The organism is Clostridium sp. FP2 (assembly GCF_011065955.2).
Classification (GTDB): domain Bacteria; phylum Bacillota; class Clostridia; order Clostridiales; family Clostridiaceae; genus Clostridium_AD; species Clostridium_AD tagluense.
Map to the genome: position 1 here is coordinate 3,287,278 of NZ_JAAMNI020000001.1, position 57,671 is coordinate 3,344,948.

At 30.9% G+C, this 57,671-nt stretch carries 59 protein-coding genes (1 of these 59 running past the window's edge); 6 read left to right on the plus strand and 53 right to left on the minus strand.

Annotated features, from left to right (window positions below; all coding sequences use genetic code 11):
- Nucleotides 1-122: 122 nt before the first annotated feature.
- The 4 genes from codY to G9F71_RS15805 form a co-directional block, all read right to left on the minus strand.
- Nucleotides 123-899 (minus strand): GTP-sensing pleiotropic transcriptional regulator CodY, encoded by a 777-nt coding sequence (codY, locus tag G9F71_RS15790; protein ID WP_164944376.1) that lies wholly within the window; start codon nt 897-899, stop codon nt 123-125.
- Between the two features lie 234 nt (nt 900-1,133).
- Complete coding sequence (gene topA, locus G9F71_RS15795) at nt 1,134-3,245, minus strand: type I DNA topoisomerase (RefSeq protein WP_164950176.1); 2,112 nt, start codon at nt 3,243-3,245, stop codon at nt 1,134-1,136.
- Between the two features lie 34 nt (nt 3,246-3,279).
- Nucleotides 3,280-4,362 (minus strand): DNA-processing protein DprA, encoded by a 1,083-nt coding sequence (dprA, locus tag G9F71_RS15800; RefSeq protein ID WP_164950175.1) that lies wholly within the window; start codon nt 4,360-4,362, stop codon nt 3,280-3,282.
- Between the two features lie 35 nt (nt 4,363-4,397).
- Nucleotides 4,398-5,921 (minus strand): YifB family Mg chelatase-like AAA ATPase, encoded by a 1,524-nt coding sequence (locus G9F71_RS15805; RefSeq protein ID WP_164950174.1) that lies wholly within the window; start codon nt 5,919-5,921, stop codon nt 4,398-4,400.
- A 156-nt stretch (nt 5,922-6,077) separates the two neighbouring features.
- On the opposite strand from G9F71_RS15805, the gene G9F71_RS15810 reads away from it, so the two are divergent.
- Nucleotides 6,078-6,452, plus strand: a complete 375-nt coding sequence (locus G9F71_RS15810) for a YraN family protein (RefSeq protein WP_164950173.1) — start codon at nt 6,078-6,080, stop codon at nt 6,450-6,452.
- A gap of 53 nt (nt 6,453-6,505) precedes the next feature.
- Here the strand turns inward: G9F71_RS15810 and G9F71_RS15815 are convergent, their stop codons facing one another.
- The 20 genes from G9F71_RS15815 to pta form a co-directional block, all read right to left on the minus strand.
- Complete coding sequence (locus G9F71_RS15815; RefSeq protein WP_372481070.1) at nt 6,506-7,288, minus strand: ribonuclease HII; 783 nt, start codon at nt 7,286-7,288, stop codon at nt 6,506-6,508.
- Nucleotides 7,289-7,528: 240 nt separating this feature from the next.
- A complete protein-coding gene (ylqF, locus tag G9F71_RS15820; RefSeq protein ID WP_164950280.1) occupies nt 7,529-8,374 on the minus strand; it encodes a ribosome biogenesis GTPase YlqF in 846 nt (281 codons plus the stop codon).
- Between the two features lie 109 nt (nt 8,375-8,483).
- A complete protein-coding gene (rplS, locus tag G9F71_RS15825) occupies nt 8,484-8,831 on the minus strand; it encodes a 50S ribosomal protein L19 (protein WP_164944377.1) in 348 nt (115 codons plus the stop codon).
- A 184-nt stretch (nt 8,832-9,015) separates the two neighbouring features.
- Nucleotides 9,016-9,738 (minus strand): tRNA (guanosine(37)-N1)-methyltransferase TrmD, encoded by a 723-nt coding sequence (trmD, locus tag G9F71_RS15830; protein ID WP_124999337.1) that lies wholly within the window; start codon nt 9,736-9,738, stop codon nt 9,016-9,018.
- Complete coding sequence (gene rimM, locus G9F71_RS15835) at nt 9,735-10,226, minus strand: ribosome maturation factor RimM (protein WP_164950171.1); 492 nt, start codon at nt 10,224-10,226, stop codon at nt 9,735-9,737. Before rimM ends, trmD begins: the two co-directional genes overlap by 4 nt.
- A gap of 130 nt (nt 10,227-10,356) precedes the next feature.
- Nucleotides 10,357-10,584 carry a KH domain-containing protein gene (locus G9F71_RS15840; RefSeq protein ID WP_124999039.1) on the minus strand — a complete coding sequence of 76 codons (228 nt, stop codon included), beginning with the start codon at nt 10,582-10,584 and terminating at the stop codon, nt 10,357-10,359.
- Nucleotides 10,585-10,618: 34 nt separating this feature from the next.
- A complete protein-coding gene (rpsP, locus tag G9F71_RS15845) occupies nt 10,619-10,861 on the minus strand; it encodes a 30S ribosomal protein S16 (protein ID WP_124999037.1) in 243 nt (80 codons plus the stop codon).
- A 43-nt stretch (nt 10,862-10,904) separates the two neighbouring features.
- Nucleotides 10,905-12,254, minus strand: a complete 1,350-nt coding sequence (ffh, locus tag G9F71_RS15850; protein ID WP_124999035.1) for a signal recognition particle protein — start codon at nt 12,252-12,254, stop codon at nt 10,905-10,907.
- Nucleotides 12,255-12,264: 10 nt separating this feature from the next.
- Nucleotides 12,265-12,612 carry a putative DNA-binding protein gene (locus G9F71_RS15855; protein WP_164944209.1) on the minus strand — a complete coding sequence of 116 codons (348 nt, stop codon included), beginning with the start codon at nt 12,610-12,612 and terminating at the stop codon, nt 12,265-12,267.
- 108 nt (nt 12,613-12,720) lie between these two features.
- Nucleotides 12,721-13,632 carry a signal recognition particle-docking protein FtsY gene (ftsY, locus tag G9F71_RS15860; protein WP_164944210.1) on the minus strand — a complete coding sequence of 304 codons (912 nt, stop codon included), beginning with the start codon at nt 13,630-13,632 and terminating at the stop codon, nt 12,721-12,723.
- 47 nt (nt 13,633-13,679) lie between these two features.
- Nucleotides 13,680-17,234 carry a chromosome segregation protein SMC gene (gene smc, locus G9F71_RS15865; protein WP_164950170.1) on the minus strand — a complete coding sequence of 1,185 codons (3,555 nt, stop codon included), beginning with the start codon at nt 17,232-17,234 and terminating at the stop codon, nt 13,680-13,682.
- A 340-nt stretch (nt 17,235-17,574) separates the two neighbouring features.
- Complete coding sequence (locus G9F71_RS15870) at nt 17,575-17,835, minus strand: stage V sporulation protein S (protein ID WP_124999335.1); 261 nt, start codon at nt 17,833-17,835, stop codon at nt 17,575-17,577.
- 65 nt (nt 17,836-17,900) lie between these two features.
- A complete protein-coding gene (locus G9F71_RS15875) occupies nt 17,901-18,992 on the minus strand; it encodes an elongator complex protein 3 (protein WP_164950169.1) in 1,092 nt (363 codons plus the stop codon).
- On the minus strand, nt 18,985-19,686 hold the full coding sequence (rnc, locus tag G9F71_RS15880; protein ID WP_164950168.1) for a ribonuclease III: 702 nt from the start codon (nt 19,684-19,686) through the stop codon (nt 18,985-18,987). The genes G9F71_RS15875 and rnc overlap by 8 nt, the downstream gene beginning before the upstream one ends.
- Before the next feature lie 316 nt (nt 19,687-20,002).
- On the minus strand, nt 20,003-20,236 hold the full coding sequence (gene acpP, locus G9F71_RS15885; protein ID WP_124999023.1) for an acyl carrier protein: 234 nt from the start codon (nt 20,234-20,236) through the stop codon (nt 20,003-20,005).
- A gap of 33 nt (nt 20,237-20,269) precedes the next feature.
- On the minus strand, nt 20,270-21,295 hold the full coding sequence (gene plsX / locus G9F71_RS15890) for a phosphate acyltransferase PlsX (protein WP_164950166.1): 1,026 nt from the start codon (nt 21,293-21,295) through the stop codon (nt 20,270-20,272).
- 184 nt (nt 21,296-21,479) lie between these two features.
- The gene (gene rpmF, locus G9F71_RS15895) at nt 21,480-21,665 is read right to left on the minus strand and encodes a 50S ribosomal protein L32 (protein ID WP_124999019.1); all 186 of its coding nucleotides are present in this window, start codon (nt 21,663-21,665) and stop codon (nt 21,480-21,482) included.
- Between the two features lie 12 nt (nt 21,666-21,677).
- Nucleotides 21,678-22,178, minus strand: a complete 501-nt coding sequence (locus G9F71_RS15900) for a YceD family protein (RefSeq protein WP_124999017.1) — start codon at nt 22,176-22,178, stop codon at nt 21,678-21,680.
- A gap of 218 nt (nt 22,179-22,396) precedes the next feature.
- Nucleotides 22,397-23,590: an acetate/propionate family kinase gene (locus G9F71_RS15905; protein ID WP_164950165.1), complete on the minus strand. Its 1,194-nt coding sequence runs from the start codon at nt 23,588-23,590 to the stop codon at nt 22,397-22,399.
- Nucleotides 23,591-23,635: 45 nt separating this feature from the next.
- Nucleotides 23,636-24,637: a phosphate acetyltransferase gene (pta, locus tag G9F71_RS15910; protein WP_164950164.1), complete on the minus strand. Its 1,002-nt coding sequence runs from the start codon at nt 24,635-24,637 to the stop codon at nt 23,636-23,638.
- A 344-nt stretch (nt 24,638-24,981) separates the two neighbouring features.
- On the opposite strand from pta, the gene G9F71_RS15915 reads away from it, so the two are divergent.
- Together G9F71_RS15915 and ylbJ are read left to right on the plus strand one after the other, a co-directional pair.
- Nucleotides 24,982-26,205 (plus strand): nucleotidyltransferase, encoded by a 1,224-nt coding sequence (locus tag G9F71_RS15915; protein ID WP_164950163.1) that lies wholly within the window; start codon nt 24,982-24,984, stop codon nt 26,203-26,205.
- Between the two features lie 123 nt (nt 26,206-26,328).
- Entirely contained in the window at nt 26,329-27,507 is a 1,179-nt protein-coding gene (gene ylbJ, locus G9F71_RS15920) for a sporulation integral membrane protein YlbJ (protein ID WP_411956133.1), read from the plus strand.
- On the opposite strand, the gene G9F71_RS15925 is transcribed toward ylbJ, so the two are convergent.
- From G9F71_RS15925 to G9F71_RS15950, 6 genes are all read right to left on the minus strand, one after another.
- Nucleotides 27,490-28,014 carry an ATPase gene (locus G9F71_RS15925; protein WP_124999008.1) on the minus strand — a complete coding sequence of 175 codons (525 nt, stop codon included), beginning with the start codon at nt 28,012-28,014 and terminating at the stop codon, nt 27,490-27,492. The genes ylbJ and G9F71_RS15925 overlap by 18 nt on opposite strands.
- A gap of 10 nt (nt 28,015-28,024) precedes the next feature.
- A complete protein-coding gene (gene coaD / locus G9F71_RS15930; protein ID WP_164950162.1) occupies nt 28,025-28,507 on the minus strand; it encodes a pantetheine-phosphate adenylyltransferase in 483 nt (160 codons plus the stop codon).
- A gap of 39 nt (nt 28,508-28,546) precedes the next feature.
- Nucleotides 28,547-29,110, minus strand: coding sequence for a 16S rRNA (guanine(966)-N(2))-methyltransferase RsmD (rsmD, locus tag G9F71_RS15935; protein ID WP_124999003.1), 564 nt, complete (start codon nt 29,108-29,110; stop codon nt 28,547-28,549).
- 76 nt (nt 29,111-29,186) lie between these two features.
- Complete coding sequence (gene recG, locus G9F71_RS15940) at nt 29,187-31,223, minus strand: ATP-dependent DNA helicase RecG (RefSeq protein WP_164950161.1); 2,037 nt, start codon at nt 31,221-31,223, stop codon at nt 29,187-29,189.
- Between the two features lie 61 nt (nt 31,224-31,284).
- Nucleotides 31,285-32,928, minus strand: coding sequence for a DAK2 domain-containing protein (locus G9F71_RS15945; RefSeq protein WP_164950160.1), 1,644 nt, complete (start codon nt 32,926-32,928; stop codon nt 31,285-31,287).
- 13 nt (nt 32,929-32,941) lie between these two features.
- The gene (locus tag G9F71_RS15950; RefSeq protein ID WP_124998997.1) at nt 32,942-33,292 is read right to left on the minus strand and encodes an Asp23/Gls24 family envelope stress response protein; all 351 of its coding nucleotides are present in this window, start codon (nt 33,290-33,292) and stop codon (nt 32,942-32,944) included.
- 197 nt (nt 33,293-33,489) lie between these two features.
- Between G9F71_RS15950 and rpmB the strand changes: the two genes are divergently transcribed.
- Entirely contained in the window at nt 33,490-33,681 is a 192-nt protein-coding gene (gene rpmB, locus G9F71_RS15955; RefSeq protein ID WP_124998995.1) for a 50S ribosomal protein L28, read from the plus strand.
- A gap of 208 nt (nt 33,682-33,889) precedes the next feature.
- Here the strand turns inward: rpmB and G9F71_RS15960 are convergent, their stop codons facing one another.
- The 22 genes from G9F71_RS15960 to G9F71_RS16065 all read right to left on the minus strand — a co-directional run bounded on the left by G9F71_RS15960 (nt 33,890) and on the right by G9F71_RS16065 (nt 54,058).
- A complete protein-coding gene (locus G9F71_RS15960; RefSeq protein WP_164944224.1) occupies nt 33,890-34,060 on the minus strand; it encodes a hypothetical protein in 171 nt (56 codons plus the stop codon).
- Nucleotides 34,061-34,195: 135 nt separating this feature from the next.
- Nucleotides 34,196-34,831: a thiamine diphosphokinase gene (locus tag G9F71_RS15965; RefSeq protein WP_164950159.1), complete on the minus strand. Its 636-nt coding sequence runs from the start codon at nt 34,829-34,831 to the stop codon at nt 34,196-34,198.
- Between the two features lies 1 nt (nt 34,832).
- Nucleotides 34,833-35,483: a ribulose-phosphate 3-epimerase gene (gene rpe, locus G9F71_RS15970; protein ID WP_164950158.1), complete on the minus strand. Its 651-nt coding sequence runs from the start codon at nt 35,481-35,483 to the stop codon at nt 34,833-34,835.
- The gene (rsgA, locus tag G9F71_RS15975; RefSeq protein ID WP_164950157.1) at nt 35,480-36,349 is read right to left on the minus strand and encodes a ribosome small subunit-dependent GTPase A; all 870 of its coding nucleotides are present in this window, start codon (nt 36,347-36,349) and stop codon (nt 35,480-35,482) included. The genes rpe and rsgA overlap by 4 nt, the downstream gene beginning before the upstream one ends.
- Nucleotides 36,350-36,416: 67 nt before the next feature.
- Nucleotides 36,417-38,309, minus strand: coding sequence for a Stk1 family PASTA domain-containing Ser/Thr kinase (gene pknB, locus G9F71_RS15980; protein ID WP_164950156.1), 1,893 nt, complete (start codon nt 38,307-38,309; stop codon nt 36,417-36,419).
- Nucleotides 38,284-39,030 (minus strand): Stp1/IreP family PP2C-type Ser/Thr phosphatase, encoded by a 747-nt coding sequence (locus G9F71_RS15985; RefSeq protein ID WP_164950155.1) that lies wholly within the window; start codon nt 39,028-39,030, stop codon nt 38,284-38,286. The genes pknB and G9F71_RS15985 overlap by 26 nt, the downstream gene beginning before the upstream one ends.
- 2 nt (nt 39,031-39,032) lie before the next feature.
- Nucleotides 39,033-40,079 (minus strand): 23S rRNA (adenine(2503)-C(2))-methyltransferase RlmN, encoded by a 1,047-nt coding sequence (rlmN, locus tag G9F71_RS15990; protein WP_164950154.1) that lies wholly within the window; start codon nt 40,077-40,079, stop codon nt 39,033-39,035.
- Between the two features lie 20 nt (nt 40,080-40,099).
- Nucleotides 40,100-41,428, minus strand: a complete 1,329-nt coding sequence (gene rsmB, locus G9F71_RS15995; protein ID WP_164950153.1) for a 16S rRNA (cytosine(967)-C(5))-methyltransferase RsmB — start codon at nt 41,426-41,428, stop codon at nt 40,100-40,102.
- A 29-nt stretch (nt 41,429-41,457) separates the two neighbouring features.
- On the minus strand, nt 41,458-42,135 hold the full coding sequence (locus G9F71_RS16000) for a zinc metallopeptidase (protein WP_164950152.1): 678 nt from the start codon (nt 42,133-42,135) through the stop codon (nt 41,458-41,460).
- A 16-nt stretch (nt 42,136-42,151) separates the two neighbouring features.
- A complete protein-coding gene (fmt, locus tag G9F71_RS16005; protein ID WP_164950151.1) occupies nt 42,152-43,081 on the minus strand; it encodes a methionyl-tRNA formyltransferase in 930 nt (309 codons plus the stop codon).
- A gap of 1 nt (nt 43,082) precedes the next feature.
- Complete coding sequence (def, locus tag G9F71_RS16010) at nt 43,083-43,535, minus strand: peptide deformylase (protein WP_164950150.1); 453 nt, start codon at nt 43,533-43,535, stop codon at nt 43,083-43,085.
- 19 nt (nt 43,536-43,554) lie between these two features.
- Entirely contained in the window at nt 43,555-45,756 is a 2,202-nt protein-coding gene (gene priA / locus G9F71_RS16015) for a primosomal protein N' (RefSeq protein ID WP_164950149.1), read from the minus strand.
- Nucleotides 45,757-45,803: 47 nt separating this feature from the next.
- On the minus strand, nt 45,804-46,994 hold the full coding sequence (coaBC, locus tag G9F71_RS16020; RefSeq protein WP_164950148.1) for a bifunctional phosphopantothenoylcysteine decarboxylase/phosphopantothenate--cysteine ligase CoaBC: 1,191 nt from the start codon (nt 46,992-46,994) through the stop codon (nt 45,804-45,806).
- Nucleotide 46,995: 1 nt separating this feature from the next.
- Complete coding sequence (gene rpoZ / locus G9F71_RS16025) at nt 46,996-47,214, minus strand: DNA-directed RNA polymerase subunit omega (protein WP_124998968.1); 219 nt, start codon at nt 47,212-47,214, stop codon at nt 46,996-46,998.
- Nucleotides 47,207-47,818, minus strand: coding sequence for a guanylate kinase (gene gmk / locus G9F71_RS16030; RefSeq protein WP_164950147.1), 612 nt, complete (start codon nt 47,816-47,818; stop codon nt 47,207-47,209). Before gmk ends, rpoZ begins: the two co-directional genes overlap by 8 nt.
- Nucleotides 47,818-48,090: an extracellular matrix/biofilm regulator RemA gene (gene remA / locus G9F71_RS16035; RefSeq protein ID WP_124998964.1), complete on the minus strand. Its 273-nt coding sequence runs from the start codon at nt 48,088-48,090 to the stop codon at nt 47,818-47,820. Before remA ends, gmk begins: the two co-directional genes overlap by 1 nt.
- Nucleotides 48,091-48,104: 14 nt before the next feature.
- A complete protein-coding gene (locus G9F71_RS16040) occupies nt 48,105-48,983 on the minus strand; it encodes a YicC/YloC family endoribonuclease (RefSeq protein WP_164950146.1) in 879 nt (292 codons plus the stop codon).
- Between the two features lie 208 nt (nt 48,984-49,191).
- Nucleotides 49,192-50,346, minus strand: a complete 1,155-nt coding sequence (locus G9F71_RS16045; RefSeq protein ID WP_187353483.1) for an aminotransferase class I/II-fold pyridoxal phosphate-dependent enzyme — start codon at nt 50,344-50,346, stop codon at nt 49,192-49,194.
- A 150-nt stretch (nt 50,347-50,496) separates the two neighbouring features.
- Nucleotides 50,497-51,918, minus strand: coding sequence for an NCS2 family permease (locus G9F71_RS16050; RefSeq protein WP_164950145.1), 1,422 nt, complete (start codon nt 51,916-51,918; stop codon nt 50,497-50,499).
- 264 nt (nt 51,919-52,182) lie between these two features.
- A complete protein-coding gene (locus G9F71_RS16055) occupies nt 52,183-53,178 on the minus strand; it encodes an asparaginase (protein WP_164950144.1) in 996 nt (331 codons plus the stop codon).
- Between the two features lie 280 nt (nt 53,179-53,458).
- Complete coding sequence (locus G9F71_RS16060) at nt 53,459-53,659, minus strand: hypothetical protein (RefSeq protein WP_124998954.1); 201 nt, start codon at nt 53,657-53,659, stop codon at nt 53,459-53,461.
- Between the two features lie 255 nt (nt 53,660-53,914).
- A complete protein-coding gene (locus G9F71_RS16065) occupies nt 53,915-54,058 on the minus strand; it encodes a hypothetical protein (protein WP_164944240.1) in 144 nt (47 codons plus the stop codon).
- Nucleotides 54,059-54,507: 449 nt separating this feature from the next.
- Here G9F71_RS16065 and G9F71_RS16070 point away from each other — a divergent pair, with 449 nt between their 5' ends.
- The gene (locus G9F71_RS16070; RefSeq protein WP_124998952.1) at nt 54,508-54,693 is read left to right on the plus strand and encodes a hypothetical protein; all 186 of its coding nucleotides are present in this window, start codon (nt 54,508-54,510) and stop codon (nt 54,691-54,693) included.
- 101 nt (nt 54,694-54,794) lie between these two features.
- Here the strand turns inward: G9F71_RS16070 and G9F71_RS16075 are convergent, their stop codons facing one another.
- Nucleotides 54,795-55,286: a ferritin family protein gene (locus G9F71_RS16075; protein ID WP_164950143.1), complete on the minus strand. Its 492-nt coding sequence runs from the start codon at nt 55,284-55,286 to the stop codon at nt 54,795-54,797.
- 282 nt (nt 55,287-55,568) lie between these two features.
- Between G9F71_RS16075 and G9F71_RS16080 the strand changes: the two genes are divergently transcribed.
- A protein-coding gene (locus G9F71_RS16080; RefSeq protein ID WP_164950142.1) for a hypothetical protein crosses the window boundary here: on the plus strand, nt 55,569-57,671 show its 5' portion. It continues 846 nt past the right edge of the window; the window shows 2,103 of its 2,949 coding nt (coding positions 1-2,103); the start codon lies at nt 55,569-55,571; the stop codon falls past the right edge of the window.

Here is a 57,671-nt window from a genome sequence, read left to right on the forward strand (position 1 = left end):
AGACTAAAGGATTTTTAATAGAATTAAAAAATAATACATTTATTAAAATGCTCATTTAATACATATTTATACTTTAAAAAACAAAAAAAAATTGGGTCAGGGCCTCATTGCCCTGACTCAATTTATTTTATTTTTTTAAGTTCGTCCATTAGTTTATCATTTAAAATTTTAATATGAGTACCCTTCATTCCAAGTGATCTTGATTCTATTACTCCTGCACTTTCAAATTTTCTAAGTGCATTGACTATAACAGATCTCGTTATTCCAACTTTATCTGCTATTCTGGATGCTACTAGCAATCCTTCAGTACCATCTAATTCGTTAAAAATATGTTGTACAGCCTCAAGTTCTGAATAGGATAAAGTTCCAATAGCAAGTTGTACTACAGCTTTCTTCCTTGCTTCTTCCTCTATCAAATCATTTTTCGATCTCAAAATTTCAAGACCAACTATAGTAGCACTATATTCAACTAAAACTAAATCTTCATCTGTAAAATCTTTATCAAATCTTGCAAGTAAAAGAGTACCTAGCCTTTCTCTATTTCCGTTTATTGGTACAATTGTTGTTATTTTGTTTTCTATTGCACATTCCTTACTATCTTCGAATACACAGTTTTTTTTGTTAGTAAGATTTTCTCTTGTTTCATTGATATTAAGTAAACTATTATTATAATTTTCTGGGAACCTCATATTTTTTATAATTTCATCTTTCATAATATCACATTCATATCCGCTTGATAAATTATAACCAAGTATTTTCCCTCTTCTGCTAATAATATACACACTACACTGCAGTACATCGCTTAGCAAATTACAAATATCATCAAAAACTACAGGCTCTGTTCCTGATTTTTGCAATATTTTATTTAACATTCTTGTTTTAGCTAATAGTGACACAATATTCCTCCTCGTTTATGTTATAAAACACAATCTATATTATTTAACCCAACTCATAAAGCAACTTTTTCAAAAACTACTTCTGAATAGATAGAAATCAAAATATTTTAAATTTTTAGAATCGTTCCTTCTCTATTTAATAATATCATAGTATTCATTCTATATCAACAGTGTTTTCATAAATTTCGACATAATATTTATAAATTTATTAAAAAATCTGGTGATTTTACCTCGATTTTACTTTTCTTCGGCATTTTCTTCGGTATTCTCCTCTACTTTGTATTCCTTGTGCTTACATTCTTTATTTGAGCATTCCAAATATTCCCCTTTAGTTTTGCTATACCTTTTTAACATATACACCCCACACACAGAACATTTTATTTCAGTGGGTTCAAACCAACTTACAAAATCACACTCTGGATAATTACTACATCCGTAGAATTTAGTGCCCTTCTTACTTCTTCGTTCTAAAATTTTCCCTCCACATTTAGGGCAAGGAACTTCTAACTCTTTAGTAATTGCTTTTGTGTTTTTGCACTCTGGATACCCAGGACATGCCAAAAAATCTCCAAATCTCCCATGTTTTATTACCATGAACTTACCACATTTATCACATTCTACCTCTGTAACTTCATCCTCAATGGTAATTTTAGCTATCTCTTTTTCAGCAATTTCAATATCTTTTTTCAGTGGTGTAAAAAATTCATCAACTATATTTTGCCACTTTTCTTGTCCTTCTTCTATAAAATCTAAATTATTCTCCATTTGTGCTGTAAATTCAATATCCACTATTTGTTTGAAATATTCACTTACAATGTTATTTACTATATGCCCCAGTTCTGTTACTTCCAATGTTTTTTTATCTTTTTCTACATATCTCCTGTTTAGGAGAGTTGTAATAATTGGTGCATAAGTACTCGGTCTGCCTATACCATTTTCTTCTAATGATTTCACTAGAGATGCCTCTGAATATTTTGCAGGTGGTTGCGTAAAATGCTGTTTCCCTTCAGTTTTTTCACTTTGTAGAATATCATCTTCATTCAATTCTGAAATTTTCAAATTATTTTCTTCTTCTTCAAGCTCTTCATTATAAATTTTTCTAAATCCATCAAAGGCTACTTTAGAACCTGATGCCTTAAGCATATATTCTCCGTTAATAATGTCTATAGAAATAGTGTCAAGTAAACATGATGCCATTTGGCTTGATACATATCTATTCCAAATCATTGTATACAGCTTATATTGTGGAGCTTTTAGAGTTTTTTTCGCTATTTCTGGAGTTATTTCAACATAAGAAGGTCTAATAGCTTCATGAGCATCTTGTATATTTTTTTTACTTTTAAATATTCTAGGAGTGCCGGGATAGTATTGCTCCCCATACTTACTACAAATAAAGTCTTTTGCATTTATTTGGGCTTCTTCAGATATTCTAGTGGAATCAGTTCTCATATATGTAATTAGTCCTACTGTCCCATGTCCTTCTATCTCCATGCCTTCATACAATTCTTGCGCAATAGACATAGTTCTTTTAGTTGCAAAATTAAGTTTTCTGTATGCATCTTGTTGAAGGGTACTTGTTGTAAATGGTGGTAGTGGATTTTTACTTTTAGATAATCTTTTTATCTTGCTTACAATAAACTCTTTTTCATTAAGTGAATTAATAATAATCTCGCTTTCTTCTTTAGAATTTATTTCAATTTTTTCTCCACCCTTAGAAGTTAATTTAACATTTAGCTTCTGTTTATCTCCGTCCTTAAAGAGCTGACATTCTATGCTCCAATACTCTTTAGTGATGAATTTTTCTATTTCCTTTTGTCTGTCACAGATTATTTTAAGCGTAACTGATTGAACACGCCCAGCGCTAAGTCCCCATTTAACTTTTCTCCAAAGTATAGGACTAATTTCATATCCAACTAATCTATCCAGTATACGCCTTGCTTGTTGCGCATCTACTAGAGTTGCATTTATTACTCTTGGAGTTTTTATGGCATTTTTAACAGCTGTTTTTGTTATCTCATTAAATTCTATTCTGCATTTTTCTTTGTCATCTATCTTCAAGGCTTTTGCTAGATGCCAAGCTATAGCTTCACCTTCTCTATCAGGGTCAGTAGCCAAGTAAATTTTGTCACATTTTTTTGCTTCTTTTCTTAATTTATCAAGTAGTTCACCTTTACCACGAATAGTTATATATTTAGGTTGATAATTATTTTCTGTATCAACCCCTAATTGACTCTTTGGCAAATCTCTAACATGTCCCATGGACGCCTCAACTATATAATTACTACCTAAATATTTTTTTATAGTTTTAGCTTTTGCTGGTGACTCAACTATAACAAGTTTTTGTCCCATCTTATCCCCTCCATCAATGTATTATATCTTTAACTTATATTTTGTTGTTTACTCTTACATAATAGTTTCCTGATAAACATAATATTTCATTTTTAATCTGCATTTCAAATAATACCTCATATAATTGTTTTATGTCAATGTTAGTTATTCTAATAATATCGTTAATATGTAACGGAGTATCATTTATAATGCTATATACTCCACTATGAATTTCACTATTAAAAGACCTTACAGTGGTCTCATTTTGATTTTTCATTTCTATTCCAATTAAATTAAATATATCATTTGCGGATGTCAATGGGAATGCTCCATCTTTAATTAATTTGTTTGTTCCTTTACTTTCCGCTGAAAATATAGACCCCGGAACAGCCATAACATCCTTACCTTGCTCAAGAGCTAAATTTGCTGTAATTAGGGACCCACTTTTCTCACCAGCCTCTATTACTATAATAATATCACTTAGAGCGCTTATTATTCTATTCCTTAGTGGAAAATTGTAGGCATATGGCGGTGTTCCCGGTAAAAATTCTGAAATAACGCAGCCTTTTTGGACTATTTTATTGAAAATTTTAAAGTTTTCTTTAGGGTACACTATATCAAGGCCCGAGCCCAAAACTGCACAAGTATAACCTTCATTATCCAAACAGCTCTCATGAGCAAAAGTATCAATTCCCCTAGCCATTCCACTAATAATATTAATATTATTGGCACATAAATCTTTGCATATAATTTTAGTAACATCCTTTCCGTAATTTGAATACTTCCTTGCTCCCACTATAGAAATATTATATCCTTCATTTATGGGCGTTATGTTCCCTTTATAAAATAATGCAAATGGTGCATCCTCATAATTTTTTAATTTCTTAGGATATTTATCTTCGTGATAGGATATTGATTTTATTTCATTTATTTCTAAGCTCGTTTTTATATTAGCAATTTCAATTTCATTCCAGGCATTATTTAGTATATCCATTAAATTATTTTTAAAATATTCTGTTTTTTTGCTACGTACACTATAATACCATATTTTTTCTGTGTCATGGAAATCATTTATTAATTTCAGCTTAACTTTAGGGGCTAATTTAGCTAGTGAAAACCATATATCATAATCATTCATATCATTATACCTCCAGTATATTAATTTTTTATTAATTAAATTATTCTCTCATCTATAAATTTTCTGTATTGCATAGCTTCAATGATATGTATATCTAAAATATTTTTACTGCTATCCAAATCTGCAATAGTCCTAGCTACCTTAAGAATTCTAGAATAAGCCCTTGAACTTAGATTGAATTTATCATACATAAGTTCCATGATTTTACTAACACTATTATCTAAATGACAGTATTTTTTAATTAGTTTTTGACCCATTTCTGCATTACAATGAATTACATCCTGGCCAAATCTTTTTTCTTGGATTTTTCTTGCTGCTTCAACTCTTTTTTTTATAATCACAGATTTTTCGCTATTCGCTGAACTCGCTATTTTATTATAGGGCAGAAGATTCACTGCTGTAAAAATATCAATGCGGTCCAGTAAGGGTCCACTCAGTTTACTCAAATACCTTCGTCTTTCATAATCACTACAACTACACTGCTTTTCATAAGAGCCGTAATATCCGCAAGGGCATGGATTTAAAGCACTTACAAACATAAAATTTGATGGGTATTCAACAGTTCCGTTATGCCTTGAAATAGTGATTTTTCTCTCCTCTAGCGGTTGCCTTAATATTTCTATTACACTCTTCTTAAACTCTAATATTTCATCTAAAAACAATACCCCTTTATGTGCTAAAGATATTTCTCCAGGTATTATTTTATTTCCACCACCAACTAAAGCAATCCGTGATATAGTATGATGGGGATTTCTAAAAGGTCTTTGCAGAATGATGCCACAATTACCATCAAGCTTTCCAGAAACACTATAAATTTTAGTAACCTCCAGTGACTCCTCCTGACTTAGGGATGGTAATATAGTGGGAATCCTCTTTGCCATCATTGATTTTCCAGAACCTGGCGGCCCATACATAAGCAAATTATGACCTCCAGCCGCAGCTACTTCAATGGCACGTTTTGAACTCTCTTGCCCCATAACATCCTCATAATCTAACTCTTCATTAATTAATATCTCTAGATCCCTGCACTGCTTATAAGGCATTAAATCCTTATAATTCAAAAAATCCACTACTTGCTTTAAATTATCTAAAGGAAATATCTTTGCAGTTTTAACAAGACTACATTCTTTTGCATTGTTCGTCGGAACTATAAACTTTTCAATTTTATTTTCTATGCCCTCCATGACTACCGGTAATGATCCTCTTACTTTTTTAAGTCCACCTGATAGTGATAATTCCCCTATAAAAAGATAATCATTAATATCATTAACTATTATTTGTTTAGTTGCTAGTAGGATACCTATAGCTATTGGTAAATCAAATAGAGAACCTTCTTTTTTTAGGTCCGCTGGTGCTAAATTTATAGTTATTCTATTTACTGGAAAATCAAAGCCTGAATTTAGTATTGCAGAGCGTACTCTTTCTTTTGATTCTTTAACCGAAACATCTGCGAGACCAACAATGTTTAGCGCAGGGAGTCCGCGAGTAATATCAATCTCAACGGTAACTAAAACCCCTTTAATTCCTGTAAATGCAGCAGACATAATTTGTATTGCCATATTATCACCTTCACCCTTATTATTTGTTATTACATAATTATTGACAAAATAAAATTCAGTAAACTTAATATTAAATTAAATTTACATTAATTTTTAATTTTATGTACATAATTATTAGTATACAAATTAATAAGCTTATGGAAGGGTGTTTTATTCATGAAGGCTTTCAATAAAGATATCGGATCACTTGGTGAAGGTATATCAGAAAATTACTTAAAAAATTTAGGATATAGAATTTTAGAAAAAAATTTCAGATGTAAATGTGGTGAAATAGACCTAATAGCCACAAATAAAGGTTACATTTGTTTTATAGAAGTCAAAACTAGATATGCAACGAATTTTGGTGTACCCGCTGAATCAGTCACTTTTTCAAAGCAGCATAAAATTCATAAAACAGCCGAGGTATATATTTTAAGAAAAAATATTATTGACTATAATTTTAGATTTGATGTTATAGAAGTCTTACTGAATCATGATAATAATAATTTTTTAGTTAATCATATCCAGGATGCTTTTCAATTGGGATTTTAGGCAAAAAAACAAAGGCACTTTTGTAATTTAAAAGTACCTTTGTAAATTTTTCGTTAATTATTATTTTCTAGTATGTTTCTCAAAAAACTTTTTCTATGTATTGGAGTAGTTCCATATTTTTTTATTGCAAGCACATGTTCCTGTGTACCGTATCCAACATTTCTGTCAAAACCATAATTGGGGTACTCCTCATGATACTTTAGCATCAGTTCATCTCTGTATACTTTTGCAATTATAGAAGCACAAGCGATACTTATACTTTTAGTATCTCCTTTTATCACAAACTCATTTAAACTAGAAAAGTTTTTTATTTTGTATCCATCAGATAAAACTAAATCAGGCACAATAGAAATCTCCTCACAGCAGTCTAAAAACACTTGATTATTACAAAATCCAACACCCTTTTCATCAATAATTTTATTATCAATAGCAATAATTTTATAGGCTAAGGCTTTTTCTTTAATAATATATGATAGTTCTTTTCTGCAAGCTATTGATAATTTTTTAGAATCGTTTGCTCTTAGGATTAAATCACTGGACTCATTTGCCTTTAAATCTAATATTACAGCCGCTGCTACTATAGGTCCAGCTAGAGGACCTCGTCCCACTTCATCAACCCCAGCAATGTATTTATAGTTTCCAAAATTTTTATCGAATTCGTACATTTTTTTTACTCGCTGAATTTCCTTTTCTTTTAACTCAATGCTTTTATACATTTTGTCACCTAGTTTTTGAACGGTTTTCCTACCGTCTTGTAATAACATTTTTATTATACTTTCTCTATTGATATCGTTTTCAATTTTTAATACATAATTATGTATTTCACTATAGCTCATGTTTGAAAAATCAATATTAAACTCCATTACATTTTCTCCTTAAATCATGACATGCGCAGCTGTCTATCTTCTTCCAAGCTGAAATATTAACTTATCGTAATTAATCCTAAAAAAAAGACAACCTTCCGTTATTTTTACAAGTAGATAGCAATTAATGCTCGTAATCTACTTTTAAACAGAAAGTTGTATATTTAATAAATTTAAAATTAAATGTGATTATCCTTATAAAATATTTTAAACTTATTTTACTCTTTCTAGAGATATAGCACCTAATTTTCCGCCTCTAAATTCATCTAAAAGCATAACCGCTATCCTATTATAGTCAATGTTACCCCCAGAAATTACAGCTCCTCTTTTTTTCCCTATGTTATCCATATTATCTAGTGGATTCTCCATGATTTCTGAAAGTTTATATCTTTCCATTAATCTTTGTGAATTATTGGTCTGAAGTCTTTCAATTAATCTAAGGGCTAATTCCTCAATATCCATAATTTCATCTTTTATAGCCCCTGTAAATGCTAAATTAAGCCCAACTTCTTCATCTTCAAATCTAGGCCATAATACTCCTGGAGTATCCATTAGTTCTATGCCTAAGCTAGTTTTTATCCATTGCTTACTTTTAGTAACCCCTGGTCTATCGCCAGTTTTAGCAATATTGTTTTTGGCCAACTTATTTATAAAAGAAGATTTACCAACATTAGGTATGCCAACTACCATAACTCTAGTAACTATATTAACTAATCCTTTTTTTCTCTGTCTATCTTGTTTTTCTTTTAATAATTCATCAAGAATAGGCTTTATACTTTTTAATCCTTCACCTGTAATACTATTTACAGCCAATGGTTTTACAGTATCAGTTGTAAGATTTTTAATCCATTCTTTAGTTACTTTATCTTCAGCTAAATCACTTTTGTTTAATAAAATGACTCTGGGCTTATCTTTACAAATCTCATCAATTTGTGGATTGGCACTTGATTTAACTATTCTTGCATCTCTAATTTCTATTACAGCATCAACAAGTTTTAAACTCTCTTGAATTTGTCTTCTTGTTTTCGCCATATGACCTGGAAACCAATTTATGGTCATACTCATGCTTATCAAATCCTTTCCATACTATTTAATGGATAAAGCCTTATAAAGGCTCTTCCTTCTTAAAGTAGCTTAAAAATAAAAAGGGACTCTGCAGCCCCCAATTTTATCTCATTCTTTCTTTAACTTTTGCAGCCTTACCAACTCTATCTCTTAAGTAGAATAGTTTAGCTCTTCTAACTTTACCTAATCTTACGATTTCAATTTTCTCAATAACTGGAGCGTTTACTGGGAATGTTTTTTCAACACCAACACCAGATGCTACTCTTCTTACTGTGAAAGTTTCTCTTAAACCGCCATTTTGTCTTTTAAGAACAGTTCCTTCAAATACTTGAATTCTTTCTTTGTTACCTTCACTGATTTTGATGTGAACTTTAACAGTATCACCTGCACCAAATTTCGGTAAGTCTGTTCTAATTTGTTCTGCTTCTATTTCTCTTATAATTTCTAACATGTGCATTCCCTCCTAAAATTTTATTGTGACGTTCATACTCATTATAATATGGGCAGAGGACCGTCCGTACTAGCACAAGCTACATTTTATCATATATATATATATATATCAACATAAAAATATTTTTTATACCCATATATATGATATTATTTATTTTATTTCAAATAAATCTTTGTTGCTTATACTACTTTTTTTCTAATTCTACACTTAATAGTTTTTTATCTTCCTTGGTAAGTTTAAGCTTTTCAAACATATCAGGCCTTTTTTCTTTAGTTATTAAAAGTGACTGCACTCTTCTCCACTTTCGTACGTTTTCATGATGTCCTGAGGTCAATACCTGTGGTACCAGAATGCCCTCAAAAGATTCCGGTCTTGTATATTGAGGATATTCTAATACTCCATCATAAAAAGATTCTTCTGTATAGCTCTCACTACTAGATAATACCCCTGGAATTAACCTACAAATGCTATCCACTATAGGAATACATGCCATTTCTCCACCTGTCAAAACATAATCGCCCAGAGATAGCTCCATATCTATATAATCATAGGTTCGCTCATCAATACCTTCGTAATGACCACATATGAATATCAATTCACTTTCCTCGCATAGCTGCTTTGCAATTTCTTGAGTAAATGTAACCCCTCTTGGCCCCAAAAATATTACCTTTCCAGCATTATGCAATTTAACATCCTTAATACTATCAACTAGTGGTTGAGCTTGCATTACCATTCCTGCTCCACCACCATAAGGGTAATCATCTACTTTTTTGTGCTTATTTAAGGCATAATCCCTAATATTATGAGGTGTAATATCCAGTATATTTTTCTCTATGGCTCTTCCAATGATACTTTGGTTGAAAATTTCAAACATTTCAGGAAATAGAGTTAAAATATCTATTTTCATTCTTGCCATTCATTCACTGGCTTAATTATTATCTCGCGTTTATCAATATCTATACTAATTACGATATCCTTAAGTACTGGAATAAGCACTTCTTTATTTCCCTTAACCCAATATACATCATTACCTGGAGTATGAAGAACATCAAATACTTTTCCTAGTTCTTCTCCCTCTGAGTCATAAACACTGCAATCTATAAGGTCAGCTACATAATAGCTACCCTCCGGAAGTTTAATAGCATCTTCACGACTAATCATCAAATACTTGTTTCTATATAATTCTGCCTGTTCTATGCTGTCTATACCTTCAATTTTTAGTATTGCTTTATCTGCTTGAAGTTTACAACCTTCAACTTTTCTAATTTCCCCATCAATATACACACTTTTTAATTTTTTAAATCTTTCAAGCGAATCTGTTAGTGAAAAAACTTTAACTTCACCTTTTAATCCATGTGTTTTACCAATCTGACCTACACTCATAAAATCTTTCATTTAAAACCCTCCTTTCAATATTGCTTATATGAATAACTATAATTTTAACAATAAAAATTATTTATTTAAATTTTCCTTGTAGATAAACCCCAATATTTAATTAAAATAAGAGTTAGGCAGAACCCAACTCTTACTTTATTTCAACAACTACTTTTTTATTTTCTTTAACAGCAGCTGCCTTTACAACAGTTCTAATAGCTTTAGCTATTCTACCTTGTTTTCCTATAACTTTCCCCATATCCTCATGAGCAACAGATAATTCAAGAACTACTGTATGCTCATGTGCTACTTCGTTTACTACTACCATTTCTGGTTTATCAACTAAAGACTTTGCCAATACTTCAAGTAACTGTTTCATGGAAAACTCCTCCATTCATTACTTACAAACTTTTCTAGTTGACTGCTATTTTTTTAAGTAATCTTTTAACTGTATCAGAAGGTTGTGCACCATTCTTAATCCAACTAGCTGCTTTTTCAACATCAATTTTAATAGTTGTTGGCTCTGTTGTTGGGTTATAGTATCCTATTTCTTCGATAAATCTTCCATCTCTAGGTGCTCTTGAATCTGCAACTACTACTCTATAAAATGGAGCATGTTTAGCACCCATTCTTTTTAATCTTATTTTAACTGCCATGTATATCACCTCCTTAAATTTATTCACTACCAAAGTTTTTTTATTAAAAAGGCATTTTACCAAATAAACCTTTTTTACCAGGCTTTTGGAATCCTTTTGCTTGCTTCATCATTTTCTTCGCCATTTCAAAATCCTTCAACAACTTATTTACCTGTTGTACCAAAGTTCCTGACCCATTTGCAATTCTCTTTTTTCTAGAAGAAGAGCTACTAATCATACTAGGATGTTTTCTTTCTGATGAAGTCATTGATTTTATAATAGCTTCAACTTTTCCCATGTCCTTTTCGCTTTTGGACAAATCTAAACCCTGCAATTCTTTTTTATTAGCACCTGGCATCATTTCAAGTATCTTGTTTAATGGTCCAAGCTTTTTCATCTGCTGTATCATTGCTAAATAGTCATCTAAATTAAATTCTTGAGAAAGCATTCTATTTCCAAGTTCTTTTGCTTCATCTTCATTTATAGCTTGCTGTGCCTTTTCTATTAATGAAAGTACATCACCCATACCAAGTATCCTTGATGCCATTCTATCTGGGTAAAAAACTTCTAAATCATTCATTTTTTCACCAACACCAACAAATTTTATAGATTTGCCAGTCATTGCTTTAATAGATAACGCCGCTCCACCTCTTGTATCTCCATCTAATTTAGTCAAAATCACTCCAGTTATATCTAGCTGCGAGTTAAAACTTTCTGCTACATTAACTGCATCTTGTCCTGTCATAGAATCTACAACAAGCATTATTTCACTTGGCTGCACACTGGATTTTATATTTTGAAGTTCTTCCATTAAATTTTCATCTATATGAAGTCTTCCTGCTGTATCTATTATAACTACATTATTACCATTATCCTTGGCAAATGCTAAGGACGCTTTTGCTATATCTACAGGACTAACCTTATCTCCCATAGTAAATACCGGAATATCAATTTGCTTTCCTACTACCTGCAATTGTTTAATTGCAGCTGGTCTATATACATCGCAGGCAACTAATAGTGGTTTTTTGTTTTTCTTCTTCAATGAAAGAGCAAGTTTTCCACCCATTGTAGTTTTACCAGCACCTTGAAGACCTACCAGCATTATTACTGTTAATCCATTTACAGAAAACTCTAATTTACTTTCTGCATTACCCATTAAATTAGTTAACTCATCATTAACAATTTTGATAACCTGTTGCCCAGGTGTTAAGCTTTCTAACACTCCATTACCTAAACACTTTTCACTAACATTTTTCACAAAATCCTTAACTACTTTATAATTAACATCTGCCTCAAGCAATGCTAATTTTACTTCTCTCATAGCTTCTTTAATATCTTTTTCGGAAAGCTTACCCTTACCTTTTAATTTTTTTATGGTATCTTGTAACTTAGAAGATAATCCTTCAAAAGCCATAATAAACCTCCTAAATGTTTTCACTAATCTGAGCTTTTATATCATATATAAGCTGATTCATTTTTTCATCTTTTATATCAATTTGTAAATTATCTAATTCTAATATAATGTTTTTTAAAGTTTCTTTTAGTTTATGGTCTTTATTTAATAATTTTAATTTCTCTTCATATACTAAAAGCACTTTTTCACATGTTTTAATTGTATCATGAGTAGCCTGCCTACTAGTATTGTTTATCTCGGCTATTTCTGATAGAGACAAATCATTATTAAAATATAAATCCATTATATCTCTTTGCTTTTCAGTAAGCAACTCACCATAAAAATCAAATAATAGGGAAATTTCAAATCTTTTTTCCATTTAATCACCCTGCTCACAAGTCATATAATATCAGAATTCAAAGACCCTGTCAAGTAGTTTTACTTAACAGTTTAATATTTTTATAAATTAACCTAAAAAGTATTCATTTTAAAACAGTGCCTCTACAAAATCTCTTGAATTAAACTCTTGCAAATCATCTATACCTTCACCAACGCCTATATATTTTACAGGTATATTAAGTTGTTTTTTTATTGATATTACAACACCGCCTTTAGCGGTACCATCCAATTTAGTTAGTATTATCCCATCTATAGGACATATCGCCATAAATTGTTTAGCTTGTTCTACACCATTTTGACCAGTTGTAGCATCAAGAACTAATAAAGTTTCCATATTAGCCTCACTATACTCCCTCTGAATTACCCTATTTATTTTTGCCAGTTCATCCATAAGATTTTTTTTATTATGAAGTCTACCTGCAGTATCACAAATAAGCACATCAACTTTTCTTGCTTTTGCTGCTTGAACAGCATCAAAAACTACAGCAGCCGGATCCGAGCCCTCTTGATGTTTTATAAGTTCCACAGAAGCTCTACTACTCCAAACCTCTAACTGGTCAATTGCTGCTGCTCTGAATGTATCTGCTGCTGCAATGAGAACTTTATATTTTTCAGCTTTTAGTGCTGCGGCGATTTTTCCAATAGAAGTAGTTTTTCCAACACCATTAACACCAATTATGAGCATTACCTTTGGTAAATTTTTAGGGTTTATTGAATTCTCATCTTCCCCTAATAATTCAATTAAAACTTCTTTTAAACAAGGTCTAATCTCTGTTGGATCTTTTATTTTATTTTCCTTTACCTTTTTTTTAAGTTTCTCAATAACATAAATAGAAGTCTCTGCACCTATATCTGCTGTTATTAATATTTCTTCTAGTTCCTCATATAATTCATCATCAATTCTAATGGCTAAGTTTAACACTTCACTAACTTTTTCAGTTATGCTATTTCTAGTTTTAGTTAGACCATCTTTTAGTTTGTCAAAAAATCCTCCGAACATTTTTAGTCCTCCTTTTAGTCTTACATTTATTATAACTTTGCTACTTTTTACTTGTTAAAATCCACAGACACTATTTTTGATACTCCCTTTTCCTCCATGGTAACCCCATACATTACATCACTAGCTTCCATGGTTCCTTTTCTGTGAGTTATTATAATGAACTGAACATTATCAGAGAATTTCGTTAAAAACTCTGCATATCTAACTACGTTTGCATCGTCAAGAGCTGCCTCAATTTCATCTAAAATGCAAAAGGGCGTTGGTTTCATCTTTAAAATAGCAAATAATAATGCAATGGCGGATAGCACTTTCTCCCCACCAGACATTAAACTTATGTTTTGGAGTTTTTTTCCTGGTGGTTGTACGTTAATATCAATTTTAGCTGTAAGTTCATCACCTTCTGTAAGTATTAAATCCGCACTTCCGCCTTTAAACAATTCTACAAAGGTTTCGTGAAAATTTTGCCTTAATATATCAAAGTTTTCTGCAAATATCTCTTTCATTTTTTTGGTCATTTCACATATTACCGTTAATAATTCATCTTTAGATAACACTAAGTCTTGTTTTTGCACATCCATAAAAGTAAATTTCTCTTTTACTTCTTTATACTCCTCAATAGCGCCTACATTAACTTTTCCCAGCATGGATATATTCCCTTTTAGTATTAAAATTTCTTTTTTAAGCTTATCAATATCATCAATTTCATTTTTAAATTCTAACGCTTCTGCATAGGTTAATTCAAAGTCTTCATTCAATTTTTGATAGTAATTATCCTTTTCCGTACCTATTTTCTCAAGAATCAACTCACTTTTATAGGAATCTTTCTCGCTTTTTTCTAGGATTTGCGAAACATTCTCTAACTGTTCCAGACTTATTTTTATTTTTTCTTTAATTTTAATTCTTTGAATTTCACTCTCTTCAAAGTTTTTTTCCATATTTTCTAATGTTGCCTTTATTTCACTTGCTTTTTCTTCACCACTTTTTATTTCATCTTCACTTATATTCTTATTTTCCATTGCTTCTTGTATTTCTTTAGAACATATTATTATTTTTTTATTGTATACTAACATTTCCTCATTTAACCTTTGAATTTCAGAAACCTTATTACGTATTGTTTCGTCGACTCCAGCTTTTTTTATCTTAGCATCAATAATAGATGCTTTTATATTTTCAATTTCTTGTAATCTATCTTTTAATTTTAAAAAAGCCGCACTTCGTTTTTGCTGTATTTCATCTTTTGAACGTGTCAATTTACAAACAGACATATTCTTTTCTTCCACTTCACTATTGTCATTTTTTAGTTTACTCTCTTCTGACAATTTTTCAGTGTTTAAATTCCTCATATTATTTTTAAGCCTATTTGTTTCATCTTCTATTGTATTTATTCTAGCTTCCATTTTTGTTTTTTCAATATTTTCTAAATGAATATTATCCTTTAAGTTTGTATTTTCTTGTTCTAACCTTAAAATTTCAGATTTATTTTGTTTAATTTTTTCTAAATAGATAAGTGATTCACCTTTTAAGATATTTAAATCTTTAGCCAGTTCTTGTAGTTCCCTTTTTCGTCCAATTATACTTGAGGTTTTTGAATATACACTTCCACCAGTTAATGATCCACCAAGGTTTATAACCTCTCCTGATAATGTCACTATTTTATATCTATAATTATTTTTTTTAGAAATGTTTAGAGCTGAGTCCATATCTTTACATATAATTGTTCTACCAAGTATAAAAGAAATTACTTCACTAAACTTTTCATCATAGCCTATTAGTTCGCTAGCAATTCCAACAAAACCAGGATTATTTTTAGTTTCAATATCAATTGTGAGCTTTTTACCTTTAATAATGTTTAAAGGCAAAAATGTTGCACGTCCAAGATTATTTACCTTCAAATATGTAATTAATAGTTTTGCCACAATTTCATCTTTAGTTATCATGTGTGATATTGTTCCACCTAAAGCAATTTCTATAGCTACTTCTAAGTTTTTTTCAACTTTTATAACTTCTCCAAGTACAAAGCATTCATTAATATTGCCTACTTTACCTTCACTAATATGCTGCATTAAATTTTTTACTGATTTATTATACCCTTCATGCTTCTTTTCTAAAGCATTTAGCACATTAAAATTAGCTTCATTTTTATTTATTTTAAAATTACAATTTTTCATAGTTATTTCATGGTTATTTAAATCTTTTTGAAGTTTACTAATCTTTTGCTTGTTTTCCAGGAGTATACCCTCATAATTGAGTATTTTCTCTTTAAATTCTTCCATTTGGCTCTGAAACATTATTTTTGTAGTTGCATTAACTTGTATTAAATTACTAAAATCTTCAATATTACTTTTCAAAAAAGCTATCCTTTTTTTAGCACTATCTATATTATTATTTAAAATTAATAATCTATTAGTAAATAAAATGGTTTTCTCAATGCTTTTTTGTTCTTCTTCCTTAAGAGATTTAGCCTCAGTATTTTCAACTTCTATATTTTTTTCGATAATCTTAATTTTTATTTCCTCAGATTGAATTTTTTCTTCTATTTCTATTTGAGTGTTTTTTATATTACTTAAAGAATTCTCTATTCCATGTAGATTAAGTTTAAAATCTGACAGTTTTTCATTAATGCCATCGCTGTCCTTTGATGTCTTATTGATTAGTTTTACCAAATTTTCTATTCTCTCATTTAAAATATTTATTTCTGAAATACTATTTTGGTAAATTAACTTATTGTTATAATATAGTTGCTTTTCTTCCCGATTCTTATTGTCAAACTTTTCAAATTCACTATTCCAGTATTCAACATCCTGCTTTAACTGGTTTTTTTCACCTGTAATTTTTATAACTTCTAGCTTTAATCTAGAACATTCTTCTTGCGTTATTTTAATTTTTTTTTCAACTTTATTTATAGAATCAATTATTATGCTAACTTCTTTACTTTTTAATTGTTCGAAAAATTTTAAAAATTTCTTTGCCTTTTCACTTTCATTCATTAATGGTTCTAATCTTTCTTCATAAGTACTTAATATATCTTCTATTCTAATAAGATTCTGCTTGGTGATGTCTAATCTCTTTTCCGCTTCTTCTTTTCTGCTCTTAAACTTCACAATTCCTGCAGCCTCTTCAAATAATTTTCTTCTTTCTTCAGTTTTTCCACTTAATATAGCATCAATTTTACCTTGACCAATAATAGAGTATCCTTCTTTTCCTATGCCTGTATCCATAAAAAGTTGTTGAACATCTTTTAATCTACAAGATGTATTGTTTATTAAATATTCACTTTCTCCAGAGCGATATAATCTTCTAGAGATGGTGACATTGGAATAATCAATATCCAATTCGCAATCACTATTATCTAGTGTCAAGGCAACCTGTGCAAGGCTAACAGGTTTCCTAAACTGTGTGCCTGCGAATATAACGTCCTCCATCTTATCTCCTCTTAGATTTCTTACACTTTGTTCTCCAAGAACCCATCTAACAGCATCAGAAATATTGCTTTTACCACTACCATTAGGTCCTACCACCGCTGTAATACCCTTCTTAAATGTTAATTCTGTTTTATCTGCAAAGGATTTAAATCCTCTTATTTCAATAGATTTTAAAAACACGATAACACTCTCCTATTTTACCTAAATAACACGGGTAGTACAAAACTTAATGTAAAAATTATAACCACTGCATAAATCATTACCTTTGTATACTTATCTCTTTTTTTCTTATTCATAATTCACCTCATATTTTTATTTTGTAATACCTTTAATATAAAAAATAAAAGTATATATTACTACAAATTTAGTAATCGTAATATATCCTTTATTTAATGTGCTAACTGTTAGAGCTTATATGTATAATTCAAAATTATCCTATTATATAGTCTATAGCATTTACATGAAAATATCAATTGCTAGACTAACAATAAATTAAGAAAACCGTGCATGCACGGTTTTCTTATCTTGGTTCAACTATGAATTTTATAGCTGTCCTTTTTTCTCCATCTATGCTTATTTCCACAAAAGCTGGAACTACTACTAAGTCCATACCATTGGGTGCAACAAACCCCCTTGTAATTGCAATAGCTTTTACAGCTTGATTAACGGCCCCCGCACCTACAGCTTGTAACTGCGCAATTGAATTTCCCCTTAGTGCTGCTGCTAATGCTCCTGCTACTGATTTAGGTTGTGAATTTGCCGACACCTTTAATACTTCCATCATATATTACCCCCTACTAAATTCCTTGTTACAAGTACTATAGGTAATATATTCTATACAGTAAATTAAAATCCTTTTTTATATTTTGCATGTGCATATTCATATATGGTCATATTAATACATTTTTCTCCTATGCATACTCTAATACTTCCACGTTCTATAGTGATATCTTGAAATACTTCTATTAAAATTGTAGCTATTTGTTTCTTTATGTCATAAAAAAAGCTTTTACCATTAGCGTAAAGTTTTGAAATGTCTTTTGGATTTATTTTAACTAAAACCTTATTAACAGTGTGATCATTTTTAACATTATTCATTATAACATCATATAGTATATCATTATATATACTGCCTTCAACCAACTCTCTAAATGCGGGATGAAATGGTCCTGCAACTAAATCATTACCCTCTGAGATTTCTTCAGTGGGCTGCAATCCTATTCTAATAACATTTATTTTGTTTGCCATCATCATAATGTAAATTATTTTGCTTATATTTACTGCCTCACTTAATGAATAAGGTTTGAATGTTTGATTTTCATACATTTTTTCCATAGGCGTATCTTTAATTACAAGCGCCGGATATATTCTACAAATATCCGGCTTAAGAGCAATAACACCTTTAGCTGTATCTATATCTTTGTTTATTTTATCTCCTGGCAGACCTATCATAATTTGATGCCCTAAGATAAAACCATATTCCTTTATAAGTTTTGAAGCAAGCTCTACATCTTTTGCAGTATGCCCTCTGCCTGATTTTAATAGCACTTCCTCGTCCATGGACTGCACTCCTAGTTCTATAATATCTACAGTGTATTGTTTAAGTATACGGAGTACACTATCGTCAATATAATCTGGTCTTGTAGATAACCTAATGAATTTTATTTTGTTACTATCTTTAAACTTCTTCGCAACAGTTAGAAGTTCTATCTGCTTTTCTGTTTTTATAGCTGTAAAAGTTCCTCCAAAAAATGATACCTCAATAATAGCTTCATCATTGTTTATTGTTTTTAAATATTCATTTACTGTTTTCTCCACATAAGCTGCATCAACTTTTGATTTTGTTCCTGTTATGCTATTTTGATTACAGAACACACAATCATGTGGACAGCCTTCATGTGGAACGAAAATTGGAATAATGTAATGCAAATTACTCATGCATATCCTCCCGACTTATCATAACTTCTTTGGCTGCATTTTGCTCTGCTTCTTTTTTACTAAGCCCTTGACCTGATCCACTTACAGAACCATTTATTAATACGTCAACAAAAAATTTTCTTTTATGCGGTGGTCCTTCAAATTTTACAAGTTCATAGCAAATATGAACTTCTCCATTTTGCTGTAATATTTCCTGAAGCTTAGTCTTGTAATCCAAAACTATCTCATTACTAATCGCTTTATCAATAGTTGCTTTAAAGTTAGTAAGTATAAAAGTCTTTGAATATTCTATTCCGGAGTCTAAGTATACAGCAGCTATTACTGCTTCAACGCAATCAGCCAATATTGAAACCCTATTTCTGCCACCAGTAATTTCTTCACCTTTGCTCATGTTCATATACATTCCAAGGTTCCATCCACTTGCAATATCACACAGTGAATTTTCGCAAACAATTAGGGACCTAATTTTAGTTAGATATCCTTCATACTTTTCAGTGAAATTAGTGTATAAGTATTCGGATATAATAAGTTGTAACACTGAATCTCCGAGAAACTCAAGTCTTTCATTAAATTCAACTTTTTTTTTCTGATTTGCAAAGGAACTATGGGTTATTGCGGTTTTTAATAACTCCTTATCCCTAAAATTTAGTCCTAGCTGGTTCTCAAGGTCCTGTAATTTTATATCGCACTTCATTAATCATTGCTCCTTTTAGGAATTTTATTTAAATATTTTTTATTCTATGCACCTTAGCCATATTTATCAAGTTTATTATTCAATTTACTCCGCCAAACCTAATAAATCATCTCCTGCGGAGCTGCCATTAACGACTTCAGAATGAGATTTAAATTCCCACTGACGTTTTCCTTTTGTTGAAGTATGTGACTCTCACTTATAGAAGCAGGGTACTTTCCTTCTGAACTGTCGTTAAAATAACTAGATTTGATTTTTATAATAAATTCAAAAATAAGTTTGAAAAAGCTAAAGGCCCGCAATACTGCGGAGCCTTATATTATTCTTCGGTGTGGGCTTTAATATATTCTACTACATCGCCTACAGTAGCAATTTTCTCAACATCTTCATCTGGAATTTCTATTTCATACTCTTCTTCCAATGCCATGATTAATTCAACGATATCAAGAGAATCAGCTCCTAAATTATTCATAAAAGATGATTCCATTTTTATTTCTTCTTCATCTATACTTAACTGTGATGCTATAGTAGCTCTAATTTTTTCAAACATAATATTTTCACCTCCTTAACTTTCTCTAAAATATATTTATTGCAAATTATTACTTATATTTTTTTCTTGCTCAGATAATTTTTCAATTTCCAATTTTAATTTTTCTACAACATTATTTTCATTAAATATTACAGCCTGTTTAATGGCATTTTTAAAAGCTTTGGCATCTGAACTCCCATGAGCTTTTATACAAATCCCATTTACTCCTAGAAAAGCAGCACCACCATATTCTTTATAGTCAAAATCAGCTTTAAACTTTTTAAAGACTGGTTTTAATAACATTCCTCCAAGCTTGGTTCTAAAGGAACTCATTATACCGGTTTTTAATATATCAAATATATTAGCAACTGCGCCTTCGTATAATTTTAAAATTACATTTCCTACAAACCCATCACATACCAAAATATTAGTATCTCCAGTTGGTATTTCTCTAGCTTCCACATTTCCTACAAAATTTAAATTTGCTTCTTTAAGTAGTTTATGAGCTGATTTAGAAAGTTCATTACCCTTTTCTTCCTCAGTTCCTATATTTACAAGGCCTACAGATGGATTTGATATTTTAAGAATATTTTCGAAATATGTTTTACCCATAAGTCCAAATTGCACTAAATAATGAGGCTTACATTCTGCATTAGCTCCACAGTCAATTATCATAAACGGGCCATTCTTACCTGGCATTATAGGTGCAAGTGCAGGTCTATCTATGCCTTTTATCCTTCCTACTATAAGCGTAGAGCCAGCTAAAAATGCACCAGTGCTTCCTGCTGAAATAATAGCATCTGCATCCCCACTTTTTACAAGATTCAATGCTTTTACAAGGCTTGAATCTTTTTTGCGCTTAATAGCCATTACTGGATGTTCGCTTGTACTAATAACCTCTTTGGCATCAACAATTTTTATTCTATTACAATCATATGTATATTTCAATAGCTCGCATCGAATTAATTCCTCAGACCCAGTTATTAATATATCTATATCATATTCTTTTAAAGCCTCAACGCAACCTTCAACCACAGCACTTGGAGAAAAATCTCCACCCATGCCATCTACAACAACTACCATTTTAAAACCTCACTTTGAATTTGCCTTATAAATAAATATAATATATATAAATTATATTTATATATATTATATACTATATAGTGCAAATATTTCTAGTATTATTAATACCAGATTGAAATATAATTATATTTTATTTACCATAATTATACTTATATAATAAAAAAAAAGTCTTTCGACTTTCTTTTTATTTTGGTTCCATAACAATAACTTCTCTATTTTTGTAATAACCACAGTTTTTACATACTCTGTGAGAAAGTTTCATATCGTGGCATTGAGGACACTCAACTATTCCCGGTAAACCAAGTTTAAATGTTTGCGCTCTTCGAGAATCTCTTCTACCTTTAGAAAATTTTCTAGCTGGATTTCCCATTGTAACACCTCCTTAATCAGTTAAAAACAGTTCTTTTAATTTTGCCAACCTTGGATCAACATCGTCAATAGCACATTTACACGTACTATGATTCAAATTAATTCCACAATGATGGCATAAGCCTTTACAACCTTTACTACAAAGTCGTTTTATAGGCAACATAGAAATGATATTATTTTCCACGATTTCATCTAAATCTAATCTATCATTATTAATAAAAATAATATCCTCATCTTCACTCTTTAGAGTTTTCGACAATCTCTCATTTAATTCAATGTTTACTGAATATGAAAAAGTCTCAAGACACCTAGAACAAGCAAGCAATAGTTCTGTCTCTATTTCCCCAGATAAATCTATTTCATCACCGTTAGGTTTTAAAATCAAATCTAACTTAACTGGTTTAGAAAATTGTACAAATTCATTTTCATAAAAAAACTTATCTTTTTCTAAATCTAAATGAATTTTTTTTCTTGTGTTTTTATTACTAAACAATTCTGAAACATCTATTACCATATCATCCACTCTGAAAAACTAAATAACATTTAGTTTTTTCTCATATAAAGAAAAACTTTATACCTTGTATAAAAAATATACAGCTCGAGCAAAGCTTCTGCGTCCCTCCTAACTAAATAGTTTTTTACTTACATCAAACACAGACTATTATATAAACAATACAGTAAAAAGTCAAGATTTATTTATCATAACAACTAACAATGACTTTATTAAAGTCTTTATTTTATTAAAGCCTGCGTGTCTCTTGCAATTACTAATTCTTCATTTGTTGGTATAACAAATATTTTAGTTTTAGAATCCACTGTATTTAATTCCACAGCTTTTCCGCGAACCTTATTCTTAGATTTGTCTAAAACTGCTCCCAAAAATTCTAAGCCATTACATACGTCTTCTCTTGTTTCTGGAGAGTTTTCGCCAAGTCCAGCTGTGAATATAATTGCATCTACGCCACCCATTACTGCAGCATAAGATCCTATGAATTTCTTAACTTTGTATGAGAATATATCAAGTGCCAATTGAGCTCTATGATTTCCATCTTCCCATGCAGCTTTTTCTATATCTCTAAAATCGCTACTTACTCCAGATATTCCCAAAACTCCTGATTTTTTATTCATTAAATCATTTACTTCATCAATTGTTAAATTTAACTCTTGCATTATATATATTATTATAGCTGGGTCTATGCTTCCACATCTAGTTCCCATAGCTATTCCTTCAAGTGGAGTAAATCCCATACTTGTTTCTATAGATTTACCATTTTTTATAGCAGAAATACTTGCACCATTTCCTAAGTGGCAAGTTATTAATTTTAAATCTTTTATATCTTTACCCATCATTTCTGCTGCTTTTTCTGAAACATATTTATGAGATGTACCATGGAAGCCATATTTTCTAACACCATTGTTAGTATAAAGCTCATATGGTAGTGGGTATACATATGCAACCTCTGGCATTGTTTGATGGAATGCAGTATCAAATACAGTTACCATAGGAGTACTTGGCATTAATGCTTTACAAGCATTGATTCCAATTATATTAGCTGGATTGTGAAGTGGTGCAAGTTTTGAACATTCCTTAAGGTTCTTCATAACTTCATCATTAACTATAACTGATGAAGCATATTTTTCTCCACCATGAACAATTCTATGTCCCACAGCGCCAATTTCTGATAGTTCTTTAATGACACCATACTTCGGATCTACAAGTGCTCCAAGTACTAGTCTAATTGCATCCGTATGATCTTTCATGGACTCTTCAATAATATATTTCTCTCCACTTGCCTTTTGAGTTAATATTGATCCTTCTATCCCTATTCTTTCTACGAGTCCAAGCGCTAAGCATTCTTCATTTTCCATGTTTATTAATTGATACTTTAATGATGAACTTCCACAGTTTATAACTAATATTTTCATTAAATTCGCCTCCCGAGCTGTATGTGTTTTTGAATATATATAAAACTATTTTTGAATTTGAGCTTGAACTGCAGTTACAGCAACAACATTAACTATATCTTGCACACTGCATCCTCTTGATAAATCATTTATTGGCTTTGCAAACCCTTGACAAACTGGTCCAATAGCTTCAGCTTTTGCAAATCTTTGTACTAATTTGTACCCAATATTTCCAGATTGTAAATCTGGGAAGACTAATACATTTGCATTTCCAGCTACAGTGCTATTTGGTGCTTTTTGTTTTGCTACACTAATATCTATAGCTGCATCTAGTTGAAGCTCTCCATCAATTTGTAAATCTGGTCTAGCATTTTTTGCAATTTCAGTAGCTTTTGCAACTTTATCAACTAATTCATGCTTTGCACTTCCCATAGTTGAAAAAGATAACATTGCAACCTTAGGTTCAAAATTACATAAACATTTTGCATTATCTGCAGTACTTATAGCTATAGACGCTAATTCCTCTGCATTAGGATTTGGATTGACAGCACAATCTGCAAATAAAAGCAGTCCATCTTCACCATATTCATTGGTAGGTAATTCCATTATAAAGAAACTTGAAACAACCTTAATTCCCGGTGCAGTTTTAATAATTTGCATTCCAGGTCTAAGTAAATCTCCTGTAGTATGTACTGCTCCTGATACCAATCCATCCGCATCTCCCATTTTAACCATCATGGTTCCAAAATACAGTGGATCCTTTAATGTCTCTGCGGCTTTTTCCGGAGTCATTCCTTTATTTTTTCTTAATTCATAAAACGCCTTTGCATATCCCTCAGTTTTTTGAGAAGTTTTTGGATTTACAATTTCTATCCCCTCAAGGTTAACTCCAAGCTCAGTTGCTTTTGTTTTTATTACAGTTAAATCACCTATTAATATTACCTCAGCTATTGAATTATTTTTTATGATTTCACTAGCTCTTATAGTTCTTTCTTCCTCACCTTCTGGAAGTGCTATTATTTTCACATCTGATTTTGCCATTTTACATATTTTCTCTATAAATGCCATTCTTATTTCTCCTCTCACTTATTATCAACTTATATACACTAATAATATACTACTTTTCTGGTATACATTTCAACCTAAAATATGAAAATCCACTACATATATTGTATTTTATTTATTCGCCATATTCGTAATTTTCTCTTATTTTTATTTTATCCTTGTATATATATGCTTTTTTAAATTTGTATTATATAATATAAATTAATAAATAGAAGTTTTCACAGCACTCCAAAATAATATTTTTCTGCTTTTTCTTCAGCTTATTTTTATACATAAATTTTAGCTTATATTTAGTATGGTGGTATTTTATCTACTTATATTTATATAAGCTTTCATGAGGTGATTAAATGAATATTTCAGGTATAATTGTTGAATATAACCCATTGCATAATGGTCACGTGTATCATATTAATAAAACCAAAGAAATCACAAATTGTGATGCATTAATCTGTGTTATGAGTGGGAATTTTGCGCAAAGAGGAATTCCATCTACTATAGATAAATGGACAAAAACTAGAATGGCACTAAACAATGGAGTAGATTTAGTAATAGAACTACCCGCAATTTACAGTGTATCTTCAGCAGACTTTTTTTCCTATGGCTCTGTAAGTCTTCTAAATAGCTTAGGTATAGTGGATAATATTTGTTTTGGTAGCGAACAGGGGAATATAAAGGACATATACGATATTTCCAATATACTGCTTAAAGAACCTATTGAATTTAAATCATTATTAAAAACTTATTTATCCAAAGGTATTGTCTACCCACGAGCTAGATCTAATGCACTTTATGATTATTTAATTAATTCAAAAAATGACATATCAAAATTATTATTGGAGGATTTTCTTAAATCTCCTAATAATATACTAGGTATTGAGTATTGCAAAAGCTTAATAAAGTTAAATAGTTCAATTAAACCCTATACCTTAAAAAGAGAAGGTGCATCCTATAACAGTAACATGTTGCATAATGAATTTTCAAGTGCCACGGCTATAAGAAAATTCATTAAAGAAAATGGTTCACTAGGGGAGCTAGAAGGTCATGTTCCAAATTCAGTATTAGCTGAAATCTTAAATTTATACTCAAATAATTACGGATTCACCTTTGAAGATTCCATGTTTCCGTACATAAAACATAAATCTGCTACATCAAAAAACTCATTAGTAAACTTACCAGACGTGTCAGAGGGTATTGATAATAAGATTATTAAGTCCTTACAAAACAATTTAAGCTACGGAAGCGCCCTAGAAGATATAAAAAGTAAACGCTACACATATACCCGAATTAGCAGGATATTATGCCAATATTTTATAGGATTTGATAGCTTTGATTCCAAAAAATTAAGAGCAATGGCTTGCCCTTATGCACGTGTCTTAGGATTTAATTCAAAGGGAAAATCAATTCTAAAATCTATAAAATCAAACAGTAGCATTCCACTTTATACTAAACTCCCTAAAGAGCAAAATGATACCTTGCAGCTAGATATTCAGTCTACAAGAGCTTACAGCATAATAAATAGCAGTATAAATCCTAATAGTGATTATTTAATATCCCCAATAATTGTAGATTAAATAAAATAAATAGTACTATCATAAAAATATAGTAGTATTTATTTTATTTTAACCACTTCAATACATAAGTTTATTAAAATTCAAATATATTTAATACAGAAATACTTTAAAAGGGGTTTAAAATTGAAGTTACTATTAGTTATAATATTACTTCTCATAATGTTTTTATTGTTTAAACTATTTAAAACTTTGAATATAAATATTTTAATAACAATAATTTGTTCCCTTGCTATTCTCCAAATAATATTAGCACCAAATATTTGTATAAAGTACACTATATCTGGTGCAAAATTGTTTTTCAATGCTGTTTTTCCCTCTCTTTTCCCATTTTTAGTCGTAATAAATATTATAATAAGCTACGATGGTATTCATATTTATTCTAAATTATTAGGTAATATAATTTGCAAACCATTAAAACTGACCAAAGAATGTAATTTTGCACTGTTAATTAGTATATTATGCGGTTACCCCTTAGGCGCACGATATACTTGTGATTTATATGAAAAGAATCTAATTGATTTAAATACCTGTGAAAGGTTGCTAAATATAGCTTCCAACTCCAGCCCTTTATTTATTATAGGTTCAGTAGGTGCTTCTATGATGCTTAGTGCTAAGATTGGCTATATATTATTGCTTTCTAATCTTCTATCTTGCATGTTTATGGGATTTATTATTCCATCAAAAAATTCACTTTATAAAATTAAAAGTAAAAATACCAATTCTTCTAAAAGGATAGATTCAACTAAAAATATTGGTATAATATTTAAAAATAGTATCGAAGATGCCCTAAAGAATTCCTTAAATATAGGTGGGTTTGTCATCGTATTCTCTGTAATAACAGGTATAATTAAAGACAATGCGCTATTCCACATTGTCATTAATAAGATTTCTTTGATTATTGGTTTTTCTAGAAGTTTTATAGAGGGATTAATATTAGGATTATTAGAGGTAACTAATGGATGTTATTTAATATCTTCTAGTAATTCAAGTTTATATATAAAACTTCCAATTTTAAGCTTTTTAATTGCTTTTAGCGGTTTATCTATCATTTCGCAAGTTTATAGTTATACCTATAAACACGATGTGTCAATAAAAAAATACATCCTTCGAAAATTTATTCAAGGCATAATTTCTTCAATTTTAACAATAATTTTATATTATGTTTTTCTTCAAACTTCATCTATTTTCACCTTTAATGATATAAATTTATATAGCGGTAGTAGTTTATACTTTTTAATACTATTAATTTTGTTTGTCCCACTACTGCTCATAAACATAATTAGACTATTTCATAGTTCTTAATTCTTTAACATTTTCTCTTATTAAAGTTGTGGTATCCGTAACTTCTTCTTGCAGAGAGATTAAGAATGTTTGAACATCCGCTTTAATCTTATGAAGCATTTGTTGACCTTTTAACTCAATTTCTTTATCTAATTGAGATAATATTTCATCCGCATAGTCTTTAGCACCTAGCCTCATGATTTTAGCGTCTCTTTGCGCTGCAGCTATGATCTCTTCAGCTCTTGTTTGCGCTTCTTTAACTAGGTCTTGCTTTTCAACTCTTCTTCTTATTTTGTCAATGGTTTCTTCCTCGAAAATTTTAGCTTGTTTTTTTGCATCAATAAGAATTCGCTCTTTTTCATCACAAATCCACTGAGCCTTCTTAAATTCATCTGGCAAGTGATTTACAACTTGATCAATTATATCTAATATTTCTCTTTTGTTTATCACTGACTTACCTGTAACAGGTATTTTAGATGAACTCTCAATAATTTCTTGAAGATATTCTAAAAGCTTTATAACATCCATATTTGCCCTCCTATTTAGGATTAATTTTCCTCATAATATCTGGAATAATCTGGTCAGGTACTAATCCCTTAATACATCCCCCAAACATTGCAACCTGCTTAACTGAGGAAGAACTTAAATAGCAATATTCTGCCTTCGTCATCATAAACATGGTTTCCTTAGTTGGATCCAATTTATTATTCATGGATGCCATTTGAAACTCATATTCAAAATCCGAAAAAGCTCTAAGTCCTTTCACAATAACTCCTGCTTCCTCTTTATTCATCAGATCAACAAGTAAGCCGCTAAACTTCTTGACCCGCACATTAGGTAAATTCCTCACTAAACTTTTTATTTGTTCTACTCTCTCATCTACAGAAAATAGATTTTTTTTCTCAGGGTTAACAAGCACTCCTACAATCAATTCATCAAAAACCCTAGCCGCCCTCTCAATAATATCTAAATGTCCATTGGTTATTGGGTCAAAACTTCCAGGGCAAATTGCTTTTTTCATGTTATTCCTCCATGTCTTCCTTTGGTATACTAATAATTTTTAACTATTAGCTCCCTTGTATTCATAAAATAAAACAGTGGTATTCCCATATTTTCTCAAATCAGAAAGATGAATAATATTATTTCCTTCATATATTTCTTCTGAAGAATCTATTTTACAAACAATCAATCCATCCACACTTAAAAGTTTATTTGCTGAAATAATCTCAATTGCAGGCGGAATCATATCTTTAGCATATGGCGGGTCTATAAAAATTAAATCAAAAACAACTTTTTCCTGCGCAAATTGTTGCATATATTTATATGTGTCACCTTTTAAGCAGATGCATTTATCATTAAACTTTAAATTATCTACATTCTTCTCTAACATGGCAAAAGTAGTATCTCCCATGTCAATTAGATAGCATTTTTCAGCTCCTCTACTTGCTGCTTCCAGACCTAAGCTCCCAGTACCTGAAAACATATCTACCACTACTGCATTCCTTGTTCTGTCTTGGATTATATTAAATATAGCTTCTTTTATCCTATCTAACGTGGGCCTCGTTCCCATCCCAACAGGGGACAACAACTTTCTTCCTCTTGCACTTCCCGAAATTATTCTCATATGTTTATTCCTCCATCTAGCCAGTTTCGATAATATTTTAACATATTTATGTAATATATACAAAGATATTTTTCCCCTAATTAAAACAAATATAATTAGAACTTTGCTGTATTTTTTCTGTTATTTCATTCTTTACCTTTATGTCTTCAATATTATTACTTTTTATTAACTCTTTTGCTTCACTATTTGCTAGTTTTAATATATTAATATCTTCAATTACATCGGCTATTATTAAACCTGATTCACCATGCTGCTTAAACCCAAATAATTCTCCCGCGCCACGAGTTTTCAAATCCTCTTCAGCAATAAAAAAACCATCATTACTTTTTATCATTATTTCTAATCTTTTTCTTACTATTTTGTTTGTTATATTAGCAAGTAAAATGCAATAGGACTTATGCTCTCCTCTTCCTACACGTCCTCTAAGTTGGTGAAGTTGTGCAAGACCAAACCTTTCTGAATTCTCAATTATCATAACAGTAGCATTTGGAACATTCACTCCAACTTCTATAACAGTGGTACAAATCAATGCTTTAATTTCTCCAGTTTTAAATTTATCCATGATTTCATTTTTTTGCTTACTAGGCATTTTACCATATACCATTGCTATTTCTGTAGAGTTAAAATATTCACCCTTTAGTTTTTCATAAAGCACCTGAACTGAACTTAATTTCATTTCTTCATTTTCTTCTACCAAGGGGCAGACTATGTAAACTTGTCTTCCTTTATTAATTTCACTTACTGCAAATTCATATACGTATCTACTGGAGGTCATACTTTCGTAGGATGTATCAATATTCTGCCTACCTGGTGGCAATTCATCTATTATAGATACGTCTAAATCACCATATAAATATAAAGATAGTGTTCTTGGTATAGGCGTAGCTGTCATTACAAGAATATCTATATTTTTACCTTTATTAGAAAACCTATTTCTTTGTGACACTCCAAAGCGATGTTGCTCATCAGTAACAATCATACCTAAGTTTTTAAATTCTACATTATCTTCAATAAGTGCATGTGTTCCAATAATAATATCAATGGTTCCATTCTTTAGTTCTTGTTTTATTAATTCCTTATTTTTATGGGTTGTACTTCCAGTTAATAGCTTTATGGTAAGCGGAAAATCTTTTAATACATTTTGAATTTCCTCATAATGTTGATTGGCTAGAATTTCAGTTGGTGCCATCATAGCTGCTTGATAACCGTTTTTCACCACATTAAACATGGTAATTATAGCAACTATTGTTTTACCGCTTCCAACATCACCCTGCAAAAGCCTATTCATGCCTTTATCCTTCTTTTGATCTATTAGAATTTCCCGAACAACTTTACTTTGTGCTTTTGTAAGGTTAAACGGAAGTCGCTCTTTTAATGTTGTAAGTTCTGGAGCTATTTTAAACTTGATACCATCATTATTAGTTTTTATAAACTCTTTTAACATTAATATTTTCAATGAATATGTGAATAGCTCTTGAAATTTCAGTCTTTTTTTAGATGAATTAAGTAATTCTAAACTTTTAGGGCTATGAATACTTCGAATAGCTTCATCTAAAGAACAAAATCTGTATTTATCCAGGAGCCATTTAGGCAAGTTTTCTGTTATTTCAATATTACAGAGAACGTCAGATATAATTTTATTGAAAAAATTATTTGTAATATTATTTTTAAGTGGGTATGTTGCAATAATTTTATTTGTATCCATCGACGTATTTTTCACTATTTTTGGATTCATGATTGTGATTTCGCCCTTAAAATTATTCACTTTGCCAGTGATGATATAACTATTTGAATTTTTAAAGCTATTTTTTGCATAAGTTTGATTAAACCACTTACCTTTGAATTTATTTTCACCTTGGCAAAATAGTATCGTAGAAAGAGTTTTATTATTTTTTAACCTCTGATCTTTTAATATATTTAAAACAGTACATTCTACAATGATTTTTTGATTATCTTCGCAATCCATAACATTTTTCACAGCAGATACATTCTCATAATTTCTTGGAAAATATAATAAAAGATCTAATACATTAAAAATTCCACATTTATTCAATGTTTCTGCCATTATAGACCCAACACCTTTTATATATTTTATATCACTATAAATATCCACAAATACCACTCCAAAAATAAGATTTTAATTAATATACCTAAGAAAAAAAGCCCTAGGGCTTTTATTCAACTGAAGCAATAAAATAATATAGTGGCTGTTTTCCATTGTAATGTTGAACATCTATATTTGGGTATTTATTCTCTAACTCCGAAATAAATGCTTCCACTTCACTTATTATACAATCTTCACCATAGAAAATCGTAACAAGCTCGCTATCTTCAGTAATCATACTATCTATAACATCGGTGCAAACTTTGTAAATATCTGTTCCAACTTCTTTAATTTTGTTCTCAACTAAACCTAGGATATTTCCTTGTTTTATTGTTTTACCATCAGATTCAGTGTCCTTAACTGCATAGGTCACAGAAGCGGTTACAACATTTTTAATTGCTTCTTTTAGTGTATGTTCATTTTCTTCTACACTAGCTTCTGCATTAAACATTGTTACGGCAGTTATTCCTTGAGGAATAGTTTTAGAAGGAATAACTATTACATTTTTATCTGACAGTTCCACTGCTTGCAGCGCTGCCATAAGTATATTTTTATTATTAGGTAATACAAATATATTATCCGCATTAATTTTATTAATACTATCTAATATATCTTGTGTACTTGGATTCATAGTTTGGCCACCCTCTATTACAACATCCACACCTAAATCCTTAAAAATATTTCTAATACCCTCACCAAGCGCAACAGATACAAATCCGTATTTTTTATTTTCAGTGGTATTTTCTACTGCGGATTGCTCTGCTACTTCCTCTTGAATCCCTAATAAATTTCTATGTTGCTCTCTCATATTTTCAATTTTTATCTTAGAAAGCTCACCTAGTGTTACTGCTTTTGAAAGCACTAACCCTGGATCATTTGTGTGTATGTGAATTTTAAGAAATTCATCTTGGGTCACCACAACCATTGAGTCTCCATGTTTTTCTAAGTAAGTCTTTAATTCATTAGTATCAACATTTTCAGCAATAACTAATAATTCAGTACAGTATCCATACTTTATGTTTACAGGCATATCTGTAGCTACAGGTGCTATTATCTCTGATTTACTACTTTGCTTGTCTGCTTTATTAATGGTAGCTTCCATATTGTTTTTTAAAGCTTCATGCATGCCCTTAAATATTATTAAAAGTCCCATGCCACCTGCATCAACAACTTTTGCTTCTTTTAATGCTGGAAGCATATCTGGAGTTTTATCTAACATAATTTTACTATGCGTGCAAACTTCTTCCATAAGTTCAACAACATTGGTTGCTCCGCTACTAACTGCACTTTCACCAGCAGCTTTAATTATTGTTAAAATAGTTCCTTCAGTAGGTCTCATAACAGCCTTATATGCAAAAGTGGCACCTTCTAAAATACTTTTAGCAAATTCTTCAGAAGTAACTTCAATTTTACCTTCTAGTCCTTTTCCAATGCCTCTAAATATTTGTGATAGTATAACGCCTGAATTGCCTCTTGCACCCATCAGCGCGCCTCTAGCTATCTTTTGTGATATCTCACTAATAGATGTAGTTGACATGTTTTCAATTTCACACACTGCAGCCTTAAATGTCATTGACATATTAGTGCCTGTATCTCCATCTGGAACTGGAAACACATTAAGCGCATTTACGTACTCCTTTTGATCTTCTAACCTATTAGATGCATTAATTACCATATTACGGAAGTGTTGTCCGTTTATTTTTAAGTATTCCACTGTCTTTACCCCCTTAAACCCTTACACCTTGTACGTTTACTGTTATTGCTGCTACTTTTAGTCCTGTATAATTTTCAACATTATATCTTATTTTTTGAATTATATTATTTGCAATTACAGAGATTTTTGTGCCATATTCAACTATTATATACAATTCAATAAATAGTTGATTTTCCTTAGAATGAATTTTAACCCCTTTATTTAAACCATCACTTTTAATTAATTGCCAAAATCCATCCTTAGCATCTTTTAATGCCATTCCCACAACTCCATAACACTCCATTGTAGAAATGCCAACTATATTAGCTAACGATTCCTCTGAATAATATATAATACCATTCTCGCTCGTAATGTTACCTTTCATTGTAATTCCTCCTTATAACGCTATATAGATTATTTTATAGTATAAAGCTAATTTATTCAAGAAAATTAATTGTTAAATTACTTTAGTCAGTAATAATTTTGTATTCTACTTGCAAGAGTAGTAGTATCTATGTTACAATAATGCGTGTTTCAATTGAGAAATTTTTTTTTCTTATTAGTCTTAAGGAGGTGTTTTCATTGTCAAGAAAATGCGATATATGCGATAAAGGTGTTATTTCTGGTGTTCAATATAGTCACTCACACCGTCAATCAAAGAGAAAATGGGCTCCAAATATCCAAAAGGTTAAAGCTATAGTTAGCGGAACGCCTAAATCTATACATGTATGTACTAGATGTCTTCGTTCAGGTAAAGTACAACGTGCTATATAATTAGGAACAAAAAATGCAGCTTATAAAGCTGCATTTTTTTATTTTAACGACATTAGTGAGAATATTAACATCATTATAAACTTTTCTATGTTATTTTCTAAAGAAAAATCTGATTATTCGAGATATAAACCTTGGTACTTTAATAGCCACAATTTTCATCTTTATTCCCCCCTAAGCCTGAGCTATATACCTGTCTATCACCACATCACTAACAATGATCGTTGTGATTCATTATAGTAAAGCCGCAGTAAACAATTCCTCCCCCCGCAGCAATCAGCCACCACCAAAATGGAACTATTACTGCTGCTATAATCCCTATTCCTACACATGCAACAATTACTCCAAGTTGATCTCCTAGATGCTTATAATACTTTTTCATAAGTTGTTATCCTCCAAAAGTATTCCAATATTATTATATGATTTACTGTCAGTAATGTTGCAAAAATAAAAAACTATTTTTTTATCGAAATTATCAATAAAAAAATAGCTTATATATATAGTTTCTATAAAAATTTTAATCTGATGATAATATTATCATTAGAGTTCCAGATTTAAATTTAAGTTTAACTTGAGGCACCACAAACTCGTTTGAAATAGTTATACTCTGTCCAGTTTTCAAATTATAATTATTTAATGGATATTTTGAGCCCTCAATGGTTAATCCAATTATTTCATCACCATAAGATTGTAGTGAGAATATCTGCCCCACAGTGCCACTTAATGATGTTGAGGTATTAACTAACCTAATATCATTGTTTTCATCCTTTATGCAAGCATCAACGCCATTTTCCATGCAAATTTTCAGCATTCCAATATTCCCAAGCAAATGATCAACTCTACTTCCTATGCAACCGAGAAACACTATTTCATTTGGTTTCATACAGAGAGCCTTTTTAACTGCAATTTCAGTATCAGTAAAATCTTTTTCTGCAGGATAAATGTCTATAATACATTTGCCTTTTTTAAAATAATCAAATGCCCCTTTATCAATGGAGTCAAAATCTCCTACTAATAAATGAGGCTCTATATTATAGTCATATAGACAATTTGCCCCACTATCAGCTCCAATTAAAAATGTATCCTCAGTAATTTCCTTTGTGATAAATTCCTTGGATGGCGGATTACCTCCTGATATTATTATGACCTTCATTCTAAATACCAGCTCTTAATTTTTTTATATTTTTCTCAATTTCATCATTCTTAAATATAGCAGACCCAGCTACAATTACATTAGCACCGCTACGCACGACTTCCGAAATATTAACTTTATCAATGCCACCATCTACTTGAATCATAAGGTCTTTATTATATTTATCCGAAAGAGCTCTGACTTCTTTAATTTTATCTGAGCAATATTTAATGTATTTTTGCCCACCAAATCCAGGGTTTACAGACATAATAAGTACCATATCAAGATTACTTATTAAATCTTTAATACAGTCTACAGGTGTAGCAGGATTTAATGCAATTCCTGCTTTAACACCAAAACTTTTTATGTAATTAATAGTCCTATCAATATGCCTATCTGCTTCATAATGAACAGTTATAATGTCAGCTCCTGCCTTTGCAAAATCTTCTACATATCTAGATGGTTCTTCAATCATAAGATGCACATCAAAGGTTAATTTTGTTAGTTTGCGAACACTCTTAATAATTGGAATACCAAAAGAAATGTTAGGTACGAACATACCATCCATTACATCAATATGAATCATATCAGCACCATATGCATCTAGCTGCTTTATATGTTCTCCTAGCCTTGAAAAATCCGCTGACAATATAGACGGTGATATTTTAATCATTTTCTATTCCCCCTAGCAATAATTTCTTCTAATGTTTTTACATAAAACTTATACCTATCCCCGTAAATTTCATTATTTTCTACAGCTTCTTTAACTCTGCAGTTAGGTTCCTTATGGTGCATACAATTAGAAAACCTACATTCACATCTATGTTTTTCAAATTCTGGAAAACAATATTGTAATTGTTCTTTGTCTATGAAATCTAAACTTAAAGAGGAAAATCCTGGTGTATCTAACAAAAATCCTTCTTCATATTCAATAAGTTCACTGTGCCTTGTAGTGTGCTTACCTTTTTGGGATTTCTTACTTATATCTCCGGTTATCATAGCTTCTCTTCCAACTATACTATTTAGTATAGTTGATTTTCCCACTCCAGAAGGTCCACAAAAAACACTAATATTATTTTTTATTTTTGTTTTAAGTCCTCCTAAACCTTCGCCTTCCTTTGCTTTTAAAAATACTATATCACATCCCACACTCTTTAATTCTTTTATAAGGTCCTCATTAACTTCTTCAACTAAATCTAGCTTATTTAAACAAAGAACTATTTTTAACTTATAAAATTCACAAAGCACTAAGAATTTATTGAGCAAATCCATATTTAAATCAGGTTGCTTAAAAGCAAAAACCACAAAAGCTTGAGTGACATTAGCAACTACTGGGCGTATCATCTCATTATCTCTTTCAAAAATTTTTTCGATTACACCTTTGCTCTCGTCTACCTCTAGCATTATTTCTACTTTATCACCAATAACAGGGGAAAGCCCAGCATACCTGAACTTCCCTCTTGCCTTACATTGAATAACTTTATCTTCAACTTTTACAAAATATAATCCGCCTACACCTTTTATGATTACTCCTTGCATATATCCTCCAATGTTTAACTTTAATTTAATTTTTTTAAATGTATTTCATATCCTACTTTATATCTTTTTATTGACCGGTTGGCGGTGTTACTGGAGCCTGGGCCTTTGAAGTTAATGTTATAGTATCTCCAACATTTACCTTAGTCCCTGGCTCCTTATCTTGTTTATCAATGATATCTGCATCATTACCACTAAGAACTATAGTTATGTCATTTTTAGCAGCTAAATCTCTTGCATCCTTAACTGTTTTTCCTATAAAATCTGGAACAGTAAATTGCTCTTTTGGAGGTTCTTTATATCTATAATAACTAAAACCTACAGAATTACCTTGCTCAACCTTTGTATTTGCAGGAATTGTTTGATTGAAAATTTTACCATCCTGTGACTTATCCTTAGTTTCCACTTCGTTTGTATTACCTAATTTTAAATTTGAATTTTGCAATTTTTCTTGTGCTTCATTTTGAGATAGTCCGATTAGTTCTGGAACTTTTGACCACTTAACATCTGCTCCCTTACTTATTACTAAATTTACTTTATCACCCTTTTGAACTAAACTTTCTGCACTTGGATCTTGGCTTATTACCATACCACTAGCAACGGATTCACTGAATTCCTTTGTAACATTGCCTAATACCAAACCCTTTTGTTCAATAGCAGCTTTAGCGGAAGCTTCGTCAAGTTCTTTAACATACGGAACTGGCAAACCCTCTGGCCCTTTACTCACCCTAACTCTTACTTCTTTATTAGCTTCTATTTCTGTTCCTTCCTTTGGCCAGCACTCTACCACCGCACCCTTTGGTTTTTCACTATTTTCTTCTCCAATTTCTGTATAAATCAAACCTTTTTCTTCAACTGTTTTTTTTGCTTCCACTTTATCTAACCCGACAATTTTAGGCACTAGTAATTGAGCTGTAACTTTAACATTATTCTTAGAAAAGCCTTTATATATTACGCCTGCTGCACCGAGTAGCACAATTAATAAAATTACTGCAACAGATACTATTATTTTTGTTTTATTTTTTTTATTAATTTTTGGTTTTTCATTTTTGGGAACCTCTGGTTTTTCATAATCCTCTACATTTACAGGTGCCATAACTCTAGTATATTCATTTTCCATGGTATTTGTTGTTACAGTATACTCACTATTTTTTTGTATCCTTTGTAAATCCAAAAGCATTTCATTGGCAGTTTGATATCTTTTTATAGGTTCCTTCTCTATTGCTTTTAATATTAATTTATTTAAATTTTCAGGAACATTGTCATTTATGTCCTTAGGTGGCACAACTGGTTCCTGTATATGTTTAAGAGCTACGGATACAGGACTTTCAGCATCATAAGGCACTCTCCCTGTAACCATCTCATAGAGAACTATTCCAAAAGAATAAATATCCGTTCGAAAGTCTACAAAGCTGGCCTTAGCCTGTTCTGGTGAAAAATAATGAGCTGACCCCATTACTGTACTAGTATTAGTTATAGTTACAGAACTAGAAGCTTTTGCTATACCAAAATCTGTAACTTTCACTGTCCCATCTTCGGTCACTAATATATTATGCGGTTTTATGTCCCTATGTATAATGTTATTCTTATGAGCACACTGGAGTGCTTTTGCAATTTGAATACCATAATCTATTACCTGACTATTATTCATACTACCATTTTGAAGTATAACTTGCTTTAGTGTTTTACCTTTTATATATTCCATTACAATATAGTTGATGTCATTCTCTTGACCAACATCATAAATGTTAACTATATAATTTGATGAAAGACTAGCTGCAGAAGCGGCCTCTTTTTTAAATTTTTCCATGAAATCTATATTATTTGAAAATTCTTCTTTTAATATTTTTACAGCAACATTACGATTAAGAAGATGACACTTAGCTTTATAAACTATTGCCATTCCACCTTCTCCAATTTTTTCAAGGAGTTCATATCTACTCCCTAACATGGTTCCTATCATCTCTGCACTCTCCTTCAAATACGATAACTGATATGTTATCGCGTCCACCCTTAGATTTGCTTAAATCCACTAACATTTTGCAGCTAGAGTCATTTTCATTTTTGATAATAATATCATACATTTCATCATAAGTCACATCATTGGTAAGACCATCTGTACATAAAATACATTTAATTACGCTAGTCAAATCCACATCAAATAAATCAACTTCTACTTCTTCATTTGTTCCAAGTGCCCTTGTAATAATATTTTTATTTGGATGATTTCTAGCTTTTTCTTCAGTAATAGTACCATTATCTAAAAGTTGTTGTACAAGTGAATGATCTCTTGTAATTTTTGATAATTTTCTTTTATTATCGATAACATAACAACTACTATCACCCACATTTGCAACAACCATCCTATCTTGCTTTTTAAAACAAATTGTTATAGTTGTGCCCATACCTTTAAGTGAATCATCCTCACTTGCCATATCATAAATTTTCTTATTTGCATGTTTTATTCCTTCAGAAAGCACTTCTTTTAGATCGGAGCCATATTGATTGGCCTTTACATATTCTATTATAACCTTAATAGCCAGTTCACTTGCAACCTCTCCTGCGTTGTGTCCTCCCATACCATCAGCTACAGCATAAATGCCAACATCACTACATTCAAAATAACCTACAGAGTCTTCATTTGTTTTTCTAACATTCCCAACATCAGATAAAACCCCCAGCATTTCTACACCCCCTCATTAACCTTATTCCCCTTAATGTAGCTTCTTCTAAGCTGTCCACATGCCGCATTAATATCTAGGCCCATTTCGCGCCTTATTGTTGTCTGAATATTATTAGCTTCAAGTACATCCTTAAATCTAGAAATAGCATCATTTGAAGATCTTTTTAACTCGTTCTCTTTTATCTCATTAACTGGGATCAAATTAACATGGCATAACATACCCTCTAGTAAAACACTTAATTTTTCCGCATCCCTCGTGGAATCATTAAGATCCGCTACAAGAGCATATTCAAAAGTTATTCTTCTATTGGTTTTATTTATATAATATTTACATGCATCAATAATTTCTGCAATAGAATACTTATTTGCAATTGGCATGCTCCTCATTCTAATTTCATCTGTAGCTGCATGAAGTGAAATAGCTAGTGTTGTTTGCATATTCATATCTGCAAACTCTTTTATTTTTGATACAATACCACACGTAGAAATAGTTATATGTCTTTGACCAATATTAAGTCCGTTTTCTGAATTCACAATATCCAGAAATTTTATAACATTTTCAAAGTTATCAAAGGGTTCCCCACTTCCCATTAGTACAACATTAGAAATTCTCTCGCCAATTAGATGCTGTGCTTTCATTATTTGAGACAACATTTCTCCAGTTGTTAGATTTCTAATAAGTCCTCCAATGGTAGAAGCACAAAATTTACATCCCATTCTACATCCAACTTGAGTGGATATGCATATAGAATTTCCATGTTTATATTTCATAACAACACACTCAATTAAATTACCATCATTTAGTGCAAAAAGGTATTTTCTTGTATCGTTTATTTTTGAAGTATATTCTTCTACAAGCTCCGGTATTCCTATATAAAAATTACTTTGAAGTTTTTCTCTTATAGCTTGTGGAATATTATTCATATTTTCAAATTTCCAAATGCCCTTATAAATCCAGTCTGAAACTTGTTTAGCTCTAAATTCACTCTCGGAATTACTTTTCATCCATTGTTTTAGCTCTGCTAAATTTAAGTCTAAAATATTTGTCATTTTATACACCTACCACCATTTTATAATTTTACGATTTTAGCTATAAAAAATCCATCCATATACTCATTTGGCAATATAGTTACATAACCACTATCACTATAGTTTATATTCTTCAGATCACCATAAAATACTGGCTGAATTTTAAACTCTGGATGGTTTTCTATAAACCAATCAATATTGCCTTCATTTTCTTCCTTGTTAAGGGTGCATGTTGAATATACAAGCACTCCACCTTTTTTTACGTATTTAGAAGCATTCTCCATTATTTTTCTTTGTGTATGTACTATATTCTCTATATTTTTTATATGCTTACTCCACTTTATCTCAGGTTTCTTCCTAATAATTCCAAGACCAGAACAAGGTACATCCATAAGTACCCTATCTGCAGATTCCAAAAGATTTGGATCATAAATCGTAGCGTCCATAACATCACAAGTTGTATTTATAATTCCTATTCTATCTAAATTTTCTTTTATTAAGGACAACTTGTTTTTATGGATATCAAATGCAGAAATGTGTCCTGTGTTTCTCATGATTTCTGCAATGTGTGTCGTCTTTCCACCTGGCGCACTACAAAGATCTAATACTTCTAGATTTGGTGCAAGGTCCATAGAATGAGCTGTAAGCATTGCACTTTCATCCTGAACTGTAATGCTGCCTTCATTAAATAAAAGGTTATTCTCTATATTTTTCCCTTTTATAATTCGTATTGCATCAATGCACGCGTAACCTTTTTCTATATTATACCCATTTTCTATAAGTTTTTCCCATATTTCTTCATAAGTTAATTTCAGAGTATTAACTCTAACTGTAACATCAGGTTTTTTATTTAAGCCACTTAGAATTTCCTCAGCGGTTATAATACCGTATTGTTTTATAAAAAGTTTAACTAAAGCCTTAGTGAAGGAATACTCAAAACATAATCTTTCAATATCATTTTTTTCATTATAGTACACTGCTGCATCATCTCTTAAGTAGTTCCTAAGTACTCCATTAACAAATTGTGCAGCTCCCGCATTACTCATCTTTTTTGTTAAGTTTACAGCCTCATTAACCACAGCAAAGCTAGGTATTTTATCTAAAAACCTAATTTGATAAATTGATATTCTTAATATATTTAAAACAAAACTATCTAAGGATTCGAAACCTTTTTTTATAAAGCTACTGAGTATTTTATCTATAGTATATTTATATTTTAAAGTACCATAAACTATCTCTGTAACTAGTGCTTTATCTTTATCATTTAAATCTGATTTATTAAGTTCCAGGCCTAAAACTATATTAGAATATGCATTTTCATTTATTACTTTTTCTATAACTACAATTGCTACTAACCTACTATTATTCATATTTTTACCTCTATTTCCCATTAAATTATTTATCTATCCCGACTTATAAGAACAAGACGTATAAGCTGAGAAATTGCCATAAGTGCTGCAGATACGTATGTCATAGCTGCTGCGCTTAATACTGATTTAGCTCCTTTTATTTCATCTCCATAAAGTATACTTCTGGATTCTAAAATTGCGAGTGCTCTACTAGATGCATTAAATTCAACGGGCAAGGTAATTAACTGAAATACTACTACCCCTGAAAATAATATAATTCCAATATTTACTAAAGAAGGAACACTTAAAATTATTCCCATTAAAAATAGTAACCAGGATGCATTAGAACTAAAATTAACTACCGGCACTATAGCGTTCCTTATTTTTAAAGGCGCATAATTTTCTTTATCTTGAATCGCATGCCCAGTTTCATGCGCTGCAACTCCTATAGCTGCAACTGAAGTCCCATTATAGACCTCCTGAGAAAGTCTCATAACTCGTTTAGAAGGGTCATAATGATCAGTAAGTTTTCCGCCTACTATTTCCACTGGTATATCAAAAAGACCACCATCATCCAATAGCATTCTAGCTACCTGTGCTCCTGTATAACCATTTGCACTATTTACCTTTGAATATTTACTAAAGGATGCCTTAATTTTAAACTGTGCTAAGGCGGATATAATTATAGCTGGTAATAATATGATCATAGTACTATCATAAAAAAACATATTACTTCACCTCTCTTTATTTTAAAACCACACCTTCATCTATCTTATTTCCTATTATATAATCTTTAACTTTTAGTGGTTTTTTTCCAGGAAATTGTATCTCTTCAATAAGTAGAACACCACTACCCGTTGATACCTTTAATCCCTCTTTTGAAACCTCTATAATACTTCCACTACTTTTATTTGACTGCTCGTTTATTACTCTTGATTTATATATTTTCATTACCTTATTCTCATAATGAGTATAAGCAATAGGCCATGAATTTAACCCTCTTATGAAATTGTGAATGTTCTCGCTACTATGCTCCCAATTTATCACAGCCATTTCCTTGCCTAGCATGGTTGCATAGGAGCTAAGCTCATTTTCTTGTTTAACTGGCTGCACCTCATTATTTACTATACCATTTATGGTTTTGATTAAAAGCTGCCCACCACTATTCATCAGAATATCATGCAATTCACCAGCCGTAATAGTATTTGTTAGTTCTATTTCCTCTGTTAAAAGTATATCCCCGGTGTCAAGGCCAACGTCCATAAGCATAGTGGTATTTCCACTTTTAGACTCACCATCAATTATACACCAATTTATAGGAGCGGCACCTCTATACTTTGGTAATAGTGATGCATGTAAGTTTATGCATCCATATTTAGGGATATCCAATACTTCTTTTGGAAGGATTTGGCCAAAAGCTACTACTACAATAAAATCTGGTTTTAAATTTTTTATTACCTCTATCATTTCCTCATTTTTTTTAAGTTTTAACGGCTGATATACTGGTATATTATAGGAGCTCGCTAAAAGTTTAACTGCGGACATTGCTAGATTTTTGCCTCTACCCTTAGGTCTATCTGGCTGAGTAAAAACTGCTGAAACCTCAAATTCATTTATAAGTTCTTGAAGGGCAGTTGCTGAAAATTCTGGTGTACCCATAAAAATTATCTTCATATTATTTCTCCTCGTCGTCTATTGCTTTATCCACAAATAAAATACCATCTAAATGATCAATTTCATGGCAGAGGGCTCTTGCAAGAAGACCTTCTCCGTTTATTATTATTTCTTCAGCCTTTTCGTTCATTGCCTTCACTGTTACTTTTTTAGGCCTCTCTACATTTTTTTGTACCCCTGGTATACTTAGGCAACCTTCATTAGATATATTTGAACCTTGCATTTCTAATATTTCTGGATTAATAAGTGCCATAGGTCCATCTCCAACATCAATAACTATTATTCTTTTTAAAGTTCCAACCTGTGGTGCTGCAAGACCTATGCCCTTAGAATTGTACATAGTTTCTTCCATATCTTTAATTAATAATAATATCCTTGGGTTAATTTCATCTACCACTCTGCTTTTTTTTCTTAATAATTCATCGCCATAGTTTCTAATTGTTCTTATAGCCATACAAAAACCTCCTCGCTTCTTAAAACATGCTGCTAGGATTAATATCTATACTAACCCTTATATTATTATAAATATTTTTAACTAATTCATAAACTAAATTCTTTATATTTTGCGCTGTAGTTTCTTCAATATTTCCTTTAATGATAATTTGCCACCTGTAGAAATTTTTAATTTTAGAAATTCCACAAGGACAAGGTCCAAGTACTGTAATTTTATCATTATTTTCAAGCTTATATTTTAAATTTATGCCAACATTCTGTATACTTTTTATTAACAAATTTTCATCTTCAGAGCTCATAGTTATGACTAGGATTCTTGTAAAAGGTGGATAATCCATAGCTCTTCTCATCATAATTTCGTTTTTATAGAAACTATCATAATCATTAGCTGCTGCATATTGTATAGTAGGATTATCTGCACTGTATGTCTGAATAACCACGTTACCTTCTTTTTTACCTCTACCAGATCTTCCTGAGACTTGAGTTAAAAGTTGAAATGTTCGCTCAAAAGCCCTAAAGTCTGGTAAATTTAAGGATAAGTCTGCAGCTATTACTCCTACCAAAGTAACATTTTCAAAATCTAACCCTTTAGCCACCATTTGAGTTCCAATTAAAATATCTGCCTCTCTGTTTTTAAAGGTATTATATATATATTCATAAGAATTTTTTTTCCGTGTTGTATCAAAATCCATTCTTAGAGTTTTTGCACTTGGAAAAATTCTATTAATTTCTTGTTCAATTTTTTCTGTTCCTACTCCAAAATATTTCACATAACTACTTCCACAACTAGGACAAGTTTTACTAATTCTCTCTTTCTCACCGCAGTAATGGCAAGTTAAATACTCCCCTGCATTATGATAAGTTAATGAGATATCGCATTTTTTACATTTAAAAACATATCCACATTTTCTACAAGATACAAAGGTTGAAAAACCTCTTCTATTTAAAAATAATATCACCTGCTCTTTTTTACTTAGAGCCTCGATAATACCTTCATGTAGCAACCTACTAAATATTGAACGATTGCCTTTCATGAGTTCTTCCCGCATGTCAACAATTTCTACACTGGGCATGGCCGCACCATCCGCCCTATCATTAATAGTAATCAATTCTAATTCCTTTATGGAAGCCCTATAATAGCTTTCAATAGAGGGGGTAGCTGAACCGAGTAATAATTTGCAGTTTTCTAGTTCGCATTTCATATAAGCTATTTCACGAGCATCAAATTTGGGGTCACTGTCTGATTTATAACTGAGTTCATGTTCCTCATCTATAACAATTAATCCTAAGTTTTCAAAGGGCAGAAATATAGCAGATCTTGCACCAATGGCTATTTTAACATTACCAAACTTAACTCTCATCCATTCATCAAATCGTTCACCATCTGATAACCTACTATGAAAAACTGCTATATCACGTCCAAATCTACCTTTAAAACGCTCTACCATTTGAGGTGTTAAAGATATTTCTGGTATCAAAATTATAGATTGTTTGTTCTCTTTTAACATATAACTAACCAAATTCATATATATTTCAGTCTTTCCACTACCTGTAACTCCATGCATTAAAAATTTTTTCTTGTTAGAATTTATTATAAAATCTACAGATTGTTGCTGTTTCTCATTTAATATTTTTTCTTCGTATCTAGAATAGTTTTTTTCATTATATCTATTAATTATAATCTCCTGAGTGGCTAAGAATCCATATTTAATCATGGTATTAATTGAGGACAGTGACTGATTGAAATTTTTACTGAATTCACTTTTGTTATATTTCATATTATTCAATTGTATTAACCCATAGATGTTTTTATAAGGCTCATTTAAGAATTTCCCTTCTAACTCTCTACTTACAATTAATACTTGCATGGTCTTTTTCTTTATACCTTTTGTTATTCCTCTTGGAATAATAACTTTTATACACTCCAAATATGTACAAAGGTACTTTTCTTTCATAATCTTTACAAGTTCGATATCAGTTAATCTAAGCAGTGGCATTTCATCGCAAATGCTAGCTATATCCTTAATTTTATTCACATTGTCACATTGTTCATATAATTCTAATACAAAAGCATCTAATGTCTTATTTCCCCTGCCAAATGGTACTTTTATCCTAAATCCTAAAAGGACCTTTCCTATCAAACTAATAGGTATCTTATATGTGAAAATCTTATCTACTTGAACAGAATCGTTATTCACCACAACTCCAGCATACTGATACACACAATCACCCTTTTAATTTATAATTTTCTATAATATAAAAAAGCGCATTAGCGCTTTTTATTTATTAAACTAAACAATTCCCTAGCGACTTGTTTTTTTGCCATTTTATCTAATGCTATTGGACTGTTATCTTTACTTAGTATAATTACTTTATTATCATCAGCTCCAAAACCAACATCTGCTTTTGATATATCATTGGCAACTATATAATCCAAATTTTTCTTCAAAAGCTTTGCTTTTGCATTTTGGAGTAAGTCATTGCTTTCAGCTGCAAAGCCTACCAATATTTGCTTCTTCTTGCTTAATCCTAATTCTTTCAAAATATCATTGTCACGTACAAATTCTATGTTTAATTCATTTTCGCTTTTCTTTATTTTACTACTACTATAACATTTAGGTTTGTAGTCAGCTACAGCCGCTGCACTTATAACTATATCACTGTCTTCATAATTATTTATTACAGCTGCCCTCATCTCCTCATTAGTATTTATCCTTATGACCCTTGCGCCAAAAGGTACTTTTTCATGACATGGACCAGATATTAAAGTTACAATCGCTCCTCTATCTATAGCTTCCCTTGCAATTGCATATCCCATTTTACCTGTTGATCTATTTGTTATAAATCTTACAGGATCAATAGGTGCAATTGTTGGCCCTGCTGTTACTAAAACCCTAGTTCCCAGCATATCTTTTATTGGATACAATTTACTCATTATTATTTCAACAATTTCTTCGGCTCCTGCTAATTTCCCTTGTCCTATGTCACCACAGGCCAATCTTCCTGAGGTTGGGTATATAAAATCATACCCGTAGTCCTCAAGCTTTTTTATATTATCCTGTACTATTTTATTATTATACATATTTACATTCATTGCTGGTGCAAAAATCACTGGTGCCACTGTTGCCATAATAGTAGTAGTAAGCATATCATCTGCAATCCCATTTGCAACTTTACCAATTATATTGGCAGTTGTTGGAACTACAAGGAGCAAATCAGCTTTTTTAGCAAGAGCTATATGTTGTATCTCCCAAGCTCTAGGCTCTTCAAACATATCATGAATCACCATGTTTTGACTTAGTGTTTGAAAACTTATTGGGTTTACAAATTCCATAGCCGCTTTAGTCATGATAACATGTACGCAAACATTTTCTTTTCTTAATCTACTAATAACATCTAAAGCCTTATATGCTGCTATGCCTCCTGTTACACCAATAACTACTGTTTTTGTATTTTCCATACTATTTTATTCCTTCTGTTGTTGTAATAGCCACAATAGCTCCTTCATAAATCTCATGTATAGCTATAGTAACAGGTTTAGTTGAATCCACATGTACAAGTGGACTTTGACCCTCTATTATTTGTCTTGCCCTTTTTGATGTTGCTACAACTAAAGAATATCTGTTGTCAACTCTTTCTAATAAATTTACTATTGATGGGTTAATCATTGAATTATTCATTAATAATTTCCTCCTTTAGAAAATCTCCATTCATTCTATCTACTCTACATCTTTCTGCAATTATAATGCTTTTAATTTTTAAGCAAGCACTACTTACAGTGTCATTTACAACTGCATAATCATATTTTGATACAAAACTAATTTCTTTATGAGCTGATGTAAATCTAGTAATTAAAGATTCTGGGGTTTCACTTCCCCTATTTGTAATTCTATTTTTTAATTCCTCCATGGATGGAGGAAGAATAAAAATAAATAAACCATTTGGATAAGCTGTTTTTACCTTAAGAGCACCTTGAATATCTATTTCGAGTATTACATCCCTGCCGCTATCTAATACTTTTAAAACTTCTGATTTAGGTGTTCCATAAAAATTTCCATAAACTTCTGCATATTCAAGAAAATCATCTTTTTCAATTTTTTGTAGAAATTCTTCTTTGGTTATGAAATAGTAATTTATGCCATCTATTTCATCCTTTCTTGGACTTCTTGTGGTGGCGGACACCGAAACCCAAAAATTGTTTTTTTCAAGAATTGCCTTACATACAGTTCCTTTACCAGCACCAGAAGGTCCTGAAATAACAATGAGCTGCCCTTTACTCATCATTATTCCTCGACCTCATCTATATGTTCCTCATCTTTAACAGATAACCGGTGTGCAACAGTTTCAGGTTGAACAGCTGATAAAATAACATGATCACTATCAGTGATAATAACTGCTCTGGTTCTTCTTCCATAAGTAGCATCTATTAGCATGCCTCTATCTCTTGCTTCTTGAATTATTCTTTTAATTGGTGCTGATTCAGGGCTAACTATGGCTACCAATCTATTTGCTGAAACAATGTTCCCAAAACCTATGTTTATCAATTTTATACTCATTGCGCGCCTCCTGTTTATTCTATGTTTTGTATTTGTTCTCTGATTTTTTCTATCTCGCTTTTCATATTAATTACTGTATTTAAAATTTCTAAATCATTTGCTTTTGATGCTATTGTATTAGTTTCTCTGTTCATTTCTTGAATAATAAAGTCAAGCTTTCTTCCAATTGGTTCGTCTAAAATTAGCGTTTCCCTCATTTGCTGTATATGACTATTTAATCTTACAATTTCTTCATCAATTCCAGCTTTGTCCGCAAAAATTGCGACTTCCATGGCAACTCTATTTTCATCAAATTCAACTTCCTTACTCAGAGCATTTAGTCTTTGAGTTAGTTTGACTTTATACTCATTAAAAACGAAGGGTGATCTTTCCTTAACCTTTTGAACAAGCCCACTTATAAAATCACATTTAGTTATAACATCCTCTAGTAATTTTTCGCCTTCCCTTTCTCTCATAAAAAGAAGAGCTTCAAGGGCTTCATTTAATGATTGCTCAATGGCATCAAAGATTTCTGAGATATCTTCTTCCTTTTGTTTAAGAGTTATTACCTCAGGTAATCTAGCTATTTGAGAGACTGATATATCGCCTTCTAGATTATATTTTTCCTTTAAAACTCGAAAGCATTCCATATAACTTTCAGCTAATTTTTCATTCAAATTAGCAAAAGCGTCGTCCTTATCATAATTGCCTTGAGTTACAAATACATCAAGTTTTCCTCTTTTTACTTTTTCACCAATTATTTTTCGGATTTTATCCTCAAAAGATATTAATGCTCTAGGCATTCTTATATTAGTTTCAAAATATCTATGATTAACACTTTTAATCTCAATGGTAAAATTTTTACCATCTTTTTCGCAGTTCCCTCTCCCAAACCCAGTCATACTCCTAATCATAACAACGCATCCTTCCAATGTTCATTGTGAACCCTTACAATTATACATAAACTATCACTACAATTTCAAGTTAAAATTATAAGTTGTCACTTTTATCAGGATTTTTATTAAAAAAATACTGTGATATTGTAATTTAATGTATTTAAAAAATAGTTCACACTTATAATAAAATATTTCCTATATAATTTATATTATACCAATAATATTATTAATCACCACATTTATTTAGAGATTTTAAAGCTTCTTCAATAATAACCTTATCTTTAGTCAATGCTATACGGAAATAATCATATCCAAGTTTTCCAAAAGCATTACCAGGCGTAACCACAATTCCATTATTAATCAATAGCTCTTCACAAAACTTATTAGTTGTATAATTGTCAGGTGTTTTGCACCACAAATAAAAAGTCCCCTCTGCATCAAAAAAATTAATGTTTTTTTGTAGTAAAACACTTTTAGCAGCTTCTCGCCTTTCATCATATATTTTTCTCATATTGTGAACATAATCTCGTTCTAAATTAAGAGCAGCAATTGCAGCCTTTTGCACCGGAATAAATTGCCCAGAATCGCAATTACTTTTCACCTTTAAAAGAGCATTTATTACTCTAGCATTACCAACTGCATATCCTATTCGATATCCTGTCATATTGTATGTTTTAGATAATGTTCCAAACTCAACACATTGCCTTTTTATATCATACTGCATAAGACTAATGGCTTTCTTATCCGCCTTAATTATCTCATTATATGCCGAATCATTGCATAAAACAATATTATTATCATAAGAAAACTTTATAATACTCTTATAAAACTCAGAACTTGCTACAGCACCAGTTGGATTATTGGGATAATTTATAAACATAAGTTTACAATTAGCAATTATCTCTTCAGGGATAGTATTAAAATCTAGCATATATCCGTTTTTTGGCGTTAAAGGTACAGTATAAGGTATAGATCCCCATAGTTTGGAACAAATGCTGTAAACAGGATATGCAGGTTCTGGCACTATTACAATATCTCCTATGTCACATACTGCTGGAATAATATTGCTTATTCCTTCTTTTGAGCCTATAAGAATTATTACTTCATCAGAGTCTAGACTTACAGAATAAACCTGTTTATAGTATTTAATAACAGCTTTTTTAAGTTCCCTTACGCCATCATAGGGTGGGTAATTATTATACCTATAATCTTTTAATCCATCTATTAGGGCACTTGTGATTTTCAAATTAACTTCTAAATCTGGATCTCCAATACTCAAGTCAATAATTTTTTTACCTGTTAGAATCGCTGCATTTTTCATGTCCTCAATTTTTTTAAAATGATATTCATTAACATTTGATAATCTATTATTTATTTTCATAATATCACCCTTTACACAATTTTTTATTATGTTATTCAAGTGATACTAATTTTGTTACAGTACTTTATTTGTAAAAAAAAAGAAGAGTATGTTTTAAACTCTTCTTAACTGTTTTATCTATTAATAAGTGGTGTATAAATATATTCTCCCTTAAGGTAATATAATAAATCTAACTATAAATAATAGTGCTAAAACATAAACTATAGGGCTTACTTCTTTCTGCTTTCCTGTTGCTATTTTTACTATTGGATAGAAAATAATTCCTGCTGCTATACCATTTGCTATACTATAGCTAAAAGGCATTATTGCTATAGTAAAGAATGCTGGAAGTGCTTCTGTAAAATCTTCAAAATCTATTTTAGTCACCGAACTCATCATAAGCACTCCAACTATTACAAGTGCTGGAGCAGTAGCCTCAGCTGGTACTATTCCTACAAGTCCACTAAAGAATAATGAACATAAAAACAACACTCCCACTGTGGCTGATGTAAGGCCTGTTCTTCCACCTTCGGCAACTCCTGCTGTGGATTCAACATAAGTTACTACAGTACTTGTTCCCATGAATGCTCCTGCCGTAGTAGCTACTGCATCTGACATCAATGCTTTTTTCATATTTTTCACTCTACCAGTTTCATCAAGCATGTTAGCTTTTGTTGCTGTTCCTACAAGGGTTCCTATGGTATCAAACAAATCTACTAAACTAAAGGTTATTACAACCATTATTACACTCATTATTGCTGCAAACAATCCTTTACCAGAACCTGCTCCTAAAAGACCTACAAAGTCAAATTGCATAAATGTAGGTGCAAGAGATGGTGGTGCGCTAAATACTTGAATTCCTGAGAGTTTAGTAATTCCAAAAGGAATTCCTACTATTGCACTTATGACGATTCCAAATAAGATAGATCCCTTTACTTTTCTAGCCATAAGTATTGCCGTAACAGTTATACCTATTAATGTTACTATTGCACTTGGATTTGTAAAGTTACCAAATGTTACCAGAGTTTCTTTACTTCCTACGATGATACCACCACTTTTAAAACCTATAAGTGCTATAAACAAACCAATACCACCTGAAATAGCGAGTTTTAAATTTTGTGGCAACGCATCCACTATTTTTTCTCTTATTGAAGTAAGCGTTATTATTATAAATAAAATTCCAGATATAAGAACCGCCGATAAGGCTTGTTGCCATGTATATCCCAGTGTTAAACATACACTATATGTAAAGAATGCATTGAGCCCCATTCCTGGTGCCTGTGCAAATGGCAAATTAGCATAGAATGCCATTACAAAAGTACCTACTGCTGCTGCAAGACATGTAGCTGCAAAAACTGATGCTACAATTGGATCATTTAGAGCATTAAATCCTGCTGCCCCATCTCCCTTTATCCCTGGTAGATTCATTCCAGCAAATTTGAGAATGTTAGGGTTTACAAATATAATATACGCCATGGTAATGAATGTAGTTATACCAGCGAGTATTTCTGTTTTAACTGATGTATTATTTTCTCTTAGTTTGAAAAGTTTTTCAAATATAGAATCTTTGGCCTTGTTTTTTATTGATTTCATATTTATCCCCTATTCTGTATTTTATTATATCTTGGGTAATGATTACAATTTTATCTTTCGTTTATAAACGAACTCCTTCCGTTTTAAATTAGCTACATAAGTTAAAAAATGTCGTTAAAACAACGAAGCTAATATATTTACAATACAAAATAAAACCACTAAGGTTCGTGAAACCTTAGTGTCTATTTACTTTTATACAAACATAATACCAAAAACGGAGTTCTACGTCAATGCCATCACGAATATTTAATTTTAAAATGCATATTATATTCGGCTTTTATATCTTCCTCTTTCAAACATAGATTCAATTTCTTCTAAATTTGTGGTGCTAGCAAGTGCAAGCATAAGTTTAATTCTAGCCTTTTGCCCCGGAAGGCTATCTCCAAAAATCACACCAGCATTTCTAAGCTCTTTGCCACCACCGGGATACCCATAAGAATCTAATACTCTTCCTTTGAAGCATCTAGATACCATAACTACTGCCACACCCTTTTCTATAGCTACTTTTACTCCTTCTGCCATTTCAGGTGGAATGTTTCCTCTTCCCATGGCTTCAATAACAAGCCCTCTTGCACCTTGCGCCACGCAAAAGTCAATTAATTTTGAATCCATACCAGCACAAGCTTTTATTAAATCTACTCTAGTTTCTATTTTTTCTGTTAGTATATGTTCTTTTTTTAAACTATCTCTGTAGAATATTACCTCATTATTGTCGATAATTCCTATAGGCCCAAATTCAGGGCTCTGAAAAGTATTTAGATGCATTGAATGTGATTTAGTGACTTCACCTGCACAATTAAGTTCATCATTTAAACACACGAGTACTCCCCTATTTCGTGCCTCTTCTGAAATTGCAGTACAAATAGAAGCTGATAAATTTGCTGGCCCATCATACCCAAGTTCCGAACTATTCCTCATTGAACCTGTAACAATTACCGGCTTTGGATTATCTATAGTTAGGTGCAATAGATAGGCTGTTTCCTCAAGTGAATCCGTACCATGTGTCACTACAACCCCACATATATCGTCTCTAATCAGGAAAGTTTGTATATATTTAGACAATTCCATCATAAGTTCTGGTGTCATATGAGGCCCCGGTAAGCTCGAAAACGTATATGATTCTATTTGTGCATAATTTTCAATTCCCGTAACCATAGACATTATTTCTTCTCCACTTAGAGTTGGAATTGCAGCCTTTATTCTTGGATCAACCGTCATAGCTATTGTCCCGCCATTAAATATAACCGCAACTTTTTTCATTTGAAACTCCTCCTAAAATTTAGTCTTAAAATTAAATAATGTATTTTATTGTTTGTCAATAATAGAAATAATTTTTCTAAGACAAACAAACTCTATTTTACAATATATTAATAATAATTACATCTCTTATATTAAAATTTTGTGTCTGATAATAAAAGAAAATAAGATATGCTATTTGTTACAAGCATATCTTATTTCCATTACAATGATTAATTTTTGCTAATATGTTCCATTTAATATAAAATAGTCATTCACGAATATGACAGTATAAATATACAAACTATTTACTTTTTAAATATTCAAATAAATTCCTTTCTATTTCATCTGCAGCATTATCATCTAAGGTTATATACTCCCTACGTCCATCTAACGCTTTAACTTCAACCCTCCCTATTTCTTGACCATTAACTTTATCAATATCACGTTCAAACTTCATTATCTTATAACCTTGATTTATAAAATACTCTGTTTTATTTTCCATGGGTTCTCGCTCCCTTTCTAATTGCAGATGTGTACTTTAAAGTTTAAAATTAAATATACCTCTAATCCTAAAAATTTATTTCAATTTCTTCTTTCCTTCTTCTGGTCCTTTTGTTTATCGCTAGCATCTGTTCTTTTAGTCCCAATATTAACTTCTTGCCTATTAGCTTCACTTTTTTTACCCTTTTGCATATTACTCGCTCTCCTCTAAATGATTTTTTCGCAGCATAGTTTTTTTAAAAATTCATTTGAGCATTTACTCAAGAGTTTCTCCATTGAAATTTTCATACAAAGGTGGTGATTTTTTATCTCCTTTACTTTTTTTAGGTTTACTAATATTGTCACGTTTAACATTAATATTGCTATTTTTACTACCTCCAACATGTTGATGATCAGGCATCTTTAAAACTCCTTTCAAATTAATTTAGGTTCTATTTTCAAACCACATCTAAAATTTTTACCTTAATAACCTCATTTGCTACTAAATACGTTACATGTACTTTATTATTTTCTCTTATTGCAAGAATAATTATACCTAGAAATCAGATTTAAAATTCATTTTAGCATGGACTTATAAAAATCTTTATCTATTTATTTTATAAACAATGTAAAACTTAGTAACAATTTCTTTGAATCTCCATAGTATATATTAAAGTAACTTTAATTATAGGATTTTTAATATTATTACCACTTATTTGTTTGTTTCTATCCCTCCCATAAAAAACCACCGCTCTATTAAATAGATTGGTGGTTTTATCATTATTATTGAAATATTTATTTATATATGGAATATTAATTTGACTGCAGATAATATATATATATAAGCAAGTAATTGATGAGGTGTATTAAATGGATGATGATTTAAAAAAAATAATCCATGACGAAATTAATGAACCGCTTAATAATATTGTTGATGTTTTCACTCCAAAGCCTAAAAAAGCAGATTACAAACTAATGGTCCTTTGGTTTCTAGTTGGCTTTTTAGCTATATTATTACTTTACTATGGTTATGAAATGATCTTCATTTATTTTTAGTATATTTTCACTCTATTATATGATTTAATAAAACAATTTTATAATTTCTTATAAAAAAATAAGGTATCTATTATTATAACATAGATACCTTATTTCCATAATTAAAATGGTGCATAACCCTGCTCTGACCACCATTCTTCTTTTAGCTCTTCATACTGCAATGAAAATTTATCCAAATGGATTTTTTCCCATTTAATTAAAATATTAAATAGTTCCTTTGCTTCTTTAATTCCCGTCTCTTTAGCAGCCTTTGCATAGTATTCTATTGATGCTTTTTCCATTTGTATTCCAATACCAAAAGCAGATACTGCAATGCCAGCGTCCTTTCTATCAAGGTTCTCCCATTTAAAAATTGCTGGAGAAGTTGGTTCTGGAATTAATGCCAATTGAAAGTCCACCACATTATCATCTTTAACCTTATTAAATAGATCTTTTAACCAAACTACATGTTGCATCTCTTCCTGCGCAAGTTCCAAAAAAGCGTTTTTCACCTCAGCAGAACTAGAATTATTCGCTGCCATATTATAAAATTCATACCCTTCTATCTCGTTTATAATAGCTTGTTTTACAATCATAAGTTCTTGATTATTCACTAATATCTCCTCCTAAATATACTATTAAATTATCATCTTTGATGTCACATGAATAAATAAATATTAGTTATCTATTAATAATTAATATTTATTTATTATGTTAGCATATTTTGAAAAATAATACAACAATTATGTTTTTCACTTTAACGTAGGCAAACTATTATGCGCCTTTTAATAAATATATATAAAATTAAATTTTCCCAATCTTGTTATAAAATTTTAACAATTGTGTTAAAATAATTGAGAACGTAAAAGAAAGTATACTAGGGGGTATTACAAGAGATGAGAAAACTATTGAAAAAAGCATTTATTTTATTGTCATTTTGTATTTTATTATTATCTGCACATACTTCATATGCATTTGAACCAAATAATGATCAAGTAGTTAGTGCAAATAAAGTCTGGAATATTCAATTTAATAAAGAACTTAAATATGATGATGCAACACAGAAATCTATTACCGTAATAGATAGTGTTGGGAAATTAATAAATACAAAATTAGAACTAGGAAAAGATTTAAAATCTATTTTAATTAAACCACCAGTAAAAGGATATGCACTTGGAGAATCATATACCTTGAAAATTGCTGCAGACATTTATTCAAAAGACGATATGAAACTTTCCAAGCCGCTTCAGATGAATTTTAAGACCAATAATAACCTACTTGTAGAAAACAATGAAAACCTTAAGGTTGTTTTTAATGATAACTGCATTAACCTTTTAGATAGTGGTTGGAGTAGAAATTCTGAAAATACACAAAGCAACTTTATAGGCGATACTAGTGATCATAATAAATATTATACTCATGTTCCATATGAACAATATTTGTTTTATAATAACTCTCAAACAATTTCAAAAATAAGTAAAGATGTAGAAATAGGAGCTGGGCCTTTTAATATAGAATTCGATGCCAAAATGACTGATTTACAGACTCCAAGTAAAAATGCAAACTGGAGAGGCTTTGCAATAGATATAATTGCTAATAATAAAAGGTACCGCTTAAGCCTTAATAGCAAAGACTCAGATAACAAAATAAAAATAAACTTAATGAATAAAGCATCAGGAGATGGTTCTTTTCAAACCGTTGATGCATATTTACCAAAGGATAATAATATTCATAGATGGTCTATCAAAAATAATGGAAATAACAATATTTCCATATTACTAGATGGAAGTAAAATAGCGAGCTTCAATGACCCACAATTAGCAAGTACTGGTCTTTCTGATATGGTTGTTTTATATAATGATATGACTGATGCACTTACTGGTATAAATCAAATCTATATTGAAAATTTTGCTATAACAAAATCCCTATCAATAAAAGATTGTACTGTAACAGCTGATGAAAATAATCAAACTGTAAATGCTTCCATAGCTATGACTATTGAGGATGAAAAGCTTATAAAGGAAAAACATTATGTAGTTAAATGTGCCTTATACAAAAATGATAAAATTGTAGCAGAAAATACAAAGACACTGGACAATAAAAACATCAGTTTTGTCCTTAGTAATATAACCCAATCTGGCGAAATGAAGCTTGTGCTTACAGTTATTGCAATCGACAAGAAAATTGAGGAAATATCAAAAGTTGTTACTCTTAATGTTAAGACAATTAACTTAGAGCCAGGTCAAACTGTAAGTTCCCAGCCAGGAAAAGTATACTTATATAATAAAATAGATAAGATGCTGGCAAACGATCAAAATGACGCTACTCACTCAGGGTGGGGACTAGAGACTTACAAAGATTATGACTCGAATGAAAATGGAACAATACTTGAAAATGTAGAAAATGCTCTTCCCATAAATATGCCTTTAAAACTAAATGGCTGGTTTAGGGTTTATGTAGGATATGTTACAGGTACAGAAAGCTTTAAAATAAGCCAAACAGATGGCTCTTCCATGCTTCAAATAAAGGGTGATATTTCTCTTGAATCTAAGGAGTTATATGGTGATCAGTTTATTAATGAGAAATCTACAATAATATCAAATTTTAATAGTAGCTCAATTAAAATTTCTCCAAACCCGTCTCAAAGAGCGAGGATTGCTTATATTAAATTAGTAGGTTTAACTAAGGAACAGATCTCAATATATGAAAAACAATCGGATAATAAAAAAACAACTCTATATGATTTTGATGGATATTCTGGTTTTTTTGATGGGTCATACCCTGATATTGAAACTCTTAAAAGCAAAACGGTAGATATTTTTACTGGAAAAAATGTCGGAGAATTAAATTGGTGTTTAGGAACTACTGGCATGTTAAATTATAATAGTAAATATGCTGGCAAACCTTTTGAAGGTCTAGAAATATATGATGATCAACTTAGAGATGGCGATAAATTAGCAAAAAATCAAATATTAAACATCTTAAGTTCTGGTAAATCC

Coding starts and splice junctions, on each gene's coding strand:
- G9F71_RS15925 (WP_124999008.1), bottom strand. CDS start 28,014: ATGGATGTTATAAAGCTTTTAGAATATCTTCAAGAAATTATTGAGAGT.
- plsX (WP_164950166.1), bottom strand. CDS start 21,295: ATGGTAGTTGTTGTAGATGGCATGGGTGGAGATTTTTCTCCAAGTGCT.
- rpsP (WP_124999037.1), bottom strand. CDS start 10,861: ATGGCAGTTAAAATAAGATTAAAAAGAATGGGTGCTAAACATGCTCCA.
- G9F71_RS15805 (WP_164950174.1), bottom strand. CDS start 5,921: ATGGCAATACAAATTATGTCTGCTGCATTTACAGGAATTAAAGGGGTT.
- G9F71_RS16050 (WP_164950145.1), bottom strand. CDS start 51,918: ATGAAATCAATAAAAAACAAGGCCAAAGATTCTATATTTGAAAAACTT.
- ftsY (WP_164944210.1), bottom strand. CDS start 13,632: ATGTTCGGAGGATTTTTTGACAAACTAAAAGATGGTCTAACTAAAACT.
- G9F71_RS16065 (WP_164944240.1), bottom strand. CDS start 54,058: ATGCCTGATCATCAACATGTTGGAGGTAGTAAAAATAGCAATATTAAT.
- rsmD (WP_124999003.1), bottom strand. CDS start 29,110: ATGAGAATAATTTCGGGAAGTGCAAGAGGAAGAAAGTTGTTGTCCCCT.
- coaD (WP_164950162.1), bottom strand. CDS start 28,507: ATGAAAAAAGCAATTTGCCCTGGAAGTTTTGACCCAATAACCAATGGA.
- G9F71_RS15855 (WP_164944209.1), bottom strand. CDS start 12,612: ATGGAAAAAAGATTTGAAATTTCCCTATTATTTGATTTTTATGGTGAG.
- rsmB (WP_164950153.1), bottom strand. CDS start 41,428: ATGAATAATAGTAGGTTAGTAGCAATTGTAGTTATAGAAAAAGTAATA.
- G9F71_RS16045 (WP_187353483.1), bottom strand. CDS start 50,346: ATGAAAATAAATAATAGATTATCAAATGTTAATGAATATCATTTTAAA.
- rpoZ (WP_124998968.1), bottom strand. CDS start 47,214: ATGAATAATTCAATGATTAACCCATCAATAGTAAATTTATTAGAAAGA.
- rplS (WP_164944377.1), bottom strand. CDS start 8,831: ATGTTAGAAATTATAAGAGAAATAGAAGCAGAACAAATTAGAACAGAC.
- fmt (WP_164950151.1), bottom strand. CDS start 43,081: ATGAAGATAATTTTTATGGGTACACCAGAATTTTCAGCAACTGCCCTT.
- G9F71_RS15815 (WP_372481070.1), bottom strand. CDS start 7,288: ATGAGCTATAGTGAAATACATAATTATGTATTAAAAATTGAAAACGAT.
- G9F71_RS16055 (WP_164950144.1), bottom strand. CDS start 53,178: ATGAAAAAAGTTGCGGTTATATTTAATGGCGGGACAATAGCTATGACG.
- G9F71_RS15875 (WP_164950169.1), bottom strand. CDS start 18,992: ATGAGTAATTTGCATTACATTATTCCAATTTTCGTTCCACATGAAGGC.
- def (WP_164950150.1), bottom strand. CDS start 43,535: ATGGCTATAAGAACAATTAGAAACTATGGCGATGAATTATTAAGAAAA.
- G9F71_RS16060 (WP_124998954.1), bottom strand. CDS start 53,659: ATGGAAAATAAAACAGAGTATTTTATAAATCAAGGTTATAAGATAATG.
- G9F71_RS15810 (WP_164950173.1), top strand. CDS start 6,078: ATGAAGGCTTTCAATAAAGATATCGGATCACTTGGTGAAGGTATATCA.
- G9F71_RS15965 (WP_164950159.1), bottom strand. CDS start 34,831: ATGAAGGTCATAATAATATCAGGAGGTAATCCGCCATCCAAGGAATTT.
- rpmF (WP_124999019.1), bottom strand. CDS start 21,665: ATGGGAAATCCAGCTAGAAAATTTTCTAAAGGTAGAAGAGATTCTCGA.
- pknB (WP_164950156.1), bottom strand. CDS start 38,309: ATGATAGGAACCATGTTAGGGAGTAGATATGAACTCCTTGAAAAAATT.
- G9F71_RS15960 (WP_164944224.1), bottom strand. CDS start 34,060: ATGAAAAAGTATTATAAGCATCTAGGAGATCAACTTGGAGTAATTGTT.
- G9F71_RS15905 (WP_164950165.1), bottom strand. CDS start 23,590: ATGAAAATATTAGTTATAAACTGTGGAAGTTCATCATTAAAGTATCAA.
- G9F71_RS16070 (WP_124998952.1), top strand. CDS start 54,508: ATGGATGATGATTTAAAAAAAATAATCCATGACGAAATTAATGAACCG.
- G9F71_RS16040 (WP_164950146.1), bottom strand. CDS start 48,983: ATGATTAGGAGTATGACTGGGTTTGGGAGAGGGAACTGCGAAAAAGAT.
- G9F71_RS15840 (WP_124999039.1), bottom strand. CDS start 10,584: ATGAAACAGTTACTTGAAGTATTGGCAAAGTCTTTAGTTGATAAACCA.
- G9F71_RS15915 (WP_164950163.1), top strand. CDS start 24,982: ATGAATATTTCAGGTATAATTGTTGAATATAACCCATTGCATAATGGT.
- rsgA (WP_164950157.1), bottom strand. CDS start 36,349: ATGCAAGGAGTAATCATAAAAGGTGTAGGCGGATTATATTTTGTAAAA.
- coaBC (WP_164950148.1), bottom strand. CDS start 46,994: ATGGAAAATACAAAAACAGTAGTTATTGGTGTAACAGGAGGCATAGCA.
- remA (WP_124998964.1), bottom strand. CDS start 48,090: ATGAGTATAAAATTGATAAACATAGGTTTTGGGAACATTGTTTCAGCA.
- G9F71_RS16000 (WP_164950152.1), bottom strand. CDS start 42,135: ATGTTTTTTTATGATAGTACTATGATCATATTATTACCAGCTATAATT.
- topA (WP_164950176.1), bottom strand. CDS start 3,245: ATGGGACAAAAACTTGTTATAGTTGAGTCACCAGCAAAAGCTAAAACT.
- G9F71_RS15870 (WP_124999335.1), bottom strand. CDS start 17,835: ATGGAAGTATTAAAGGTGTCGGCAAATTCACAACCTAAATCAGTAGCA.
- ffh (WP_124999035.1), bottom strand. CDS start 12,254: ATGGCTTTTGAAGGATTATCTTCTAAGTTACAAGATACCATAAAAAAA.
- G9F71_RS15900 (WP_124999017.1), bottom strand. CDS start 22,178: ATGGTAATAGATGTTTCAGAATTGTTTAGTAATAAAAACACAAGAAAA.
- pta (WP_164950164.1), bottom strand. CDS start 24,637: ATGGCATTTATAGAGAAAATATGTAAAATGGCAAAATCAGATGTGAAA.
- rnc (WP_164950168.1), bottom strand. CDS start 19,686: ATGAAGTGCGATATAAAATTACAGGACCTTGAGAACCAGCTAGGACTA.
- dprA (WP_164950175.1), bottom strand. CDS start 4,362: ATGAATGATTATGATATATGGTTTTCACTAGCTAAATTAGCCCCTAAA.
- rpe (WP_164950158.1), bottom strand. CDS start 35,483: ATGATTAAAATATCACCGTCTATATTGTCAGCGGATTTTTCAAGGCTA.
- rimM (WP_164950171.1), bottom strand. CDS start 10,226: ATGAAAGATTTTATGAGTGTAGGTCAGATTGGTAAAACACATGGATTA.
- rlmN (WP_164950154.1), bottom strand. CDS start 40,079: ATGACAAATATTTTAGACTTAAATTTAGCAGAGCTAAAACAATGGATG.
- G9F71_RS15950 (WP_124998997.1), bottom strand. CDS start 33,292: ATGAAAGGTAACATTACGAGCGAGAATGGTATTATATATTATTCAGAG.
- trmD (WP_124999337.1), bottom strand. CDS start 9,738: ATGAAAATAGATATTTTAACTCTATTTCCTGAAATGTTTGAAATTTTC.
- G9F71_RS15985 (WP_164950155.1), bottom strand. CDS start 39,030: ATGCTGGGGGTTTTATCTGATGTTGGGAATGTTAGAAAAACAAATGAA.
- gmk (WP_164950147.1), bottom strand. CDS start 47,818: ATGATGAGTAAAGGGCAGCTCATTGTTATTTCAGGACCTTCTGGTGCT.
- ylqF (WP_164950280.1), bottom strand. CDS start 8,374: ATGACCATAAATTGGTTTCCAGGTCATATGGCGAAAACAAGAAGACAA.